The following is a 56,034-nucleotide window of genomic DNA, read 5'->3' on the forward strand; positions in this document are numbered from 1 at the left end:
AGCAGAAATCCAGGCCGTGTTGCAACACCACCACATCGGCAGCGTGCTCACTCAACGGCCAGGCTTGTTCTTCACAGACAATTTCCACCCCCGGCAACGGCGCCCCCAGGCGCACGTTACGTTGCACCTGCGGTGCGCACGGCGGCGTCTGGGCCGACGGGCCGTAATGCACCAGATAACCCCCGAAGAACCGCCCCAGCTCGTCTTCGAGCATGCGCCGTTCCTCGTCCAGCAGAAATTGCCCGACCGGCCCGGACAGCCACTCACGGGCTGCGCTGATCAGGGCCAGCCATTCAGGATCGGCCTGGGCGAACGCTTTATCAGTCATTGCATTCTCCAACTCGCCTAGACGTTCTAAGATGCACCAATGTGTTCAGCTTGGCGAATCGAAGAATGATACAGATCAGTGCCCTGCCCGCCTTCACCGACAACTACATCTGGTTGTTACAAGACTCCCAGACCCATCGCTGCGCGGTGGTCGACCCAGGCGACGCCGCGCCCGTGCTGGCGTGGCTTGAGCAAAACCCCCAGTGGTCCCTCAGCGACATCCTGATCACCCATCACCACCACGACCATGTCGGCGGTGTCGAACAACTCAAGCGTATCACCGACGCCAAGGTCTACGGCCCGGCAAACGAGAAGATCCCTGCGCGGGATGTGGCGCTCAACGACAACGACCGTATTAAAGTGCTGGGCTGGGATTTCGACGTATACGCCGTCCCCGGCCATACCCTCGGCCATATCGCCTTTTATCACCAAGGCGTGCTGTTCTGTGGTGATACGCTGTTTGCTGCCGGCTGCGGGCGTCTGTTCGAAGGTACGCCGCAGCAGATGCACACCTCGCTGGAACGCCTGGCCGCCCTGCCCGCCGACACCCTGGTGTACTGCACCCACGAATACACACAAAGTAACCTCAAATTTGCCCAGGCGGTGGAACCGGCGAACGCCGATATCGCCGAACGCGTGGAAAACGTTCGCCAATTGCGGGCCCGTGGCGAGATCACGCTGCCTTCGAACCTGGCGCTGGAAAAACGTACCAACCCCTTCTTGCGTACCGCTGAAACATCCGTTAAACAAAAAGCGGACGAACGGAATGGCCGTGACAACCGCTCTGGGGCCGAGGTGTTTGCTAGCTTGAGGGCTTGGAAAGATAAGTTCTAAGCGGATGCAATCTGATACGTATTTTCTGAATGGTTGACCGGAACCAAAGTGCTTTCTAGAATCGCCCGACATTTTTGCCCGGAACTTACTTCCAGCCAATGTCGTCATCTATTCGTAAATCCAACCATTCAGACGCATTGACCCGCCTGGCTCAAGCTGTGGCGGTGGCTGTGTCCGCGACTCTGGCGGGCTGCCAATCGACAAATTTCGCTGCACAATCCACCGTGCAACCCAAACCCAATCTTGCCGCCAAGATCAAGCAAAAACCTATTTGGCTCTCAGAGAAGCCCAGCCCCGAAATACCCCAGGATGTCTGGGAGCGCATGCGTCGGGGCTTTCAATTGCAGGACGGTCTGGGCGTCAACCCGCGCATCGAGCAACAGCGCCTGTGGTTCGCCAGTAACCCTTCCTTCCTGGAGAACGCCGGGGAACGCGGCAGCCTCTACATTCATTACATCGTCGAACGCCTTGAAGAACGCAACATGCCCCTGGAGCTGGCGCTGCTGCCAGTGATTGAAAGTGCCTACAACCCGATGGCCTATTCGCGTAGCGATGCGGTCGGCCTGTGGCAATTCATCCCCTCCACCGGGCGCTACTTCAACCTGCGTCAGACCCGCGCCTACGACGGTCGCCGCGATATCACTGCCTCGACAACCGCCGCCCTGGACTATCTGACCCGTCTGCACGATATGTTCAACGGTGACTGGCTGTTGGCCCTCGCGGCTTATAACGCCGGTGAAGGCACGGTCAGCCGGGCCATCGAGCGCAACGAAAAGCTTGGCCTGCCTACCGACTACTGGAACCTGCCACTGCCCCAGGAAACCAAGGACTACGTACCGAAGTTCCTGGCACTGTCCCAAGTGGTGCTGGCGCCCGAGGCCTACGGTGTCAACCTGAGCCCGATTGCCAACCAGCCGTACTTCGAAGTGGTTGAAGTCAAGCAGAGCATGGACCTGTCACGGGTCGCCGCGTTGGCCGAGATCGACGAAGACGAACTGTTCCAGCTCAACCCGGCCCTGAAACAACGCACCACCCTGGACGGCCCCCAGCATTTGCTGGTGCCGACCTCCAAGGCTCAACTGCTCACCAGCACCCTTTCGACGATGAAGCCGGAAGAATTGCTAAGCATGCGCCCGAAAAAGCCGGTGTTCGACGAAGTCGAGACCGCGCGTGTTGCCGGGCGTAGCCGTAGCTACAAGGTGCGCAGTGGCGACAACCTGACGATGATCGCCAAGGCCAACAAGGTCGACGTGCATGACCTGCAGCGCTGGAACAAACTCAACGGCCAGGCCCTCAAAGTCGGCCAGACCCTGGTCATGCAGGACACGCGCAAGCTAGTCGCCAAGGCTGACAGCAAGAAGCCGGTGCAATACAAGGTCAAGAAAGGCGACTCGCTGTACATCGTCGCCAAGCGCTTCAACGTTGAGATGCAACATCTCAAACGCTGGAACCCACGCACTGGCCAGGCGTTGAAGCCAGGGCAGATGCTGGTGGTTTCCGGACCACGCTGAGCCCTAAAGAACACAGGGGAGCTAATGTGGGAGCGGGCTTGCTCGCGAATACGGAGTGTCAGTCACTGATTATTTGACTGACCCACCGCCTTCGCGAGCAAGCCCGCTCCCACATTGGATCTACAGTGTTTCCAGTGAGCTTTTTCCAACCGGAACAAGCTGTTACTGTACCGATCATAAAGCCCAAGCCGCCTGGATCGGATCTCTGACTTGAAGCGTCCCCTCCTTCTACTAATAAGTCTGGCCTTGAGCTTTGCTGCGAACGCGACGATTACCGAGAGCCACGGTTACACGCAGTTCGGCAGGCTCAAGTACCCGGCCAAATTCACCCACTTCGATTGGGTAAACCCTGCAGCGCCGAAAGGCGGGACCTTGCGGGTCATGGCATTTGGCACGTTCGATACGCTCAACCCCTATACCTTCAAGGGCTCAAGCCCGGTTTCCACGGCCAATTTCCTGCAATACGGCGTCAATGAGCTGAATGAGCCATTGATGGTCGGTACCGGGCAGTACGCGCCGTCCGGTGATGAGCCCACCTCCAGCTACGGGCTGATCGCCCAGTCGGTGGAATACAGCGAAGACCGCAGTTGGGTGGTGTTCAACCTGCGCCCCGAAGCGCGCTTTCACGACGGCCACCCGATCACCGCCTATGATGTGGCGTTTTCCTATCGCACCCTGCTGACCGAAGGCCACCCGCAGTACCGCACCAACCTGCAAGAAGTGTCGCGGGTCGATATTCTCAATCCCCACCGTATCCGTTTTGTGTTCAAGCGTGCCGGCAACCCGCTGCTGATCCTGCGCCTGGGCGAGTTGCCGGTTCTGCCCCAGCATTACTGGAAGAACCGCGATTTCAAGGCAACCACCTTCGAACCTCCGCTAGGCAGCGGGCCATACCGCATCAGCAAGGTCACGCCTGGACGGCAATTGGTGTTCGAACGGGTAAAGGATTACTGGGGCAAGGACCTGCCGGTCAACCAGGGTTTCTACAACTACGACAAAGTCGAAGTGGAGTTCTACCGCGACAGTGACGTGGCCTTCGAAGCCTTCAAGGCAGGCGAATTCGACATCTACATCGAGCACCAGGCCAAGAACTGGGCGACGGGCTACAACTTTCCCGCGGTCAACCGTGGCGACGTGATCAAGGCGCAGATCGCCCACCAGATCCCGACCCAAAGCCAGGGCCTGTTCATGAACACCCGGCGGCCGACCTTTAGCCAGACCAAGGTGCGCGAAGCCCTGGGGTTGATGTTCGACTTTGAATGGACCAACCGCACCCTGTTCAGCAGCGCCTACAAACGCACCTTGAGCTACTACCCAAACAGTGAGTTCGCCGCGACCGGCGTGCCTGTGGGCCACGAATGGCTGATGCTCTCGCCCTACCGCGAACAGTTGCCGATCAACCTGTTTACCCAAGCGTTCAGCCTGCCCCAGACCGATGGTCGCGGCATACCACGCGACACCATGCGCCGAGCACTGGCCTTGTTAGGCGAAGCCGGTTGGAAACTGTCGGGCCAGCGCCTGCTCAACAGTGATGGTCAGCCGCTGCGCTTTGAGATCCTGCTGGTCAATCCGAACCTGGAGCGCATCCTGCAGCCCTATGTAGAGAACCTGATCAGTATCGGCATCGACGCGCGCCTGCGCACGGTAGATCGCGCCCAGTACAAGCAACGCCTGGATCAGTTCGACTTCGACATGATCCTGATGACCCTCAACCAAACCTTGAGCCCCGGCCTTGAGCAGTGGCAGTACTTCCACTCCAGCCAGGCGGCAATCAAGGGCAGCAAGAACTATGCAGGCATCGCCAACCCCATCGTCGATCACCTGCTGGAACAACTGCTGGCGGCACAAACCCGCGACGAGCAACTGGCCGCCGGGCGTGCCTTGGATCGAGTGCTGCTGTGGCAGCACTACAGTATTCCCAACTGGTACCTCAACTATCATCGCCTGGCGTACCGCAACCGGTTCGCCTTTGTTACCACGCCGCCCTATAGCCTGGGCTTGAGCGCATGGTGGCTGAAAGCTTCGGAGAAAGCCCAATGATGCATTTGCGCAACGCACTGCTCGCCAGCCTGCTTCTATGCAACGTGGCCCACGCCGCTCCACAACATGCCTTAACGTTGTACAACGAACCTCCCAAGTACCCCGCCGACTTCAAGCACACCGACTACGTGAACCCCGACGCGCCCAAGGGCGGCACCTTCCGTGAGTCCAGCCTGAGCGGTTTTGACAGCTTCAACCCGTTTATCAGCAAAGGCGTACCTGCCGACAATATCAACCTGATCTACGACACCCTCGCCACCCAGAGCCTCGACGAACCCTTCACCGAATATGGCCTGGTGGCCGGCAAGATTGAAAAGGCCCCGGATAACAGCTGGGTGCGTTTCTACCTGCGTCCTGAAGCTCGCTTCCACGATGGCCACCCCATACGTGCCGACGACGTGGTGTTCAGCTTCCAGACCCTGATCAAGGACGGCACCCCGCTCTACCGCACCTATTACGCCGATGTTGACGAAGTGATCGCCGAAGACCCGTTGCGCGTGCTGTTCAAGTTCAAGCGCACCAACAACCGCGAACTACCGCTGATCCTCGGCCAACTGCCGGTCCTGCCAAAACACTGGTGGGCCACCCGCGACTTCAACAAGGGCAACCTGGAGTTCCCGCTGGGCAGCGGTCCCTACCAGGTGGCCGAGGTCAAGGCCGGGCGTTCGGTGCGTTACGAGCGGGTCAAGGACTATTGGGGCAAGGACTTGCCGATCAACAAGGGTCTGTACAACTTCGACCAGCGCATCACCGATTACTACCGCGACGCGACGGTGGCGCTGGAGGCCCTCAAGGCCGGGCAATTCGATTACTGGGCCGAATTCAGTGCGAAAAACTGGGCGAATGCCTACAACGTTCCCGCCGTAGCCGAAGGGCGCCTGATCAAGGAAGAGATTCCGAATGGCAACCCCACGGGGATGCAGGGCTTCGTGTTCAACGTGCGCAAGCCGATGTTCGAAGACGTGCGCGTGCGCAAGGCTATCAGCCTGCTGCTGGATTTCGAATGGAGCAACAAGCAACTGTTCAACGGTGCCTACACCCGCACCCGCAGTTACTTCGAAAACTCCGACATGGCCGCCACCGGCCTGCCTGGCCCGGAAGAACTGGCGATCCTGGAGCCGCTGCGCGATAAAATCCCGCCGCAGGTGTTCACCGAAGCCTTCGAACCGGCCAAGACGGACGGCAGCGGCATGATCCGTGCGCAGCAGCGCGAGGCGTATCAATTGCTGCAGGAAGCCGGCTGGAAAATCGTCGACGACAAGATGGTCGACACCACCGGCAAACCGGTGAAGATCGAGTTCCTGCTGGCCCAGACCGAGTTCGAACGCATCCTGCTGCCGTTCAAGCGCAACCTGGCGGACTTGGGGATTGACCTGGTGATTCGCCGGGTCGACGTGTCCCAATTTATCAACCGCCTGCGCTCACGGGACTTCGACATGGTGGTGGGCAGCTTCCCGCAATCATCGTCACCGGGTAACGAACAGCGCGAGTTCTGGAAGTCCACCAGCGCCGACAAGCCTGGCAGCCGCAACTACATGGGCCTCAAAGACCCGGCGGTCGACCAGTTGGTAGAGCAACTGATCGATTCCGACACCCGCGCCAGCCTGATCGCCCACGCCAAGTCCCTGGACCGTGTGCTGCAGTTTGGCTACTACGTGATCCCCAACTGGCACATAAAGACCTTCCGCGTGGCTTACTGGAACAACCTCGGTCATCCAAAGGTTTCGCCGCTGTACGACGTCGGCATCTCTACCTGGTGGAGCAAGCCGAATGTGCAACCGCCGACTCCCCCCCAGACGAGCGCCGATCCGGCGAGCGGAGGCGATTAAATGCTGGCCTATATCTTTCGCCGCCTGTTGCTGATCATTCCGACGCTGTTCGGGATCTTGCTGATCAACTTCATCATCATCCAGGCCGCCCCAGGTGGGCCGGTGGAACAGATGATCGCCAAGCTCGAAGGCTTTGACGGCGCCACCAGCCGCATTGCCGGCGGCGGTGCCGAAGTTGCGGTGGCCGGTTCCAGCTATCGGGGAGCCCAGGGCCTCGACCCGGCGCTGATCAAGGAAATCGAGAAGATGTACGGCTTCGACAAGTCGGCGCCGGAACGCTTGTGGATCATGGTCAAGAACTATGCCCGCCTGGACTTTGGCGACAGTTTCTTCCGTGACGCCAAGGTCATCGACCTGATCAAGGAAAAGATGCCGGTGTCCATCTCCCTCGGTTTATGGAGCACGCTGATCATGTACCTGGTGTCGATCCCCCTGGGGATCGCCAAGGCCACGCGCCACGGCAGCCACTTCGACGTGTGGACCAGTTCGGCAATCATCGTCGGCTACGCGATCCCGGCGTTCCTGTTCGCAATCCTGCTGATCGTGGTGTTTGCCGGTGGCAGTTACTTCGACTGGTTCCCCTTGCGCGGGCTCACGTCCAACAACTTCGACGAACTGAGTTGGGGCGGCAAGATCCTCGATTACTTCTGGCACCTCGCGTTGCCGATCACCGCCCTGGTGATTGGCAACTTCGCCACCATGACCTTGCTCACCAAGAACAGCTTTCTCGACGAGATCAACAAACAGTACGTGGTCACCGCCAAGGCCAAGGGCCTGACCAACCACCGCGTGCTCTACGGCCACGTATTCCGTAACGCCATGCTGTTGGTGATCGCTGGTTTCCCGTCGGCCTTCATCGGCATCTTCTTTACCGGCTCGCTGCTGGTGGAGGTGATCTTCTCCCTTGACGGCCTGGGCCTGATGAGTTTTGAAGCGGCGATCAACCGTGACTACCCAGTGGTATTCGGTACGCTGTTTATCTTCACCCTGCTGGGGCTGATCGTGAAACTGATCGGCGACCTCACCTACACCCTGGTCGATCCACGTATCGACTTCGCCAGCCGGGAGCATTGAGATGAATCTATCCCCCCTCAATCGCCGCCGGTTCGAGCGGTTCAAGGCGAACAAGCGTGGCTGGTGGTCGCTGTGGCTGTTCCTGGTCTTGTTTGTGCTGAGCCTGGGCGCTGAGTTGATCGCCAACGACAAGCCGCTGGCGGTGCACTTCGATGGCGACTGGTATTTCCCGGCGCTCAAGCGCTACCCGGAGACCACCTTTGGCGGTGAGTTCCCGCTGGAGGCCAACTACAAGAGCCCGTATATCCAGGAATTGCTCAAGGCCAAGGACGCCTGGACGTTGTGGGCGCCGATTCCGTTCAGCTACCAGAGCATCAACTACGACCTCAAAGTGCCGGCCCCCGCGCCACCTTCCAGCGTCAACCTGCTGGGCACCGATGACCAGGGCCGTGATGTGCTGGCCCGGGTGATCTACGGCTTCCGTGTGTCGGTGCTGTTTGCCCTGACGCTCACGGTGCTCAGCTCGATCATCGGCGTGATCGCTGGCGCCTTGCAGGGGTTCTATGGCGGCTGGGTCGACCTGGCCGGGCAGCGTTTCCTGGAGATCTGGTCCGGGTTGCCGGTGCTGTACCTGCTGATCATTCTTGCCAGTTTCGTACAGCCCAACTTCTGGTGGCTACTGGGCATCATGTTGCTGTTCTCCTGGATGAGCCTGGTGGACGTGGTGCGCGCCGAGTTCCTGCGCGGGCGCAACCTCGAGTATGTGCGGGCTGCCCGAGCATTGGGCATGCAGAACGGCGCGATCATGTTCCGGCATATCCTGCCCAACGCGATGGTCTCGACCATGACCTTCATGCCGTTCATCCTCACCGGCGCCATCGGCACCCTGACCGCCCTGGACTTCCTCGGTTTCGGTTTGCCGGCGGGCTCGCCGTCGTTGGGCGAACTGGTGGCCCAGGGTAAATCCAACCTGCAAGCGCCGTGGCTGGGCATGAGTGCCTTTGCCGTGTTGGCGATCATGCTGAGTTTGCTGGTGTTTATCGGCGAGTCCGCTCGCGATGCCTTCGACCCGAGGAAATGAGATGAATCAGGACAATCTGATCGAAGTCCGCGACCTCAGTGTCGAGTTTGTCACCGGTGACCACTCGCACCGCGTGGTGAACAACGTCAGCTTCGATATCAAGCGCGGTGAAACCCTGGCCCTGGTGGGCGAAAGCGGCTCCGGAAAATCGGTGACCGCCCACTCGATCCTGCGCCTGCTGCCGTACCCGCTGGCGCGGCACCCCTCCGGGACCATCAACTACGCCGGGCAAGACCTGCTCACGCTGAAAGAAAAAACTATCCGCCACATTCGCGGCAACCGCATTGCGATGATCTTCCAGGAGCCAATGACCTCGTTGAACCCGCTGCACTCCATCGAGAAGCAGATCAACGAAGTGCTCGGCCTGCACAAGGGGCTGCAAGGCAAGGTCGCCACTCAGCGCACCCTGGAATTGTTGGAACTGGTGGGCATCCCGGAACCGCGCAAACGCCTCAAGGCCCTGCCCCACGAGCTGTCCGGCGGGCAACGCCAACGGGTGATGATTGCCATGGCCCTGGCCAACGAGCCGGAACTGTTGATCGCAGACGAGCCGACCACGGCCCTCGACGTGACGGTGCAATTGAAGATCCTGGAACTGCTCAAGGAGTTGCAGGCACGCCTGGGCATGGCGTTGCTGTTGATCAGCCATGACTTGAACCTGGTGCGCCGCATCGCCCACCGCGTGTGTGTGATGCAGAAAGGTTGCATCGTCGAGCAGGCCGATTGCGAGACGTTGTTCCAGGCGCCACAACATCCGTATACCCAGGAGCTGCTGGCGGCGGAGCCTAGCGGCGGGCCTGCCGGCAATGAAGTAGGCCCACCGCTGCTGGAAGTCGATGACTTGAAGGTATGGTTCCCGATCAAGAAAGGCTTTTTGCGCAACACCGTCGATTACGTCAAAGCGGTGGACGGCATCAACTTCAGCCTGCCGCAAGGGCAAACCCTGGGGATTGTTGGCGAAAGCGGTTCGGGCAAATCCACCCTGGGCCTGGCGATTTTGCGGCTGATCGCCAGCAAGGGCGGCATTCGCTTCGAAGGCCAGCAACTGGACACACTCACCCAGCAGCAGGTGCGTCCGTTGCGCCGGGAAATGCAGGTGGTGTTCCAGGACCCGTTCGGCAGCCTGAGCCCGCGCATGTGCGTCAGCGAGATCGTGGGTGAAGGCCTGCGCATTCACAAGATGGGCACACCCGCCGAGCAGGAAAGCGCGATTATCGCGGCGCTCAAGGAAGTGGGCCTGGACCCGGATTCACGGCATCGCTACCCCCACGAGTTTTCCGGTGGGCAGCGCCAACGCATCGCCATCGCCCGTGCCTTGGTACTCAAGCCGAGGCTGATCCTGCTCGACGAACCCACCTCGGCACTCGACCGCACGGTGCAGCGCCAGGTGGTGGAATTGCTGCGTAGCTTGCAGGCCAAGTACAACTTGACCTACCTGTTTATAAGCCATGATTTGGCGGTGGTGAAGGCGCTGAGTCACCAGTTGATGGTGGTCAAGCATGGGCAGGTGGTAGAGCAAGGCGATGCCAGGGCGATTTTTGCTGATCCGCAGCATGCCTATACCCTGCAACTGCTGGAAGCGGCCTTCCTGGTACCGGCCTGACACAACTCGGCCAGTGTGCAATGATCCGCTCTCTCTCCCGGGATGGAGGCTCCACCATGTCGCTGGAAACCCGCGCTCACCCCTTGCACTCGCCGCGCTTCTGGCGCGACGAGCGCTTGCCGTTCATTGAGGCGCGTGCGATTGCCGATGGCCGCAAGGTCACCTACACCCGGCATGCCCATGAGCACTTTTCCATCGGAGCGGTCACCACCGGGCGCAGCTATTACCACTACGGCGCAGACACCTTCGAGATCAGCGCCGGTACGGTGGTGCTGATGAACCCCGGCGACGTACACGCCTGCAATCCCATCCGCAATGAGCCTTGGTCGTACCAGATGCTGTACATCGACACGTCCTGGCTGACCGATCTGCAGCATCAATTGGGGTTCAGCAGCGACCAGGGCTTTCGTCCGTTCACCACTCCGCACACTCGCGATCCGGTGCTGTACAACGGCCTGTTGGCGTTGTATCGGACATTGGTGGATGCGCAGGCCGAACACCTGCAAAAACAAAGTGCGCTGGTGAGTTACTTCAGTGATGTGCAACAGCGCCTCAACCCGTGCGACGCGCCGCTGCGCGAGGTCAACCACAAGCTGGAGCGGGCTGCCGAGTACATCCGCACGCACTGCACCCAGGCGCTGAAACTTGAAGACATCTGCCTGGCCGCCGAGCTGTCGCCGTCTTACCTGATCCGCGCGTTCAAGCTGTATTACGGGCTGACACCCCATGCCTTCCTGGTGAACCAGCGCATCCAGTTCGCGCGTGCCCAACTGCGCCAGGGTGGTCTGATTGCCGATGTAGCGCTGGCCGCTGGCTTCTCCGACCAGGCGCATTTCCAGCGCGCCTTCAAACAGCATTTTGCCGCGACGCCGGGGCAATACCGCGACCGGCTCAAGCCATCAGCAAATAACCCACACTGGCCACCAGCAACGCAGCCATTGAGCGGTTGAACAGGCGCATCCCCTGGGGATTACTCAAGTAGCGCCGCAAAAAAGTCCCGGCATAAGCCCAGCAGGCCACGGACAGGTAGCAGATCACCAGGTAGAGGCTGGCAAACAGCCAAACCTGCCGTGTATCCCCATCGGCCACAAACAATCCCATACCCGCCACGCACGCCAACCAGGCCTTGGGGTTGAGCCATTGCATGATTGCGCCGTACAGCATCGACGGCGCGGTTGCGCTGCCATCGGCGTCCAGACGTCCATCGTCCACCGCCAGTTTCCAAGCCATGTACAGCAGGAAAGCAACCCCGCCCCACTGGATCACCTGCGTCAGGATCGGCCAGCGCGCCAGCACTTCATGCAGTCCCAGGCCAATCAATACCAGCAACAAGGTAAAGCCGGCGGCGGCGCCGAACACGTGCTTCTGGCTGGCAACAAAGCCAAAGCGCGCTCCCGTGCTGAGCGCCACCACATTGACCGGCCCCGGGGTAATCGACGTAGCCAACGCGAAAGCGGCCATGGAAATGATCAAGCTCATTACGATTCCTTTTGATGGCGCGTGAAGAAGGCCTAACGGTATAAGGCCCGTCCAAAACGGTATTGAACAAAATCACCCTTGGCCGCAAACCGCTTCAGGCCCAGTGCTAGAGTTCAACGCCGACCTCTCACTGCAAAAAGGAATCGCCATGTCACGTCGCTTGCTGGTTGCTGCCTGCCTGTTGCTGTCTTTCTCTGCGGCCCAAGCCGCTGAACGCTGGGAAACCCTGCCGCCGACACCCGCCCCGGTGGCCGGCGCCAAAACCGGCTATGCCGCGGTCAACGGCATCAAGGTCTACTACACCCGCACCGGCCATGGTTCGCCCGTGGTGCTGTTGCATGGCGGGTTGTCCAACTCCGATTACTGGGGCAACCAGGTCAAGGCGCTGTCGGCCAAACACACGGTGATCAGCCTCGACAGCCGTGGCCACGGGCGCAGTTCCCGGGACGAAAAACCCTTCGGCTACGACCTGATGGCCGACGATGTGTTGGCCGTGCTCGACAGCCTGAAGATTCCCCGCGCTGATATCGTCGGCTGGAGTGACGGCGCGATCATCGGTATCGACCTGGCCCTGCGTCACCCTGACCGCATCGGCAAAGTGTTCGCGTTCGCCGCCAATACCCAGACCGCCGGGGTGAAGGACGGCGTCGAGAAAAACCCGACGTTCGCCGCCTTTATCGAACGCGCGGGCAAGGAGTACGGCAAGCTCTCGCCGACGCCTAAAGAGTACGACGCGTTTGTCGAGCAGATCAGTCATATGTGGGCCAGCCAACCGAATTGGACCGACGCACAACTGGCGAGCATCAAGACGCCGATTCTGATTGCCGACGGCGACCATGACGAAGCGATCAAGCGCGAACATACCGAGTACATCGCGGCGACCATCCCCGGCGCTGGCCTGCTGATTCTGCCGAACACCAGCCACTTCGCGTTCCTGCAGGACCCGGCGTTGTTCAACGCAGCAGTGCTAGGGTTCCTCGACAGCAAGTAGCTGCGTTGATTCAGGCCGCCGGCGCTTGGGTGACGATGTCTTCGACCTGCAACACTCGACCGTCCTCGGCCTGGATCTCCACCTTGCGCAGCGGCTTGAGCAAGCGGGCATCCAGCACACGGGCGCCCACCTCATCCGGCTCGGTGAACGCCTCACCCCACTGCGCCAGAGTCACCAGTACGGGCATCAGCGCGCGGCCCTTGTCAGTCAGTTGGTACTCGCTGCGCGCGCCAACTTCACTGGTTTGCAGCAGGCCTTGTTCGACCATGTCCTTGAGGCGAGTGGCGAGGATGTTTTTCGCCACGCCCAGGTGCTTCTGGAAATCACCGAAGCGCGTCACGCCGGCAAAGGCATCGCGAATGATCAGCAGCGTCCACCAGTCCCCCACCACATCCAGGGCGCGGGCGACGGGGCAGGCATTTCCTTCCATACATTTGCGTTTCACGGTCGGGCCTCCAGAAAAATTCAGTTGCATTATAGGACCGATACGCTCAGGATAAAAACGGTTTCATTATTAAACCTAAATTCGCAGCGTGGAGCTCATCATGGATATTCGTGGAAAAGTGGTACTGGTCACCGGCGCCAATCGCGGCCTGGGCAAAGCGTTTGTCACCGCGCTGCTGGAAGGCGGCGCCGCCAAGGTTTATGCCGGCGCAAGAAACCCAAGCAGTGTGAACATCCCCGGCAGTACGCCGATTGCCCTGGACATCACCGACCCCGCCAGCGTGCAGCGTGCCGCCGAGCAAGCGAGTGATGTCAGTGTGGTGATCAACAACGCCGGCTTCCTCAAGTACGGCTCGTTGCTGGCTGAGGACAGCGTCGAGAACCTGCAACAGCACTTGGACGTGAACACCTTCGGCACCCTGCGGGTCAGTCGGGCGTTTGCGCCGATCCTGGCCAAGCAAGGCGGCGGCGCGTTGATCAATGTGCTGTCGGTGCTGAGCTGGCTGAGCCCACCGGGCGCCGGTGGCTACAGCGCGTCCAAGTCCGCCCAGTGGGGCCTTACCAACGGCCTGCGCGGTGAGCTGCGCGAACAGGGCACCTTGGTCATCGGCGTGCACCCGGCCTACATCGACACCGACATGGTTGCCGATGTACAAGCGCCGAAGAGCACGCCGCAAGAAGTGGTTGCCGTTACCCTGCAGGCGCTGAGCGAGGACCGTGAAGAACTATTGGTCAGCGACACGTCCCACGGAGTGAAGGCATCGCTGTCCAGCGACAGCCCGGTGTACCTCAACCGTTGATCAACGAAAAGTGCGTGCCGGTACCGGCGCGCACGCCCTCGCCTACGGCCAGCGCTACCGAGCCCGCAGCGAGGGACGTGTCACCACAGGCAAACACGCCAGGCACCGACGTCTGGCGAGTTTCATTTGTGTGTACGTAAAGGCCACTCGGCCCCTCTGACAACTCGCACTCCAACTGTGCTGCCAGCGGGCTGATGCGCGTGCGTGACATCGTGAACACGCCATCAAGGTTGAACACCCTGCCGTCTTCCAACTCCAGATCGACACGCTCACCGCTGAGGCGCCGAACAGCCCCGTTTTGCACACTCACGCCACGCCGATCCAACAGCGCCTGTTGTTGGGCATCCGGCGTGAATACACCGTTGGTAAACAAGGTGGTGGTGCCCCAATCCGGCAGCATCAACGCGTGATGCATCGCCAAGGGTGATGTGGCCAGTACGCCGATACGGCCCCTGTCCAACTCGTAGCCGTGGCAGTAAGGGCAATGAAACACCCGCGTGCCCCAGCGCTCTTGCAGGCCTTCGATGGCGGGTAGTTCGTCCACCACGCCGGTGGCGAGGATCAGGCGCCTAGCTTTGAGCTCACCGTTGCATTGAGTGCGCACACTGAAACCGTCCAGTTGCCCACTCGCCTCCACGACGTTGTCCTGCACCCAGGTGACACTGGGGTATTCCATCAACTGGCTGCGGCCTTCGGCGGCGATGACCTCCGGTGCCTGGCCGTCCTGGCCGAGAAAGCCGTGGGAAGTGGCCGCAAAGCGGTTGCGTCGCTGCCCCGCATCAATCACCAGCACCTTGCGCCGTGCCCGTGCCAATTGCAGGCCCGCAGACAGGCCGGCATAGCTGCCGCCCACGATAATGACGTCATGCATCATGACAATGACCCCGAATCAGGTGCACGCAGTTATCCGCGCGCTTTCACGACACACCATAAGTTACGTAAAAATAGCCCGTCAAGAGTCTCGCAACTTTTTAGGTTACGAACGATACTTTCGACCGAATCGACTTGAGGTTTTTTGATGAGAAACGACACGCGCCTGTCGCGCATGCTGCATGTACTGATCCACATGGGCCGCCACGAAGAGCGCGCCACGTCCGAGACCATTGCGCAGATGCTGGGCACCAACCCGGTGGTGGTGCGACGCACACTTGGGCTGCTCAAGGAGAATGGTTACGTACGCTCGGAAAAGGGCCATCAAGGCGGCTGGAGCCTGGGCAAACCCCTGAGTGAGATCACCCTGCTGGATATTCACAACGCCTTGGGCACGCCGTCGATATTTGCCATCGGCCTGTCCACCGACCATCCGGAATGCCTGGTGGAGCAGGCGGTGAACGCGGCGCTCACCGATGCCTTCGAACAAGCCCAAGCGCTGTTGTTGAAGCGCCTGGGCAAGGTCACCCTGGCGCAATTGGCGGAAGATTTTGACGAGCGCTTTCGCGTGGCGATGTTGCCTTAGCGCTGTGCTGGAATCCGTATGTCGCCATCGCGGCACTGGTTTTTCACACTGCGCGGGCAACCGGCGAACGCCAAGTCCTTGGTCAGGCACACCCGTACCTCCGAGAGCACCTTGCCTTTGCAGATTACCGCCAGCCCGTGGTTGCCCATGCGCGGGTTGCTCTCGCGAAACAGCGCTTCAATCTCACGGGCCTGCAAAGACGGCGGGGTATTGAACGGTTGCAGTTGCTGCGGAATCGTCACTACGCCCAGCGCCGCGTCAGTCTTCTCCAGATACGCCAAGGGCTCCAGACCGCTGCAAGTGCCATGCTTGGCCCACTCGTGCTTGAGCAGCGAGCGCGTCGGGAATAACGCTGCGCCCTTGTCCATTTCTTCGCGATTAAGCTGCGACTGAGGTGAGCATGACGCCGGCCACCCGCCCCGCGCGTACTGCGGCCACAAACCATGCAGCACAAACCCATAGCCCTTGCCCGAACACTGCTCGTTGTTCGGGTGCGTCAGGCAAAAGGTCGGTGACCACGACAGCGACAATACGTAAAAATCAAATTCCCCCGGTGTTCCTTGAGCGCGCGGTGCCGCCATTGCATTCGTGGCCAGTACCAGCCACAACGCCATCCAGTATTTCATCCGTGTATTCCTTGAAAAAGAAAAACCCTATCGCGTCTAACCCGGAACATTGGGGTTACGTTGTAGCACCTTGTCCAGGATTCGATCGGTCTTCAGCGCTTCGATCGCCAACGATGGATGCTCGGCCCCGCCACGGATATGGGCGTTCATTGCCAACACATGGTGCCACTGGATATGCGCGTGACACGGCACCTCCAGCACTTCATCGGACTCACCTTCAAGGCGTATTGGCTGGTCGTCGAAGACCGAGAACTGGATGCGCCCACGACTGCCAATCAACTCCACGTGGTCCTCGCGACGATCCGCGACAAAGTTCCAGCAGCCCATGCCCAACGCACCGGAGGTGAAGGTCCAGCAGGCTGTCACAGCGTCCTCTGCGGCATAGCGTCCGGCCTGGCGCGCGTTAAAGCCGGTGACTTCAACAATATCCCCGGCCAGGTACTGGAACAGGTCGAAGCCGTGGCTGGCCAGGTCGGCAAAGTAGCCACCGCCGGCAATGGCCGGGTCGGTACGCCAGTTGGCGGCGCTGGCGTCATCAGCGCCTGCAGGCTTGCACAGGGTCCAGGTCAGTTGGCGCAGCTCGCCAATGCGCCCGTCCCGCAGCCAGTCACGCACTTGCTGGAAGCGTGGCAAGGAACGCCGGTAGTAGGAGACGAACAGGTGCAAGCCGGCGCGCTCGAAGGTGCGCTGCATCAACGCACTTTGCTCGGCGTTGAGCGACATGGGTTTTTCGACGCAGCAATGCTTGCCGGCCGCCGCCGCCATCAGGCTGTATTCAAGGTGGCTGTCGGGCGGCGTGGCGATGTACACCGCGTCCACCTCGGGGTCGTCGATCAGTGCCTGGGCGTCGGTGTAGAAGCGGGCAATACCGTGGCGTGCCGCATAATCGCGCACCGCTTCCTCACGGCGCCCCATCACGGCCACCAGCGCCGAATCTGGCGCTTTGTAGAAAGCGGGTCCACTCTTCAATTCAGTGACACTGCCACAGCCAATCATGCCCCAACGTACGGTCGTCATCGATTTTCCTCGTCCGTTTCCATCAATCGGGCAGTATCCACATACCCACCGCCCTGTGCCACAAACACTTAGCATGACAATTGCATTTCACTTTTATGACATTCATCCAGCTGCAGGGGCACAGACGATGAAAATTCGGGCGACGGTCATTTGCGAACACGAGGGGCACATCCTCTTCGTGCGCAAGGCCAGATCAAAATGAGCGTTGCCAGGCGGCAAGGTCGAACGTTACGAGCGGCCGGTGGGCGCCGCCGAGCGGGAGTTGGAAGAAGAAACCGGGCTGAACGTGGACGGCTTGCTGTATTTGCAGGAACTGAAGGCCCGCGACACCGTGCACCATGTGTTCGAAGCTTCGGTGGTGAACATCGCGGATGCGCAACCGCGAAACGAGATCATCGATTGCCAGTGGCAGGCTTATGGCGCGGTGGATCAACTGGACACCACCGATGCCACCCGGCATATCGTCAAATCGTTTCTGCGTCGGCTGTGAGTAAGGACACTCACCCGCACTGCTGCTAGTGGTAGCCCGCTTCAAGCGTGTCTCGTTCACGTTCCTTTTGACGCTTTTGCTCACGTTGCGCCTCGAGCTTCTTGTCGCACTGCTGCTTGCCCTCTTCCACCGTCCCGGTATACGTACAGTCGGACATACCCTGGCCCCCCGTCAGGATCACGACTGCCACTACCAACGGAACCACCACCACCATCACTGCAATGTCGACGGCACGTGAGCTGTGCACTTCAGTCTTGTACGGATACTGCTGCTGCGGGTTCAGGTCGAACGCCTGCAGGGTCGTCCATGCCGTGTACCGATAGCCCTGGTCCTTGAACGGCTTGCAGGCATCTACCGTCTGCACCGCGTAGTAGTCGCCTAGTCGGCGGGGCTGAGTCTGGCGGGCATTGAATCCCTCGACCAATGCCTTGAGTTGCCCGTCCTCGGCCTGCCAGGCGGCTTCGCATTCAGGCTGGGTGACGTACCGCTTGCTGGTCTTGCTCACCGTATCCAGCCAGTTTTTACCACCGACATACAGCCCCAGTACACCGCCATCCGGGGCTGCTTGCAGGTACAGCTCAAGCGCGCCGGTATAGAACCCACGGGTTTTGCTCAACAGTTCGAATTGTTGGCTGCTCAACGGCTGGTAAAGGGTGTAGCCATACACCTCGGGGCCCGCAATCTCGGGCTGGACCGGCGCGGTCGCGCACCCACTGAGTGACGATGTGATGATCGCCAGGCTCAACACACTGCACAGCATCCTTTGCATGAAACGCCCCAGGGCAGATGGGCGGCTGGACAGCCAGGCGCAAGATTGCGCCAAATCCCAGCCGCTGTTTCGGCACGTGCGGTCGAAACATTAATGCCCAATCATCCCTCAGGAGCGCGGCTTGCTGCCTGCCGTCTCCATGAGCTTGTCCTTGCCTTTGGCTTGCCCGCGCAAATACAACGCATCCACCAGTTTTTGCCGGTCTTCCTGGGGCAAGGTGCTGGCGAACTGCGCCAACGTTGAGTCCACCAAGGCCCGCAACGCCACATCGGCTTCGCGCGCCTTGGCCAATTCGGTGACCAGCACTTCGCGGTCCAGGGTCGGTGCTTCCAATTGCTTGATCACTCCCATCCGCGCCTCGCGGCCGGCCATGATCAGCGGTTGGCTGTCGGCGCTGTTATGGCGCAGCAATTGGCGCAGTTCCTTGCGCCGCTCCGGCGGCAATTTGAACATGGCCTGGCGCAAACCGTGTTGGTTGACCACCGCTTCGGCAGGCTTGGCGCTGGCCATCCAGTGGTAGAGGCCGCCGGCAACCCCGCCGATCAAAAACACATTGAGCAATACCGAGACGAGCAACCACGGTTTAAGGGATCTGACGGTCATTGCTCGGCTTCCTCGGCATTGACGGTGAAGACGACTTCCGCGTCGCCTTGGTCGAAGACACTGGGCAGCACTTCGGATGACAGCATCGGCAGCGGTACACTCATGGAAGCCACCAACATGCCGGTGACAATCCCTGCTATGCCCACGCCCACCACGCCGGCTGGCGATAGCCAACCGGCGTAGCGGGCCCAGAATGACTTGGGTTGCGGGGCCGACTGACGAATCTGGCGGGCCAATTCGGGGTCGGCCAGCACCACGTGGTAACTGTCGAGTTGCGTATCGAGCCAGCCGGCCTCGTCCATGGCTGCACGGGCACTGGGGTGGCCGCTGTCCAGCAAGGCCCGGGCCGAGCCTTGCTCTTGTGCGGGCCAGCGCTGCAAGTCGGCGCCGTAGGCGTCGGCCAAGTGAGCAAATCGTTCGGGTGTCATGGTTTTCCCCTTCCTGGGCGGGCAAGCCCGGGTGTGTCGGCAAGTTGGCTACGCAACTGGCGGCGAGCCCGCGACAGCAGGCTCTCCAGTGCCTCGACGCTGATATTCATCAGGGCCGCGGCGTCGATGTTCGACAGCTCCTGGTAATACTGCAGCACAATGGCTTCGCGCTGTCGCTCGGGCAACGCCGCCAACGCTGCGGCCATGCGTGCACTGCGGTCAGCGGTTTCCAGCTGTTCTTCCGGGGACGGCGCGTTGTCTGCCAGCTCCAGCGCCTGCTCGTCGTCCAACGGGCGCTCCTTGCGCCGGCGCAGACGGTCATGGCACAGGTTGAGCGCCACCCGATGCAACCAGGTGTCAAAGCGCGCCTCGCCGCTGCGCCAACTGGCCGCCTGGCGCCAGATGCGCAGGAAGCTTTCCTGGGCCACGTCCTTGGCCTCGTCGGCATCGCCCAGTATCCGACTGGCGAGCGCCAGCAGGCGCGGCAGTTTGCGCGTCACCATTTCGTTGACGGCTGCGGGTTCGTTGTTACCGATACGTGCCAGCAGCTCAACGTCCGGATCAGTGTCTTTCAATCGGGCAATTCTCGGTCCGGGGGCTAAGTCTCAGGTGTCAGCGGATCCAATGCCCTTCACGCCAGTACCAGTTGGGACCGCGTGATTCCCAATGTCCAGGCTCCCAACGTGCATTGTGCATCACCGGCTGCCAGTGGCCGGGCACCCAGGCATAGGCGCCACGCTCCCACTGCCAGTGACCACGGTCCCAGGCGTAACCGGGACGTTGCGCCGGAATGACTTCGACACGCTCCGCCGGCGGCGCCTGGCGAATGATGACTTCAGTCTCGGCAAAGCTTGGCGTACTCACAAACGCGGCAAGGACCAGTGGGGCAAGCAAGGCAAAACGCATTTTGGCCAGGGGTCTCATGGCAACTCCTTCATGCAACGAACGAAAGTGCAGGTTGCTGATGGGTTGAACGCTGGGTGTCGAAAAAATCCGTCGCGGGGTGCGTGGATTTTTTCAGGGCAGTGGTCGAGGGCAGTATTGCCCAGGGGATGGCAGGACTTGATGAAATGTTTGAAAGCCGCGCGACGGATTTATCTCTGCGGCTACGTTGAAGGTGTAACGCAGGTAAATCCAAGAGGAAACATCATGTACCGCCGACTTTCCATGCTGGTTGCCGCACTGCTGATCGTCAGCCTCAGCGGTTGCATTATCCTGCCGGAACACCGCCATTGCTGCTGGCGTTATTACGGCGCGAACGACACCCCCACCCACATGGCCAACAGTTAACCGACCGCCGCAAAACCTCGGCGCCCGGCCTTGATCTCGGTACGCAGTTCACCGATAAGGTTTGAGATGGAACGGATGCTGTCCAAACCCTCGGGAGACACACGGGTCAGCAGCAAGTCGACACGACCGGATTCCGGTTCGAAGATGCTGATGCGCAGCGAACCATCGACGTTCTGCGTGCAATCGCAGGCCAATGGCAGAAAACCCGAAGCCATGATGCGACTGAATTCGGCGATTGAAATCATGCTCCGCACCCTCCCCCGGGCTCCACCCAGTCGTTGTGATGCAAGCAGAGTAGATCAGGTTTCAGGGGCAATCTAGCCAATCGTTCAAAAGTGCCAATCACACCTCATTTTGCCCCAAAACCGCCGAAACACTGGCGCCAAAAAAGCCTTCGGGCAACCTCTTGTCTGGCCGCTGGGGGAAGACTTGACTCCTGGCTCAGATCACAAGACGCTCTGGCTTTTGGCCACTCCGTGAGCATCGCCCATGAGCATCGAACCTCCGAGCCAGCCCGACAGCGACGTGTACAAGACCTTGCTGGAATCGACCAAGGCCATCCCCTGGCGCATCGATTGGCAAACCATGACTTTTAGCTACATCGGCCCGCAAATCGAGACGCTGCTGGGGTGGACGCCACAAAGCTGGATCAGTGTGGACGACTGGGTCGAACGCATGCACCCGGATGACCGTGAATATGTGGTGAATTTCTGCGTGTCCCAATCCCGTGCTGGGGTGGATCACGAAGCGGACTATCGCGCATTGACGGTGAATGGCGATTACGTGTGGATCCGCGATGTGGTGCATGTGGTGCGCAAGGACGGCGAAGTCGAGGCACTGATCGGCTTTATGTTCGATATCAGCGAACGCAAGAAGACCGAGGAGCACCTGGTGCGTTTGCAAAAGCAACTTGAGGAATATTCCTACCAGGACGGCCTCACCGGCATCGCCAACCGGCGCATGTTCGACACCGTGCTGGAACGTGAATGGGCCAGCGCCCAGCGTAGCCAGTTACCGTTATCGCTGATCATCCTCGATATCGACTTTTTCAAGCAGTACAACGACCACTACGGCCACATCAAAGGTGACGAATGCCTACGCCAAGTGGCGAACACACTGTCGAAGGCGGCCAACCGGCCACGGGATTTCATTGCACGTATCGGCGGCGAAGAATTCGTCTGGTTGCTCCCGGAGACTGACGCGGCATCGGCCAGGCAAGTGGCACAGCGATGTCTGCACCTGGTGCGCCAACAGCAGATCGAACACGGTTTTTCGCCGGTATCGAACCTGTTGACCCTGAGCTTGGGCGTCGGTACCCGAATCGTCCTGCCGGATAGCCCAACCCTGGGTTTTGTCGAAGAAGTCGACAAACTGCTGTACCAGGCCAAGCGCAATGGGCGGATGCGCGCGGAGTATGCCGAGGGTTAACTTTGACGCAAAGGTCAAATAACAGGCAAAAAAAATCCCAAGTAGCTGATGGAAACTTGGGATTTAAAAATGCATAAACCGTGGGAGGTGAACGCCAGGCAATAATAACGATTGTAAAAAGCCGTAACAAGACTATTTGATTCCTTTCGTCGGATTAAAACAGTCGTAAGTCATTCAATAACCACATATTTTTTAAGGTGGCGCGGTATATAAGTGCCACTTTTTGGTGCAACTACCGCCGTCATTTCCATTCATAAAAAGTGGTTATTGGTTTGCACTTTCCGCACTGTAATCATTTGAACCCTCGCACACCCTGCGAATTTCCGGGTTATTCGAGCGCACCGAACGCGCCACGCTTTCCACTTGCCTGCACAGTGCCAAGCGCTGGTTAGCCTCCTCACGCTCGCGGTCGACCTGGGCGTTGAACCGCACAAAATAAATCCCCAGCAAAACCGCGGCGCACAGCACGCCGACCACAAAGTAGCGAAAGCTGTTGGACGACGAGTCGTTTGGGGGGTGCATGATCCTGGGGCGCCCTGCTCTATCTGCGATGAAGCGCGCAATTGTATGCAAATTGAAACACAGTGATTGTCGTGGTTTTGTAAAAACCCGGACTACAACGTCTCCCCATGTTGCTGCCGTCGGAACTGCCCCGGCGCCAGGCCATGAGCCTTGCGGAAGCACCGAGAAAAGTACGCCTCATCGGTGAAACCGCAACGGTGGGCGATAGCGCCGATCATTCGCGCACTGTTGAGTAACAAGGTGCGCGCCAGTTGCATGCGACGGTCAAGCACCAGTTGGGAGAAGGGTTTGCCGGTTTCCTTGCGCAGCAGGTGGGTGAGGTAGTTGGGCGAGAGAAACGCGGCGGCAGCGGTGTCGGTGAGGTTAAGGCTCGGCTCATGCAGATGCTCGCGAATGTAACCCTGCACCCGCGCCAGGGCATCCTTGCGCCCGCGCCGCGTGGCGTTATCGGCGGCAAAGGCCTGCAACGGCTCGGCGTATTGCTCACACACCAGGCCGATCAATTGGAATAGGTAGCCCTTGAGACGTTCGCGGGCGCCGAAGGTCCGCTGAGCGTCGAGGCTGCGCATGTGGGTGAGCCAGGTTTGCACCTCTGCGAAGGCCGCGTCGTCAAGGATGAAATCCAACTGCTCCTGGAAGCGAAACGGCGACAACTCCGGGGCCTGGCCGATGGGAATATCTTCCAGGTCCAATGGATCGCAGGTCAGTTGCGGCAGGAAAAACGCCTGGCTGAAATTGATCAGCATGAACTCGCCATCCTCGGGATGGGGAATCACATGCAGGCGATGAGGCAGGATAAACGCCAGGGCCTTGTGCGGAAACGGCCGTACCGCGCCGCCAATGTGCTGCACGGTGTCGCCGCCGAGGTTGATCTGGATCTGGAAGTACTCATGGCGATGGGGACTGGTCAGCGCCGCCCGCCCGCGTTTATCGCGGATGTAAAAGTCGGGGCGGTCGCTGCGTTGTTCCATGCCGTAAGTGGTGACGCGGGTGCCTGGCATAACGGTCTCTCGGGTGGCCTGGGCACCACTGTAGCCTCAACCCCGGCCGAGGGTGAAACGCAACTCGCCAATGCCATCGATGCCGGCGGTGACTTCATCACCCGGCTGCAACGCGCCGACGCCCGCTGGCGTACCGGTGAAGATCAGGTCGCCGGCCTTTAGAGTGACGGACTTGGAGGCATGGCTGATCACCTCGCTGACCGACCAGATCTGGTCCGCCAGATCGCCCAACTGGCGCTGCTCGCCGTTCACGTTGAGCCAGATTTTCCCGCTGGAGGGGTGCCCGACTGCGCTCACCGGCTGCAACGGGATGCTGGGGGCCGACTCATCAAACGCCTTGGCCCATTCCCACGGGCGTGAGAACTTTTTCGCCTGGGCTTGCAGGTCGCGACGGGTCAGGTCGATGCCGAGGCCATACCCCCATATGTGGGAAAACGCCTCCTCCGGACTGATATCCACCCCGCCCTTACCGATGGCAACCACCAGTTCCACTTCATGGTGCAGGTCGCTGGTCAGTGGCGGATACGCGATGACGCCTTCAGCCGGCACTACCGCGTCCGCCGGTTTCATAAAGAAGAACGGCGGTTCACGATCCGGGTCGTGCCCCATCTCCCGGGTGTGCTCACGGTAGTTGCGGCCCACACAGAACACGCGACGCAATGGGAAACGTGCATCGCTGCCCTTCACGGCAATGGATGGAGTGTGCGCGGGGGTGATTACGTAGTCAGTCATGGCCTGTGCCTCTTCGTTTACCTGATGCCAGTATGGCGAGGGGCGCTGGCGTGAAGTTGGACAGGCTTACGCAGATTTTGCACTGGCCGGTGCAAAGCGCTCCGGCTATTTGCGCGCGACCTTGTAGCGCACGCAATCCTGATAGAAACCCTGGCGTATCGCTTCGGGTTTAAGCCGTGAACGGCTGTCGTAGGTCTGTTCAGTGATGCCCATGGCCATCATGCGCATCCACGATTTGTTGAACTTCATGGTCTGGATCTTCTGCCGCGCCGCGTACAGCGAAACCCCCGACAGCTTGAGTTCCTGGGCCCTCGCCGCCGTGCCTGCGCCCCAGCTGCACATGTACTTGTCACCCTCGCGCAGCTCCCGTGCCTGCACGGCAGCCGCGCCGCCAGCCAGGGAGCAGGCGATCAGCATGATTCCAACATTGCGCATTTGCATCCCCACCTAACCACCTGAAAATAAAAGCGATTCTGGCGAGGATTTTGTTACAAAGGGGCCATTAAATTGCCTTACTACCACTGATAGGTCGCACTCGCCTGCACCGTGCGCTGTGAGCCATACCAGCACCACGAGTAGGAATAGCAGGACGCAACGTACTCTTTATTCGCCAGGTTGGTGGCGTTAAGGGCCAGGCGCAGGTTGTCCTTGAGGCTGGTGATATTCGGGATGTCGTAGTGCACCGCCGCATCGAACAGCGTGTAGCCCGGCACTTTCAGGGTGTTGGCGGTATCGCCCCACGACGAACCGATATACCGCGCACCGGCACCGATACCAAAGCCCTTGAGGTTGCCATCGTGGAAGGTGTAGTCGGCCCAGGCCGACGCGGTGTGACGAGGTACGGCGTAGGTTGTGGTGCCTTGCGCTGAAAGCACCGGGCCGACGCCGACGTCACCGATCGGCGCATAGCGCACGGTGTTGTTGGACTTGCTGATGCGGTTATCCAGGTAGGCATAGGCTGCCGTGATGTCCAGGTTGTCGTTAAGGCTGGCCTTGCCTTCCAGTTCAAAGCCACGGGATTGCACTTCGCCGTCCTGGCTTTGGCAGCGACCGCTGCCACACAGGTGGGTAGGGTCCGGGTCGGTGGTCAGTACGTTGGTCTGGCGCAGGTCAAAGATCGCGGCGGTAATAAAGCTGTTGCTGCCCGGCGGCTGGTACTTGATGCCGATTTCGTACTGCTTGCCTTCGGTCGGCTTGAACACGGAACCACCAAAGCCAGTGCCCGATTGCGGGTTGAAAGACTCGGAGTAGCTGGCATACGGTGCGAGGCCATTATCGAACAGATAGACCAGGCCAATGCGCCCTGTAAAGGCCTTGCTGTCCAGGGAAGACTTGCTCTTGGCACCGGTGCGGATGGTCTGCGTGCTGCTATCGGTGCTGGCCCAGTCATACCGGCCGCCGAGTAACAGCACCCACTTGTCCCACTTCATCTGCTCTTGCAGGTACACACCGGTCTGTTCGCTGCGAGAGGTGCCATCGGTGGTGTACGCCGGCACCGGCACAGCGGCGCCGTACACCGGATCGAAAATATCCAGGGTTGGCCCGGCCTTGTACACGCCTGAGCCCGACAGCGTGTCGGTGTTGGTGTACTGATAGTCGAGCCCCATCAGCAACGTGTGCTGCAACGGGCCGGTATCGAATTTTGCCTGCACCTGGTTATCAAGGGTGTAGGCATCCATGTCGACATCAGTGGCGATGGTCGAGCGCTGGATGGTGCGGTAGTCCGGCATCAGGATGTTGCTGTAAAGGCTGCGGTACTGCCCTTCGCTGCGCAGGTAGCGCGCATTTTGTCGCACGGTCCAGACGTCGTCGAAGTGATGTTCAAAGGCATAGCCGATGGAGTAATACTCGCGATCACTCTTCTCGAAGTTTTTCTCGCCATCATAGAAATCCACATCGATGCTACGCCCGATCGGGCTGTGCAGCACCGAGCCCCAGGCCGGCACCGAACCGTAGGACGCGCCCTTGGGGTCCTTCTGGAAATGCCCCAGCAGGGTCAGCGAAGTGGCGTCATCCGGGCGCCAGGTAAACGCGGTGGACAGCGACTGGCGACGCGTCTCGGTGTGTTCCACCTGGCCATCGGCATCATCGAAAAGTCCGGCAACCCGGTAGGAATACACACCCTGATCGTCAATCGGCCCGCTCAGGTCGAAGGTGGTGCGCTTCTTGTCGAAGGTGCCGTATTCCACGCCAATCTCGTGGAACGGCGTATCCAACGGGCGCTTGCTGACCATGTTGATCACACCGCTGGGCGTGCCCTGCCCGTACAACACCGACGCCGGGCCGCGCAGTACTTCGACACGCTCCAGGTCAAAGGCATCCTTTTGCGGCAAGGCATCACGACTCGATGGCATGCGCAGGCCATCCAGGTAGGTGGCCGGGGAGAAACCACGGATGGTCAATTGGTCGAGACGCGATGCGGTGGCACCACGGGTCTCCGGGACCACCGCGGCGCTGTAGCGCAGGATCTGGTTGAGGCTTTCAGCGTTCTGCGCGCGCATCTGGTCTTTGGTGACGATGGAGATCGACTGAGGCGTTTCGATGATCGGGGTATCGGTCTTGGTGCCCGATAAGCTGCGGGTAGCCACATAACCAGACACTGGCCCGATCGGGCTCTCGGCCTGGTAGGCGCCGCTAATGGTGGTGGCCTGCAATTCCATGGCGCCGCCGTTATCCGGGATAGGCTCCAGGCGATAGCGGTCGGCGGAGATCTTCAAAGCTTGCAACCCGCTGCCGGCCAGCAGTTGGTTCAGGGCCACGTCGGTGCCGTACTGCCCGTTCAAGCCAGCGCTGTGTTTGCCACGGGTCAGGCTTGCATCGAAGGCCAATACCAGCCCCGCCTGTTCCGCCAGGCTGTTGAGGGCCTGGCTCAAGTCACCGGCAGGGATCGAGAAGCTGCGCACCGCACTGCTGCGTTCTTCGGCGAAGGAGGACTGTACGTTCAACAACGGCACAGCAGCAAAAGCCATCGCCACTGACAAGGCCAGTGGGTGCAAGGGACGAGCAAGGCGCGACATGGGAAATCCTGCGAAATGGGGGTTTTATTAACCATGACGGCCAGGTCTGAAAATCGGGCAAGAATGAGATCGATTTTTATTTGAGAGGTTCTACTGCAATCAGCGGGATCGCTTTTTCATGTAGCCCTTTGAGGGGATTGTTTGCGGCTTTTTACCGTCTCCGGTGAGCCGTTCCTGATTTTTCCAACCGTTCATCCAGCCGCTATTTGCTGCGGCATTCTCCGACGCCTTGACCTCCACCGAGCCGTCACGGATGACCAACGCTTCCCACATTGCCCATATCGAATTTGAACTCGATGGTTTTCATCAGAGCCTGGCGATCTATCGCCAGCAGATGAACGCCTGGTATTCGCACGCATTGGATTCGGCAAGTCACGCGTTGGATATGCCGTCGTTGTTGGGGATGGATCGGGTGTTGCGGGGGGGATTCGCAGCGGTCGGTGAGCATGAATGACCCAGATTTCAAGTTCGAGTCAGCGTATGACGTGCCAATCGGCGAGATACAGCCAGGTAAAAGACGCTACCTAAGCCTTGAGGGCATAGTACCCAATAACAAGACGTCCCCTTCGGGGGAGGAAAATGGGCAGAACACAAAGTCAATATAATGAGGCTACCCATTTCAATAAAAGGGAGCCAAACAAATGAAAATAATTTGCACCCCACTCACTGTGGAGGCCATGTGTTTGTTAGATATGGACGAATGCCCAAACTCTTTGCTCGAAAGCATCTCACTCAATCAGGAAGAGTACGAAATACTTCTGGAGTCAGGCGCACTGGAAGCTATCAATAATTCGCTTGGAAAAATAATAGACAACTATGAAGACGAGGCCATCAGCACCGCTGAGGAGCTCGACAAAACCCTAGCGCTACTCGAACAGCGCCTGACACCTGAAAACGCTTCGGTAATACAAAAATTGATCCACTTAAACGCCCTTGCGATCAAAAACCGAACAGGCCTCTTTTTCTTCTTCTAGCCTGCTAAAAAGCAGATTAGTAGGCCCCTCACCCCCACGCTACCACCAACAACCCCACCCCCAATACCAAACACAACGGCGAATAAAAATACGTATCCAACCTCGCAAATCGCGACCCACCCACTTTCTTGAAAAACCCCACCAACTCCGAATCCCCAATCGCACGGGCGAACATCACCACCGCAATCGCGCTGATTCCCCACTGCAACGCGCCATGGGACACCGCCGAAAAATATAGCCCGGCTCGCAGGCATACCATCAAGGCAATTGCCACCAGCCCCAACGCCACCAAGAATGTACCCAGTGCAGAAGGTTTGAATGCGGGTCGTGGACCGCTGGCGAACTCGCCTGGGAGCTGGGGAATGACCGCCTGGAAGCCAAGTTTGCCGCCGGCCGCCCAGTACAAGTGCACCATGCTGATGCAGGTAAAAACCCCGACGATCCATCGTGCGATGACAAAGCTCATGGCCGACCCTCCCTGAAAATGTGGGAATGAGCATAGTCGCCCAGTGATTTTTTGCAGGCATTTCGTCGGCGGCTGGTGGTAAAGTGCCGCCCCATGAAATTCGCCCGTGCCGATCGCTCGCTCATTGCCTGGATGCTCTATTGCTGCGTCCTGTTCAATGCGTTCGCCTGCAGTATTGGTCATGGGCAGATGGTGGGGATGCAGCTTAATGGCATCGGCGGTCAGTTCTGTACGGTCGACCCGCGAACCCAAGCTCCCAAGCCGTCCAACTCCATCGATGAAAGCCTGCCGACACTGTCCAAGGCCTTCGGTTGCCCGTTGTGCTCCACGGGGGGCATGGGCCCGGCACTCAACTCCAGCCTGAATGTAGCGGTATTACCGCAACCTCACGCGCCACCGCCGGCGATCATCGCCACCGCCGACATCCCTGCCCGCTTCACCTGGCCCACGGCTCATCCGCGCGCGCCGCCTGCTGTCGCCTGATTCCTTCGCTCCCTGATCTGCACTGACCCGCGTTTCCATTGGGGAATACGCACGGCTGTGTGTTGTTTTCAAGCCAAGTTTTTCAGGATTCAACCATGAAACATCTACCCCTGTTGGCGGGCCTGTTCGGCTGCCTGCCTGTGTGCGCCTGGTCCATCGAGCTGGCCCCGACCACCATTGATGGCGAGCAAACCGCCGAGCCCGGCCTGACCCTGGATCAATCCAGCGGCGCGGCGTCGCGGCTGGGACTGAGCGTGCGAGAGACACCTGCATCGGTGGCCATCGCCAACCTCAACGATATCGAGCGCCACGGCGCCAAGACCTTCCGCGATGCCGCCAACACCCTGCCCGGCGTCAACGCCAGTGCGCCGCCGGGGTTTGGCGGGTTTGTGTCTTACCGTGGATTTACCAGCAGCCAGATCACCCAGATGTTCAACGGCATCAACGTTGCCACTGGCCTGGCCCGGCCGGTGGATGCGTGGATCTATGACCGGGTGGAACTGGTAGGCGGGCCCTCCTCGCTGATCAACGGCGCCGGCTCTGTAGGCGGCTCGCTCAACTACGTGACCAAGCTCGCCAGCCGCGAGGAGCAGGCCGCCGAAGGCCAGCTCACCTATGGCAGCTATGACACGGCCGGCATGGCCTTCGGCGTCAATCACGCCCTGACCGAGCCAGGTGCCGAAGTGCAGCATTACGCGCGCCTGGATGTGAGCCGCAACACCAACCACAGCTACATCGACCGCGATCAGCGCGAGGCCTGGAGCCTGGCGTTTTCCCTGCTCAGCGACCTCACCCCCAACCTGTCCCACACCCTGGCGCTGGAATACCAGGACGAACACGAAGACAGCCCCTACTGGGGCACGCCGGTGCTCAACCCCAAGGCTGGTGAGTTGAAGATCGACAAGCACAACCGTTTCAACAACTACAACGTCGCCGATGGCCGTTACGAACAGCGCACGATCTGGGCGCGTTCGATCATTGACTACCGCATCAATGACAACACGACCCTGAAAAATACGCTCTACCACCTGGACAGCCAGCGCGACTATCGCAACCTGGAAACCTACCAGTACAACGCCGATAACAGCGCGGTGAATCGTTCCACTGCCTACCAAGTGCGTCATCAAGGCGTACAGAACGGCAACCAGTTCGAACTGCGCCACGACGATAGCCTCTTCGGCATGTCAACCACCTGGTCCGGCGGTTTTGAGTACAAGGTCAACAGCACGACAAACAGCCCTTTGAACGTGTCCGGAAACAGCAGCGTAGATCCGAACCACTACGACCCTGGCTACTTCTATGGCATCCCGGGCACCCAATCAGGTTTCGTCAAGGACAAAACCAACGAGGTCACCACCAAGGCGTTGTTCGTCGAAAACCGCCTGGGCCTCACCGATAAACTGTCGCTGCTCACCGGCCTGCGCTACGACGCCATTGACCTGGATGTCACCAACCATCGCGCGATAACGGCTACTAACCCACGGCACTTCAAGCGCAGTTGGGAGCCGGTAACCGGGCGCGTGGGCCTGACCTACCAGTTCATTCCTTCGGCCAACGTGTATGTGCAATACAGCACCGCCGCCGAGCAACCGAACACCACCACACAGGTATTCGATGTATCCACTGGCAAACAGTGGGAAGTGGGCAGCAAGTTCGATTATCTGGACGGGCGCGGCTCAGCTACCGTGGCGGCCTACAAGATCGAGCGCAAAGACTTTGCCGTCACCGACCCAGAAGACCCGACCAATAGCATCCCGGTGGGAGCGCAGTCCTCCAAGGGCATCGAGTTGGCGAGTTCCCTGCGCATCACGCCCAAGTTGCTGGCAGAAGGCAACTTCGCCTGGGTGGACGCCGAGTACGATGACTTCAACGAGAAAACTGCCAGTGGTGCGGTGGTTTCACGCAAGGGCAATACACCGACCAACGTACCCAAGCGTGTGGGCAACCTGTGGCTGACCTATGACTTTGCCGAAGACTGGCAAGGCGGTGTGGATGCGCGGTATGTGGCCGAGGTGTATGCGGATAACGCCAATACCCAGACGGTACCCGCGTACACGTTGTTCGGGACGTTCCTGCGGTACAAGGTAGACGCGCACACTTCCATCACCGGACGGGTACGTAATTTGACGAATGAGGTATATGCCGAGTTTGCCCATGTGTCACCGGCTTACTACCTGGGATCGCCGCGAACCTTCGAGTTGGCGGTAAACACCAAGTTCTAAACCTGAAATACAATTAAAAATGTGGGAGCGGGCTTGCTCGCGAATGCGGTGTGCCAGATACAAGTTCATTAACTGATCCACCGTATTCGCGAGCAAGCCCGCTCCCACATTTTGATCTCCATTCTGCTTTTAGACTGGGGTTATTTAAGGCTGGTCTCAACCTTCTGCGCCACATCCTCTGGCAACCATGCTTTCCACACTTCGGGGTGCTCTTTCAAGAACGCCTGGGCCACTTCCCGTGGCGCGGTGTGATTCTCGCTCATGGTCGCCAAGGCCTTGTTCAGCGGCTCGATAGGAAACTCGACCTTCTCGAAGAACTGTGCAATCTGCGGATGCTCCTTCTGGAACGGCGTTGACACACCGATGCTCAACTTGGACGCCAACGACCGCGTAGGCTTCGGATCGGGATTGTCCGCATCCGTCAACGTCTTCCAGGCCTCGGCGTCGAACGGCGGCTCCTCCAGCTGGATCAGCTTATAGCGCCCCATCAACGGCGTCGGCGACCAATAATAGAACAGCACCGGCTTGCCCCGGCGGATCGATGAGGCGATCTCGGCGTCCAGTGCCGCACCCGAACCACTGCGGAAGTTCACGTAGCTGTCGTCCAGCCCATAGGCCTTGAGTTTCTGCTTGTTGACCACTTCCGAGGTCCAGCCGATAGGGCTGTTGAGGAAGCGCCCTTTGCTGGGGGCTTCGGGGTCCTTGAACACGTCCTTGTAGCGTGCCAGGTCCTTTACACTCTTGAGGTCCGGCGCCAGCGGCTTGATACCTTTGGCGGGGTCGCCCTTGACCACGTATTCCGGCACCCACCAACCTTCGGTGGCACCCTTGACCGTATCACCCAGGCCCACCACTTTGCCTTCGGCTTCGGCCTTGACCCAAACAGGGCTGCGGCCCGCCCACTCTTCGCCGATCACCTGGATGTCGTTCTTGGCCAGGGCGGTTTCCAGGGTGATGGTAGTACCGGGCAAAGTGTCGGTGGGCAGGTCGTAGCCCTTCTCGACAATGACTCGCAGTACTTCAGTGATCAGGCTGCCGCTTTCCCAGTTCAGGTCGGCAAAGTGCACCGGGGTTTCGGCGGCCAAAACCGACGGCGCAGCCATCGACAGACTCAAGGTCGTCAGGGATGCGGCCAACAGCGTTTTAAATCCTTTCATGCCTTAGCACCTCGCGATATCGCAGCCAATAGCGAACGGCTTTGCTGCGGATGCGCGAAGCCTCTGAATAGTTAAGTCAACTCAACTGTAGTAGAGGTTCCGGGCGCTAAAGCTTAAACAGCGTGTTTATGAGTCACTCACTGGCCTTGAATGTCACCAGTTCACCCTTGCGCCACTTGGCAGCCTTGCCAGTCACGGCCTTCAGGGTTTTGGTCAGGCCTTCCTGCAATTGCTCGTTGGCGGCGAACACCAGCATAACGCTGTGGCCTTCCTTGAACACAATGCCCTGGCCTTCGGCTGAAGAAACAAAGGCATAGTCGCCCAGGCCATACACCGTCAACTTGATGTCGCGGAACTTCAACTCGAACTTGCCACCTTCCCGGCTGGGCAATACCGCTGCGCGGAAATGGTCGCCCACTTTGAGTTCCAGACGTGGTTTGTCATCCACCACCATCGCCGTTTCGGTGTCGATTTCGGCAATGTAGATGCCTTCCGGCGTCTGTTCGGTGATGTATACGAAACGGGATTGAAACTGCTTGACCAACTTTGCGCGCAAATCGCCCAGCACGAACAGCGCGTGCATATCCAGATTACTGACTGCCAAGGAAACGCTCCCACATCGAAAAGAGCGCCGTCCGCCGGAGCGGGCAGCACAAAAAAACGGCCGTTACGGCACGATCACACAACACATTCATTGAAAAAAACTGAAGAAGATTCGCTGCAGCGCCATAAGACTAGTACAGACGTACGCGATGGGCCTTGTGCAAGGTCATCAGGCATCACAGGAGATCACAGGTTCAACGGCCCGAGAACACGGGTCGACCAACTTCAGAGAATAACCCAATTAAAAACGCAGTTTTCCGACATCGAATACAAAACACACACCTGAACATGGAACCAGGCACCGGCGGGTGACAACAATACTAAAACAGCAACACGGAACAACACCACCCAAAACGCAGCCGTTGAGTCAACCGGATCGATCGACAGGAGCAGGCGATGCAACGACCCCCCTACAACGCAATGTCCTCGCACACTCGTTCAGCATGCCAGGACGAGGCCCAATACTACCGCTTGCGCGGCTACGACGGGTACCTGGATTCGGTTCTTTACCAAGTCGTACCTGCCGGTAGAAACTTTTTCCACATTCGCGAAGTGCTCAGCGGCCGAGTCAAAGGCTTTCGCACCGACCATATCCAGGCTTGCGAACTGGCAAAAAAACTCGAAGCCCGCCTGCATGCGCACCCAGGAGGAATCGTTTCGTCACCTGCATGACTTTACTGCGCCGCAGTCCCCCAACAACTGCCATACTGGCCCGTCCACCGAAATGTGCGCCCCGCGGGCCAGGTTTCACCAGTGCAGTTATCTCCAAGGGAAGGCTCTACGTGACGGAATTTGATATTGGCGAATTTTTTATCCACGGCGGCGTAAGGGAAGTAGACGGTGAATTTCAGGCGGTGATCGTGATGCGGGCCAAGCCACCGCTGAAAACCGTTACCACGCACCAAGTGGAAAAAGATCGCTGGTTCAAAACCGCCGATGCCGCAGCAGTCGCCGGCAAAGACGCTGCGCAGGCGCTGAAAACCGCCGTGGACGCCGGAGCATTGAATTCCTGATCCAATCGAACTCTGCCGCGTCGCTATCCTCCCATGCATAACGACCACCCTGCATGGAGAACGATATGGACGCGCCAATCCCCACCCTCGAAACCCTGTTTGCACAACTGGGCCTGGACTCCTCCCCAGAAGCCATCGACGCTTTTATCGTCGCGCATCCGCTGCCTGAGGACGTGAAGCTGATCGATGCGCCCTTCTGGTCCGCCCAACAGGCCCAGTTTCTCAAGGAAGAACTACGCGAAGATGCCGATTGGGCGATTGCCGTGGATGAGTTGAACCAGCGCCTGCATCAACCGCACTAAGCCCCTGTCAATGCAGGCTGTCTGATTGTTCCAGGCGTAACAGCGCTTGCCAGGCAGCCCTGCACTCTTCAGCCTCATCACGGCTGGCAAACGCGGTGCCGCGCTGTTCACCATTAAGCAGCACCACCCAGCAGGCCTTCTGGCCGAGCGCTCGCAAGGTTTGCGGTACGCCACTGCCAATCATCACGGCGACATCGACTTTATTTTGCATGGAGCTTCTCCGCAGCATTAGTTAGCTGGCTAACAATGTTGGCCATGCTACGGCTTTCATCAAGTTGGAAAAAGCTATCCACGGAATAGCTCCATTGCATAAACAGCAATAATCCCTAAGCCCCTTCGGGTTTGTAGCCCAGGCGCAGCCCGCCCCAATGCCGCCCCCCAACCATGATCGGCACCGACAAGTCGTGCATCAATTCACCCGTATCGCGCGTGTACGTCTGCAGCAATACGGCCTGCTGATGGCTGCCACAGCGAATTCCGGTACGGTCTTCAAACTTGCGCTTGGTGCGGTTTTGTACCGCGTCCACCTGCACATCGCCGGTCAGTGCCTGGGAAAACGCCTTGTTGTGGGTCGGCACATAGCCTTGGGGCGTGCACGCGATAGCGAATACCAGCCCTTCATGGCGGGGCAATAACGCCTCCTGAATGGCCGGCAACACCTGGTCGGTGTAGCCATCAAATCGCGTGTGAAACTTGCTCGGGCGAGTATTCGGGATCGGCGTGTAGCTGCGGTCGAACAGATCGTCCAGGCTGATGCGGTTCTGCTGTATATCGGCCTCGAATTGGGCGCTGATCCGGCCGGCGCCTTCGCGGGCCAGGTCGTAGACACGCTGGTGATAGTCGTCCAGCCCAACTTCCGCCAACCGTTCGCTGATGGTTTCGGCCTGCCCTTCCATCTGTACAGCGGCATCGGCCAGTTGGCGGGTCTGCTGGTCGCTTATTGCCAGGTCGCTGCGCATTTGCTCCACGGCATGGAACAAGCTGTCGAGCTGGATGCGATTGGTGTCGGTGCCCTGGGCGATCTCGTTGACTTGGCCTTCCACATCTGCAGCCAGGCTGGCGATGCTTTGCAACTGCTCCCCAGCGTGCTCCACCTGCTCCACGCCGGTGTGCAGGTCCGCCGAGAGCTGACGAATCTGTTCTACCACCTGAGCAGTACGTTGCTGGATATCCGCCACCATCACCCCGACCTCATCGGTGGCCGTCGCCGTGCGGCCCGCCAAACCGCGCACCTCATCGGCCACCACAGCAAAGCCGCGACCATGCTCGCCGGCCCGCGCCGCTTCAATCGCCGCGTTGAGTGCCAACAGGTTGGTCTGGCTGGCAATCGACTGGATCACCAAGGTCACTCGCTGGATTTCTTCACTGCGCTGGCTCAAGGCCTCAATCAGCTCACGGCTGGCATTAGCGCGCTGGCTGAGTTGGTGCATTTGCGTGATCGACTGGGCCAGCACTTCACGGCCTTCGGTGCTGCGTTGATGGGCCTGGCTGGCAGCGGCCAAGGCTTCGCGGCTGAGTTGGGAAGTGATTTTTTCAGTGCCAATCATCACTTCTGCACTGCTGACAATCTGCTTGGCCGCGCTCAATTGCGACTGCAAGCGTGCAGCCAGTTGCTTGACCGAATAGGCCACGCCGGCGGCGGACAGCGCGTTATGGCTGGTGGTGTGGGACAAGTCACGGGTGAGCTCGCCAATGGCGTCAGCACCTGACGAGGGCACAACAACCGACGTGTGACTTTTAAGACGAGGTAGCCAGATCACCAGCAAAGCCAGTGGCAGGCAGAGGTATAACGGCAAGCTGGCAAACACCAGGCCCAGTAGCACCAGCACCAGGGCGGTGCTCTGCAAAAGCGGCGTCAGCCAGCCGGGCAACCCGCGCACCACCGTTTGTGGTGGTACTGCTGCGCCCATCAGAGATCCGTCTCCAGCCATCTTCGTTACCCCACTGCTTGTCATTATTGTCGCTGCATTAAACGCCACTATACGGCCATTATCCATGGGCCTTTAGTGGGGGAGCTTGCAGTAGATCAATAGACGGGGCGTAACGGGTCTTTCTCTGGGAAACCGTATAAACGGCTCCCCAGCTTCACCGCATCAGGCTTGGCGCTGATGCTTGTCGATCTGCTCGTGGCGCTCTTGCGCTTCGATGCAGTACTTGGTGGTGGGGCTGATCAGCAGGCGCTTGAGGCCAATCGGCTCGCCGCTGTCATCACACCAGCCAAAGGAATCTTCCTTGATGCGGTCCAGTGCACGCTCAAGCTGCGGCAGCATGCGCTGGTCGCGATCGATGGCGTTTACCAGCCAGGTGCGCTCTTCTTCCACGGAAGCGGCGTCAGCCGGGTCTGCCGGGGTGTCCAGGCTTTCAATGGCGATACGGTTCTGTTCAATGCGCTCGTGGTGTTCCACTTTCATGTCTTGCAGCATCTGCTCGAAAAAAGCGTGCTGTTCGGCATTCATGTAGTCATCCGCCGGCATGGCCAGCAACTTTTCCTTTGTCATTGATTTCTCTATAAAAAATACGTGCATTAAGGCGAATAAGGGAGCGTTCCGGCCGACCTCTGCAGGTCTCGGAAAGGCGCCGTCCATTCCAAGCGCCACCCGGCACTCAATTTACGAGGGGCGGCAGTCTAAGGCCGACTTGAGGGCGCAGCAACTGAAAAGACAGGCAATTTTTCCGAAATAAGCCTTAAAAGCACCAGGACGGGCTCGGCGAACGGTTATCGGAGTGCGTTTATAGCAAGAAATTCAGTGTTGTGGAGCTATATAGAAGACAAACGGTTGATCTGTCACTCAGCAATACATAACACCCACTTTGGGTAGAAAAGGAATTAGCTGATGGCCTCTGCACGTTCGCAGTGAAAAAAGGACCTTTGATGACGACCCTTCCTCTTTCAACGCCAGCCGATGCCGTCGGTGCCCAGTTCACCAGTCGCCCCAATGTGGCCAGTGTGGTTCAGGCATTGCTTAGCGCCGACCTCGCCTACACCTTTCCCACGCTGCAACTGGACTTGAACCCCCCTCTCAGGAGGCGGCTGGACACTGCAGCCCTTGATGCCTCTGGTGCTCGATTTTCTTGGCAACGGCACACCCGTGGATTTCAGTGACCGCGGCTCACATGCCTGCTTTTTTACCGATAGACCTCCGGCCCATCTGAAGACGGCGGATGGCAAGCGACCTCCCCCACAAGTGATTGAAGGGTTGATCAAGGCCCTGCCCGCAGCCTTGCCAACCGCCCTGCAAGATGCCCTGGCTGACTACTGGCGCGCACTGGCCGACACTGGAGTCACTCGCTGGCGCTGGCTCAGCGAACTGCTGATGAACACCCTGAACCTCATCACTATCCGCCAGACAGACCTGGAAACGACTGACCGCCAGGCACTCCATCAATTAGTGGACTATCCCGACCGCGACCAGCGTATTGCCAAGTTCGGCAACAGCGCCGTGCATGCCTATTGCCCACTGGCCAAGCTGAAAGCGGCGAACGGTACGCAAACCGTGTATGGCCCGGACCTTGTGCTGGTCAACGGTCAATCCACTGCACTGCTGTACTCGCCCTCCGGCACGTGTGAGCGTTTCACCAACGCAGATGCCGCCTTGCAAGCCTGGATGCTTCGGGTAACGCAGGAAGTCGTCGTAGAACACGTAGCGCTGCAGCGCCTAGAGCCGGACGGCAACCTGTTCGACACACAGGCGGCGCTAATCCTTGATCAACAACTGCAACAGATCGCGACCCTGAGCCTTCCCGGCTCCCAGGGCCTCGAAACCCTCGAAGCGGTCTACCGCCACATCACCGATCCTTACCCTTACTTTTCAACCACGGGAACGCCAGTGCTGCAGAGTTTGGCGACCCCAGGGCTCCAGGCTCCAACCTGGTTGCAACAAGCGCCCGCTGCCGATCGTGCACGCTATCGGCACTATTGCTTACAGCTTGCCAGCGCCAAGAAACGCAGTGGGGGGCGCACGTTCCTCAGTGACATCCCGGATATCCGTGCTTTTGCACGCGAGGCCTTGGCCCAAAGACTCAAAAGCGATGCCGCCCGACTCGATAAGACGCAGGCCTCAGAGCTTCAGCCAGATGACCTGTTGCTGACCTTCTCCGTCGCGGTCGGTTACCCAGGCGGTGCCGGCTATGTGGAAAAGGTGGAAATGAGCCTCACCGATCTTGCGATCAAAAACCTGCACGCAAAACCCAGTGGGACTTTCACCATCGCCCACCGCAACGCCCTCCCCCTGCCCACATGGCTCACCGCGGACTACATCCAAGCCAATGATGGTCCCATCCAGCAGGTGGACATCGGCAAGACCTACCCAGAACGTCTCAACACCCTGTTGCTGGGCGGTAACACCAAGAGCCGCCAGCGCGAGCAGCAGTTCGCCGAACAGGCCCAAGTAGTCTTGCCTATGCAGGCGTTGGAACTGAGCCTCAAGCAAGAACACGGGTTCACCCCCGAGGGCGCCGCGTATGTCGCAGCGCTGATGGGTAACACCAGCGATCAACGTCGAGTCAACGGCGCAGCGGTGGTCATCCGTCATTTGGCCCTGGTGCGCAAACCCCTGGCCGTGCCAGACGTGGTGGCCAACATGTACATCATCGAATCCGAAAGCGGCCAGGCCGGGCCACACATCTTGTATAGGCCGTTGTATGCCGAAGCCCTGCAGCAATTTTCCAGCCGTCAGTCGTTACTGGAAGCGATTGCTAGCCCAGGGGCTTTGCAGTCCAGCGTGCTGGCTTGGCTCTCGGACAGCGCCCGCTCGATTTATGACAATGGCGGGTTCCAGCAACCGCACTACGTGCGCTTTGGCCTGGGAACAGAGTTTGGCCCACTGGAAGTGCCCAAACCGGCTCAATTGGCCACGGACGGTGCCAGCGACGAACTGCTGCAATACCTCGCCAACGGCCAGTTGATGGAATACCTGTATGGCGCCAATGCCCGCGCACTGGTGGACCAGGCCGACCGGGAGTCCGTGTCCAACGCCGAAAGTCGCTGGGCGGTATTCCTGGAGGGCACCGGTTTGCTTTTCAACAGCCTGTTGCTGCCACTTGTGCGTGGCCCCCTGATGCTCGCCGGCTGGCTGCTCAGCCTCATGGCCAGCGCCGTCAAGGACATCCCGGCACTCAACAGTGAGGATCCGATCGCGCGCGAGCTGGCGTGGGTCGATCTGTTGGTCAATATCGCAATGCTCACGTTCCAGCTTGCACCGTCAGCAACCCCGCCAACCCCGGTGCCCGCAGGCAGCCGCTGGAAGGCCTTGCGCTCACCCTTCGAGCGCCAACTCACCGAGCAGTGGCCCACGCCCGTTATAGAGCAAGGCCCGGTGCTGCTGGACGGTAACAACGGGGGCTGTCGGACACGGTGTTGGATTTCAGCTTTTCCAGCGCACGCAATCGATTGACGGCGCAGCAGCAACAGCGGCTGTGGCAATTTCAGACGCCCAAGCCTCACATAATCCCCGCTGTGGTGGAAAGCGGCCCGCGCCGCGGTTTGTACAACCACCTGCGCGACTGGTACGCCGTGATCGACAGGCGCTGGTATCAGGTTCGGATGGAGGCAGGCCGCGTAGTCATAGTCGACCCCTTCAATACTCGCCGCCACGGGCCCTACCTGCAATCGGACGACCAAGGCAATTGGTCACTCGACTTGCAACTGCGCCTGCGCGGCGGCATGCCGCCCAAGCGGCGGGATGCTATTCGCCAACAGAAGGCACAACGCAAGCAGCAACTGGAACAAGAGTGGGACCATTTCATCCGCTCCAGAACAGAGACGCATGAAGGTAGAGTTATCGAAACAAAAAGCCAGCAAGAGACCCTGCAAAAAAAGGCCGATATTGCCGAGCGATTGATGAACCTCGCCAATAACAACCCCAAGTCTACAACTGCCGACCGAGCCAGGATGCGCAAGGCTTTCGATGCGGCGCTCGACGAGCAAACGCGGGTTTATAAAAGTCTTATCGACAGTCGCAACGAGCGCAACGAGCTGAATATCCCGCTGGACACCAGCACCATCAGCCGCCTGATGGAAAACACCGTGAACAACGCGCGCAAGTCCGTCGTGCTGGCTGACCTGGATCGCCAAGCGCTGTATGCCGCACACCCTAACTTCAGACTACCCGTCGACCAGTTGATACCGATGGTAGTTGCCGACCCGACTGGCTATACCGGGTTTATCAAAGATCTCATCGTTATCAATGAACGGCAGATGATCGCGCTAGAGCTCACCGACAATCACCTGCAGGAGCTGTTCAATCTCGGACGCCCAGGCGAAGAAGCCTATAAACGATTAACCAAAGACCGTCCGGCCGAACTCACCGCCATAGCACTGAAATTCAGCCAATTGCATAACCTCAAATACCTGAGCAATAAAGACTTAAAACAAGGCTTCATCCGCGAACTGGATCTTCTGCTCAGCCCGCTGGGCCAGCAAGTGCGTACCCATAGCGAACTCAACCAGTTGAATCTATCTGCACCCGACCGCCTGGCCGTGCTCGATAGCCTGCTGCTGCAGTACGGCCAGGTCATCGACGGCATGCAGGGCATGGCACTGGTTCACGCCGACAAACTCAACATGGCCTATTTCCAGCAAACCCAGGCCTTGCTGAACTCGCTGTACCAAGATGTCGTGCTGCAACTGGCTGCCGAGGTCAAACCCGTAGCCGAGGCCGCGAAGAAGGCTCCCAAGCGCACACTGAACGCACCGGGAAAACCACAGAAAAAAGTCATCAAGACCCGCAAACAAGGGGTGTTGATTGGCAACGTAAAAGCCGCCGGAACCACCCTGCCTATCGAGGCGGTGGAGGTGCGCTTCGACGAGGCTGACGACCTGTCAGGCACTTACACTCAGCACGAAGATGCCTGGGACGACGTCAAGATAGAGCGCAAACCCCAGCCGGAACTGCCACCTGATACGCGCGCCCTGAGCATCGTCAAAGGAGATGCGCGCAAGCGAGTCAATGAATTGCAAGCGGTCATCGACCGTGAAACCGCTTACGCCAAGGTCTCCAGGTATCCGATCGAAATACAGGAAAGCCTTGAAACCGAGGCAAGGCGTTTCGATAACCTGGCGCAAGAACTGGAGCGCGCACTCTCAGCCCAACCTCAGGACCAGCACACAGCGGCGGACCGCAAGCTGGTCACCGAATTGCGCACTGCACACACCACCTTGAAGGCCAAAGGCAATACGTTGCGTATCGAGCGCACTTTGCAGATTCTGCCCACCGACAGCCACGTGATGTACCTACTTGAACAGGACGCCGTCCAGCTCGCAAGGCTCGGCGCGCGGGTGGCGCTGCGGGGAGATTTCATTCAGGAGTACGCCGTCAACCATAAAGGCGGCCGCGCCCTGTGGTACGCGCACTTCCATTATCCTCAGTTGGATACACCCAAGCACCAGTACAGCGTCGCCCACCTGAAAACCAAGGAGCAGCGCACCGACAGTTACCATTCATTGCTAGCCCGTGCGCAAAGTCCGCAGGAAGTGGTGGATGTGCATCGGGGCAAAATAACCCTCGGGCTGGCCGAGCGGTTCTTGGCCTTGGCGAACTGATCCGCCGCAGGGAGGGGGCGGCAGGCGCTCGCCCCCTTTTTTCAATCAGCGCTTGAGTTTGCGCTTGTTGCGGTATTGATCGATGACCACAGCGATGACGATGATCAGGCCCTTGATGATGTCCTGGATATACGCATCCACCCCGACAAAGGTAAACCCGCTAGCCATCACACCGAGGATCAACGCGCCGATCACCGTACCGGTGATACGCCCTACCCCACCCGCCAGGCTGGTGCCGCCGATGACCGCCGCAGCAATCGCATCCAGTTCATAGGACATGCCCATGCCAGCCTGACCGGTGGCAGCACGTGCCGAGGCCACCACGCCGGCCAAACCAGCCAAAAGGCCTGCGATGCTGTAGACGATGATCAAGTGGCGCTTGACGTTGATACCCGACGTGCGCGCCGCTTGCATGTTGCCGCCAATGGCGTAGGTGTACTTGCCGTACTTGGTGTAGCGCAGCGCGATATGGAAGATCACCGCCACCACCAGGAAAATGATCACCGGCATCGCTCCATGGCCGATGGCCGTGTACGAGTCCGACAGCATGCTCACCGGCTGGCCTTCGGTGTAGTAACGCGCCAGGCCACGGGCCGACACCATCATGCCCAGGGTCGCAATGAACGGCGGGATACCGGTAACGGCAATGATACTGCCGTTGATCGCCCCCGCCAGCAGCCCCACGCCCAGCCCCATCGCCACCGGAATCCACACCGGCAAGTCGGTGAGGCTCGGAAACACCGCCCGAGAAAAGTCAGAAGTCTGCGCCAAACTCGCAGCAATCATCGCCGACAACGCCAACACCGAGCCCGAGGACAAGTCGATGCCGGTGGTGATGATTACTTGGGTCACACCGATGGCCAGCAGGCCGATGATCGACACCTGCAAGATCATCAGCACCAGCCGCTGGGAGTTCATCAGGAAGCTCTGGTCACGCACGATCCAGCCAAACACCTCGAACACCAGGCCGATGCCGATCAGCACCAGGAAGATGCTCAGCTCGGTAGGCATGCGCCGACGACTTTTGGTTGGCGCCAAAGCCGGTTTGTTATCCGTTATTGCGTTCATAGCCAATCACCTTTTTTATTCTGTGCGTCAGTGAACTGCCGTCATACCGGAAGCCAACTGCATGACTTTTTCCTGGGTCGCTTCATCGCGGTCCAGGGTGCCCATCAATTCGCCCTCGTGCATCACCATCACGCGGTCGCTCATGCCCAGCACTTCAGGCAGCTCCGAGGAGATCATGATCACCGCCATGCCTTCGCTGGCGAGGAAGGAGATCAAGCGATAAATTTCGGCCTTGGCGCCGACGTCGATACCACGGGTGGGCTCGTCGAGAATCAGCAGCCGCGGATTGGTCATCAGCCAACGTGCCAGCAGGGCCTTCTGTTGGTTACCCCCGGACAAGGTGTCGATGCACTGCTCAAGGGACGGGGTTTTCACCCGCAGTTTCTTGCACATGTCCTCGCACAGTGCGCGCAGGGCTTTCTGCTGGATAAAACCGTTGCCGGTGTAATGCGGCAGCACGGCCATTTCCATGTTTTCCAACACCGACAGGCACGGGAACAGGCCGCTGAGCTTGCGGTCCTCGGTCAACAGCGCAAAGCCCTTCTCGATGGCCATGTGCGGGTCGGTAATGCGCACCGCCCTGCCATCAAGGCTGATCTGGCCACTGCTGCTGGGGGTGATGCCGAAAATGGTTTCCGCCACGTTGGTACGGCCCGAGCCCATCAACCCGGCGATGCCCAGGATCTCACCGGCATGCAGGTCGAAGGAGACGTCCTTGAACACACCATCCAGGGTCAGGTTGCGCACCGACAGCAGCAGGTTACCGATAGGCGTCTCGCGCACCGGGAACAATTGGCTCAGCTCACGGCCCACCATCATCGAAATCAGGCTGTCGCTGTTCATGCTATCGGCACGTTGCAGGCCGATGTAGTGACCATCGCGGAACACCGCCACTTCATCGGCAATGGCGAATACTTCGTTCATTTTGTGGGTGATGTAGACGATGCCTTTGCCCTGGGATTTCAGGTCGGCAATGATCGAAAACAGGTGGGCCACTTCCTTGTCGGTAATGGCTGAAGTCGGTTCATCCATGATCAGGATGTCGGAGTCGTAGGACACGGCCTTGGCAATCTCGACCATCTGCCGCTCGGCGATGCTCAGGTTGCCCACGTGTTCCTCGGGGTCCAGGTTGATGCGCAGGCGTGCCAACAGTTCAGCAGTGCAGCGGTGCATCTCGCGGTGGTTGACCATGTGCAGGCTGTTGAGCTGCTCGCGGCCGATCCAGATGTTCTCGGCGATGCTCATGTGCGGCATCAGGTTGAGTTCCTGGTGGATCATCGCGATCCCGGCCTTCTGGGCCGCCAGGGGGGTTTCAAACACAATCGGCTTGCCGCGCAGGCGAATTTCCCCGGCGTCAGGCTGGTAGATGCCAGCGATGATCTTCATCAACGTCGACTTGCCCGCACCGTTCTCGCCCATCAGCGCCAGTACCGTGCCGGGGCGCACCCGCAGTTGCACATCGGCCAGGGCCACAACGCCGGGAAAGCCTTTGCTGATGTTGACGATTTCCAGCAGGTAGGGTTCTTCCAGCAATGCGGGCTGGATGCCAGGAGGCTGGGAGACAGTGGCTTGCGCAAGCATAGGGAGGTACTCCATCTGCAAGGCGGCCGTGACCGCCCTGCCGGCTTATTGTTGTTATGTCAGGCTATTTGAAGTCTTTGACGTTTTCCGGGGTGATCAGTTGGAACGGGATCACCACGTTCTGCTCGATAGGCTCGTTTTTTGCCATCTTGCGCGCCGTCTCGACCGACTTGTCCGCCTGGCCCTTGGCGTCCTGGAACGCCGACACGGTCATGTCACCCTTGGTGATCGCGTTCAGGCCGTCCGGCGTGCCGTCGACACCTGCGATCAGCACGCCTTTCTTGCCTGCCGATTTCAAGGCCATCGCGGCACCGATCGCCATCTCGTCGTTGTTCGACAACACCGCCTGGAAGTCGCGTCCCTGGGTCAGCCAGTCGTTAACCAGGGTCATGCCCTTGTCACGCAGCCAGATCCCGGTCTGCTCCTGTTCAATCTTGATCCCTGGGTACTTGGTCAAGACTTCCTTCACACCTTTGGTGCGGTTGGTGGTGGAGTTGTTCGCCAGGTCACCCAACAGGATCACAATGTTGCCCTTGCCACCGAGCTTCTCGGCGATGTACTGCATCTGCAGCTTGCCCGCCTCGACGTCGTCGGAGGTCACAGCCGCTACGCCTGGGGCCAATGTGGGGCTGTCAGGGCGACGGTTGACGAACACCAACGGGATTTTCGCCGCAGTGGCGGCCTTGATGATGTTCGCGGTCGAAGCGGTGTCCACCGGGTTGACGATGATGGCGTCGACTTTCTGGCTGATGAAGTTTTCAACCTGGCTGAGCTGCTTGACCACATCGGCGCGGGCGTCTTCGAACTGCAGCTGCACGCCGTCACCCTTTGGATAGGACTTGGCTTGCTTGTCCATGTCTTCACGCAGGTAGGTGAGGAAGGTGTCATCGAAGGCGGACATACTCACGCCTATCTTGAGATCGGCAGCCGAGGCAACACCGCTGGCCAGAAGCATGGACAAGGCCAGCGCGGTAAAACGGATCGGGGTCTTCATGAACGGTCTGTCTCCACTTTCTTGTTGGTTTTGTTGGACGTTGCGTTGATCAGAGCGGGCCTTGCGAATTCGGCAGTCGAACAATGGGGGCGCCGGGAATGCAGCAGACCAGCGCGCCTTTGTTTTCGACGCACAGCACATTGAGGAAAGAGAAATAGAACGGCCGGGCGCGAGGCAGATCGCGGGGCGCTGAGGTGGGGCGTAAAACTCGCAGTACAGCGTTAAAGATTTTCATCTGACGGTACCTGGTTGTTTTTGATCTTGTTTTTGTTTGAGTCGTGCGGGTCGAGCCCGAACGTACTTTATTGCAACCTGGAAAAGACTTTATTAGAAAATAATTTCCATATCAACCTGTTTTAGAATTTTATTCTATTTTTATTGAAACCACCTGCTGGCGCTCGGCGCTGAGGCGTGCGGCGTCCAATATACGGGTGGTTTCCAACGCATCATAGGCGTCTACCGGCAGCGGTCCCTGCCCGTGCACGGCGTTTTGCAACTGGCGGTAGAACTGCGTCCAGCAGCCCTTCTCCGACGGCACCCGCTCACGTTCCGAGCCTTGTTCAAACCAGCCCCAGCGTCGGTGCTCTTCGGCGCCCCAGTGCTCACCTTCGGTTTTCGGCGATTTGCCAGCGATCAATGCGTCTTCCTGGCCATCCAGGCCATCGACGGTGTAGCAACCCGAAGTGCCATTGACGCGAAAACGCGGCGCCTGGCTGTTTTGCAATGCGCTGCCCCACAGGTGGGAAATCACGCCGTTGGCATGGGTTAAAGAGACGAAGAAGCCATGGTCGAGGGCAGGAAACTCGGGGCTGAACTGCAATTGCGCAAACACCCGGTCCACCGGACCGAACAGTTGCAACGCCTGGTCCACCAAGTGGCTGCCCAAGTCCCGCAGCCAACCACCGCCACTGGCATTGCCTACCGCCTCTGGCGTGTAGCGCTCCACACGGGATTCGAAACGGGTGATGGTGCCCAGCGCGCCGGCGTCGATGAGTTTGCGCAGGGTCAGGTAATCCGAGTCCCAACGCCGGTTCTGGTAGACGCTCAGAGCGGTGCCCTGGCGTTCAGCGGCGGTGATCAGCGCCTGGGCCTGTTCGGCATTGGCGGCAAAGGGTTTGTCGCTGACCACGGTAACGCCATGTTCGATAGCTTCCAGCACCAGGGCCGGGCGGCCTTTGAGGGTGGTGGAGATGACCAGCGCGTCGACGCCGGCTTCGACGATCTGGCCGATGGAGTCAAACGCTTCCACACCAGGATGGTCGGTGCTCAGTTGCCGGCGGCGCTCGGCTGAGCGTGTGACAACGCCGACAAACGTGGCGCCGGCCAAGGTTGCAATCAGCGGCGCATGAAAGAAGCGCCCTCCGTGGCCGTAGCCGACTAGTCCGATTCGCATGATTTCACTCCTTCTAGAAGTGGAAACCCAATCTAGATGTGGGAGCGGGCTTGCTCGCGAAAGCGGTACATCAGTTACAAATATGCTGACTGACACTCCGCATTCGCGAGCAAGCCCGCTCCCACACTTTTAACTGCATTCCACTTGTGGGATTGGGATCAGCCGTAGAAACGCGGACGATCCGGCAAGCTCACCTTCACAATCTGCTCACTGCCCTGCGCTTCGATACACGCATCCGCCGCAACGGCCGCCGCAAACCCATCCCACGCCGAAGGCCCACCGACCTGCCCCGCCCGCACACTGTCGATGAACGCCTGCAACTCCACGTCATAGGCACCGATAAACCGATCCTTCCAGTCCATCAGGATTGCATTCGACAACTTGGCGCCACTGCGCAGTTGCACTTGCGAAGGCTCCGGCAGCTTGGCAATGCCGGTCTCCCCCACCACTTCGCACTGGATGTCGTAGCCGTACTGGCAGTTCACGAACACTTCCACGTCGATGCGCGTGCCCTTGGCGGTTTCCAGCAGCACGATCTGCGGGTCACGCAGGTGGGCCAGGGCCTTGCTCGATTTGCGCGGGAACACCACTTGCACCGACACGTAGTCGTCGTTGAGCAGCCAACGCAACACATCCAGCTCGTGGATCAGCGTGTCGGTGATCGCCATGTCGGTCTTGTAGTTCTCGCCCACCGTGGGGTTGCGGTGCGCGCAATGCAGCATCAGCGGCTCGCCGATCTGGCCGCTGTCGATCACCGCTTTCAGTGCGCGATAACCTTCGTCGTACGGGCGCATGAAGCCCACTTGCACCAGACGCTTGCCGTAGGCCACTTCGGCGTCGACGATCTTGCGGCAGCCTTCGGCGGTGACGGCCAAGGGTTTTTCGCAGAACACCGGTTTGCCGGCGGCGATGGCGGCGAGCACGAACTCTTCGTGGCTCGGGCCCCAGGAGGTCACGAGCACCGCTTCGACCTCCGGTGAATTGATCAGCGCATGACCGTCTGAATACACCTCGGCGCTGATGTTCAAATCAGCAACCACCTTCGCGGCTTGCTCAAGGTTGATGTCCGTTACGGCAACGACCTGGCTATTGAGCAACGTCTGGCTGCAACGACGGATATGGTCCCGGCCGATAGCGCCAGTACCGATGACTCCAAGCTTCAAAGACATACAAAACTCCTCTTGTTATTAGTACTGCCGGGCCTTGGCCAGGTGTTCATTGAGTTTTTTTGCAGCAGCATTCGTGCGCTCGCTGGTCGATACCTGTGCCACGCCCACTCGCCACCACGACAAGTAGCCGTGGATCATGGTCTTGGGCAGCACCTTGATATCGATCAGCGTTGAAACCGTTTGGGTACGTGCATCCGCCAGCGCCGCTTCCAACTGCTCGACGGTGCTGACCTTGTAGGTCTTGCAGCCGTAAGCCGCTGCGCTCATGGCGAAGTCCACCGGGATCAGCCCGCCGTCGAGCTTGCCGCTTTCGGGATTGCGGTAGCGGAACTCGGTGCCGAAGCTGTCCATGCCATTGCCGATCTGCAGGTTGTTGATGCAACCGAAGGCCATGTTGTCCAGCAGCACCACGTTGATCTTGCGCCGCTCCTGGATCGAGGTGGCGAGTTCTGAGTGCAGCATCATGTAGGAGCCGTCGCCGACCAGGGCGTAGACCTCCTTGCTCGGCTCGGCGAGTTTCACGCCCAGCGCGGCATTGATCTCGTAGCCCATGCACGAATAACCGTATTCGACGTGGTAGGTGTTCACGCCCTTGCTGCGCCAGGCGCGTTGCAGGTCACCGGGCAGGCTGCCAGCAGCGGCGACGATGATGGCGTCGTCGGCCAGGGTTTCGTTAAGTACGCCAAGCACACGGCTTTGGGTGAGGCAGGAGCCGGTCAGTTCGATAAATTCGCGCAGGACGGCACGGTCCAGAAGGTCGTCGACCTCGGGCACGAAACCGTCGCCCGAATATTCGACCTGATGCACACGGTCCACTTCGGCGTCCAACTGCGCCTTGGCATCCTGGACCTGCTCGCCCCAGCCGGAGCGGTAATCGCCCAAGGCATCGGCCAGCGCGTCCAGCGCCACTTGGGCATCAGCCAAGACTTGCACAGCGTCGAGTTTCAACACGTCGGCAGCGCTGATATTGAGGTTGAGAAACTTGACGTCCGGGTGCTTGAACAGCGACTTGGACGAGGTGGTGAAGTCGGTGTAACGGGTGCCGATGCCGATGATCAGGTCCGCCTCTGGCGCCAGCAGGTTGGCTGCCAGACAGCCGGTTTCGCCAATGCCACCCAGGTTCAGCGGATGGCTGGAAACCACGGCGCTCTTACCCGCTTGGGTTTCAGCGAAGGGAATATCAAAACGTTCGGCGAAGGCCTGCAGCGCCGCATTTGCGCCGGAGTACTTCACCCCGCCACCGCAGATGATCAGCGGCTTGCGCTTGCCTCGGAACGCGGCCAGTGCATCGCCGATCATTGCCGGGGTGGCCGGGCGACGGTCGATACGGTGCACACGTTTTTGCAGGAAATAATCCGGGTAATCCCAGGCTTCGGCCTGCACATCCTGAGGCAACGCCAGCGTCACAGCGCCGGTTTCCGCTGGGTCAGTGAGCACGCGCATGGCGTGGATCGCAGCGGTCATCAACTGCTCGGGGCGGTTGATGCGGTCCCAGTATTTGCTGACCGAACGGAACGCATCGTTAGTGCTGATGCTCAGGTCGTGGAACTGTTCGATCTGTTGCAGCACTGGATCAGGCTGGCGGCTGGCGTACACATCACCGGGCAACAGCAACAGCGGAATGCGGTTGGCGGTGGCGGTGGCAGCGGCGGTCAGCATATTGGCGGCGCCGGGACCGACGGACGCCGTGCACGCGTAGATCTTGCGACGCAGGTGTTGCTTGGCAAAACCGATGGCCGCGTGGGCCATGCCCTGCTCGTTACGGCCCTGGTGCACCACCAGGTCGCCGCTGTCTTGCTCAAGCGCCTGGCCCAGGCCCAGCACGTTGCCGTGGCCGAAAATGGTGAACACGCCGGCGACGAACTTGCTCTGCACGCCATCGACTTCGATGTATTGGTTGTCCAGGAACTCCACCAAGGCCTGGGCCATGGTCAGTCGGGTTGTGGTCATGTCGCGCCCCTTAAAGGTCCAGTAGCCAGCTGTGCTGCGGGTCGTTGTGGAAGTGCCAGGCGCGCTTGGGGCCGGCCATCACGTTCAAGTAGTAGGACTCGTAGCCGTACGGCACGCTGACCGGGTGATAGCCCTTGGGCACCACCACCAGGTCGCTGTTTTCCACGGCCATGGCCTGGTCGATGCTGCGGTCATCGGTGTACACGCGCTGGAACACGAAGCCCTGGGGCGGGTTGATCTGGTGGTAATAGGTTTCTTCAAGGAAGCTCTGGTGCGGCAAGTCGTCGGTGTCGTGCTTGTGCGGCGGGTAGCTGGACGAATGCCCGGACGGCGTACGCACTTCCACCACCAGCAGCGAATGAGCCGGCTCGGTGTCCGGCAGGATGTCGCACACGTAGCGGGTGTTGGCGCCCTTGCCGCGCACGCTGCGCTTGCAGTGTTCCGGGCGGATCAAGCGTGGCTCGTAACCTGCGGCACCGGGCGCAGCGCACACGGCAATCTGTACATCGCTCAAGGCGGTGACTTGGGCCGTGGTGCCCGGAGGGAGGTAGGCAGCAAAGGGGGATTTGTCTTCGAATACCGACTGGCGATCACCCAGGTTCTGCCAGTTGAAGCCCTCCCCTTCAATGTTCACCCGACCACTAAGCAGCACCAGGCACAGTTCCTTGTCAGCGGCGTTGACCGGCAGGGTTTCACCCAGGCTCAAGCGGTAGGCCTTGAAGCCTACGTACTCCAACCGCCCGTCTTCCAAGGCGACCATGGTTTGCCCGCGTTTGTTGCTCTTGACCAGCAGGCTCATGAGTGGGTCCTCTCGGTGAGCAGCGCACGCAGCGTGTCGTAGCCCTTTTTCGCATACACGTAGCTCGGCGCAACGGCCGGATCCTGTTCGGCTTCAACCACCAGCCAGCCTTCGTATTTCGCGGCCAGCAACACGTCGAGCAGTTCGGCAAAGTCGATGTCGCCATCGCCGGGCACGGTGAAGGTGCCGTTGACGATGCAATCCGGAAAGCTCCACATCTGGTTGCGTGCCAGCTGCACCACCGGCTTGCGCACGTCCTTGAAGTGCACGTGGCAGACGCGGTCGATGTGTTTTTTCAGCACCTCAAGCGGATCGCCGCCACCCATGTAGCAATGGCCCGAGTCGAACAGCAGGCCGACTTCCGGCCCGGTGCGCTGCATCAACTGGTCGATGTCTTCAGGGGATTCGACATAGGCACCCATGTGGTGGTGGTACGCCAGGCGCACGCCCTGGGACAGGGTGAATCGCGCCAGTTCAGTGAGTTTGTCGGCGTACTCCTGCCAGGCCTGCTCGCTGTGGAACCGTGGGCGTTCGATCAAGCGAATACGCGAGCCCTGGATGGAATCGGCCACTTCGCCGTACACCAGTACCGTGGCGCCGTTTTGTTTGAGCAGCTCAACATGGCCGGCGATCGCCTCGATTTCTTCGGCCACCGAACGGCGTGCCAGGCGGCTGGAGTACCAGCCAGACACCAACGCCAGGTCGTAGGGGCGTAGCACGTCGCCGACGCCTTTGGCGTCCTTGGGAAACTTGCCGTTGAGTTCGAAACCTTCGTAGCCGATTTCCTTGCCTTCGCTGAGGGCGGTGCTCAGGGGCGTTTCACCGCCCAGGGCCGGCAGGTCGTCGTTGCTCCAGGAAATCGGGTTGATGCCAATTCGGATTGCGGGCATGGCTGCACCTTTTGTTTTTATCTAACTTAAGCCAGGTGAAATTTGCTTTGTGTGGGAGCGGCGGTTCGACTTGCTCGCGAATGCGGTGTGTCAGATAAAGATGCTGTGACTGATACGCCGCATTCGCGAGCAAGCCCGCTCCCACATTTGACTGCATTCCACATTTAGAACTGTGTTCAGCCTCGAGCACTGCGCCAGGCATTGATGAGCTGTTCGAACGTCGCCTGAACCTGCTGAATCAAACTCTCATCATCAATCTCCCCCGCCAGCCACGCACGGCTTGGCTCCTGGAAGATCGTGCGGCCCACGGCAAACCCGCGGCAGGTAGTGCTCTGGCTGGCCTGCTGGAAACCATCGGCGAGAAACTCAGCTGTCGCGTTCAAGCCCAACAACACCACGCCACGGCAGTACGGGTCGCGCTCCTGGATCAATTCATCAAGCTTTTTCCAATCTTCGGCCGACTGCGCCTCAATCTTCCACCACGCGGGGTAGATGCCCAGGTTGTACAAGCGCTTGAGGCTGCGGTACAGCACGTCCGGGTAAGTGGACGGGTGATCCTTGGGCGGGATGACTTCCAGCAGCAACTCATGGCCGCTGACCAGGGAGGCCTCGTACGCCGCCTTGAGCTGGGCTTCCTGTTCCAGGCGCAGCAGGGGTTCATCGTCCGGGTGGAATTGCACCAGGCACTTGATGATCTGCTCCTGCGGCCAGGCGATCAGGTTGCTGCCAATCGAGCGGCCGTGTTCGAACGCCAACGGACGCGAGTTCTGCACTTCCACCGGACGGGCGATCCACCAGCCACGACCGCTGGCAGCGTTGAGGGCGTCCTGGCCGAAGCGCTGGTCGGCCAGCAAGCCCACATCGGCGGCGACGCCCTGCTCGGCGAGTTTTTTCTCCACCCGCTCGATGGCTTGGATAAACAGCTGTTTGGCCGCGCTGATACGTGTGGTGTCTTGGCCGCCGCGTTGCGCCAGGTCCACCAGTTGCCAGCGATGGTCGAACGCAAAGATGAACAGTTGCTTCCACTGCTTGCTCGGCACCGACACGCGGTGCAGGCGTTGCAAGGTCACGTCCTGGTCTGGCCGGGTGATCGGCACCGGGCTGTTGAACAGGTATTCCAGTTCGGCCGGCGTCGGCATGGCCGGGGCGCAGGCGTGGCGTGAGACCACCAAGCCACCGCAGGCGTTGGCTAACTGGCTGCAGCGCTCGTCGCTGGCATCGTTGATCCAGCCACTGAGGAAGCCCGACATAAAGGCATCGCCTGCCCCCAGTACGTTGAGCACTTCAACGCGTACGCCGGGGTAGATCGCACCGTCTTCCAGCCGCGCGGGGATGGCGCCGTGGATCACCGTACAACCCTGTGGGCCGAGCTTGACCACCAGGGTTGCCGGGGTCAGTTCGCGTACGTTGCGCAAGGCAGTGAGCAAATCTTCGCTGCCGCCCGCGATCAGGAATTCTTCTTCGGTGCCAACGATCAAGTCGAAGCGCGGCAGGATCTTCTGCACATGCGCGCTCACGTTCTGGTCGGCGACAAACCGGGTTTCACCGTCGGCCTTGCCCGCCAGGCCCCACAGCACCGGGCGGTAGTCGATATCCAGCACGCGTTTCACATTGTGCTTGGCTGCGTAATCCAGCGCCTGGATGCTGGCCTTGTACACGCTGTCGGTGGAGAAATGCGTGCCGGTAATCAGCAGGGCCTTGCTGGAGGCAATAAAGGCTTCGTTGATGTCTTCGGCGCGCAGGGCCATGTCGGCGCAGTTTTCGCGGTAAAACACCAGGGGGAAGGTTTCGCGGTCCTTGAGGCCCAGCAGCACCAGTGCGGTGAGGCGCTCCGGGTCGACCTTGATGCCGCTGACATCGCAGCCTTCACGGGCCAGGGATTCCACCAGGAAGCGACCCATGTGGTCGTCCCCTACCCGGCTTAGCATCGCCGACTTGAGCCCAAGCCGTGCGGTGCCAAACGCGATATTGGCGGAGGAACCGCCGAGGTACTTGGCGAAGCTGGACACGTCCTCAAGCCGCGCACCCACTTGCTGCGCATAGAGGTCGACGCCCAGGCGCCCGAGGCAAATCAGATCCAATTGACGCCCACTGGCAAAACGAGTCTGGCCCATGCTGGCTCCTGTTATTTTTATCAGCCTGCGTTGCACCGCCGTGGCGACGGCAAACGCTCTTGGTGGATGCAGACTAGAACGTCCGGCGACGGCAATCAATATTTATTCCATAATTATTTTTAGTGGAATATTTTTTCCAATACGCCAGCATAGAGGCACGCCAGCCGCCGTGCATCGTTTCAGCAAGCCACGCGGGCCGTGATGCCGGGGTATTTTTTTGCGCCTACCCTGTAGACTTGCGCCACCCATCAGCGCATCAGAAGAACAAGCCAGAAGGATTGCCCATGTCCCGCACCGATCCCGAGACCACCCTGGAAGACACCGTCGCCAGCCCTCCGGTCAATGCCGAGCGCCTGTTGCAGCTGATCACCGACGAATACGAGAGCCTGCCGCGCCAGCTCAAGCGCATCGCCAGCTACATGAGCCAACAGAGCGACCGCATCATGGTCGACCGCATCAGCGACATCGCGCGCGAATGCGAAGTGCACCCCTCGGCCATCGTGCGGTTCTCCCAGCGCTTTGGCTTCAGCGGGTTCAGTGAGATGCAGGCGCTGTTTCGCGAGGCGTATACCCACAAGACCACGCCGGTGCAGAATTACCAGCAGCGTATCCGCAGCATGATCGCCAACAAGTCGCAGAAGGCCAGCGGCGGCGACCTGGCGCGCGAGTGCGTGAATGCCACCTTGTCTGGCATCGAGCGCCTGGGACTGGAACTGGACGATGTGGCCTTTGAGAAAGCCGTGGACCTGGTGGTCAATGCCGACAACATCTACGTGGTCGGCGTACGCCGCTCCTTCGCGGTGGCCGACTACCTGGTCTACAACCTGCAGCACACCAACAAGCGCATCCACTTGATCTCCGGCCTGGGCGGCAGCTACCGCGAGCAGATGCGCAGCGTGCGCGCCAATGACCTGGTCATCGCCATCAGCTTTACGCCTTACGGCAAAGAGACCCAGCATTGCCTGCGCATCGCGCAGCACCACCAGGCCAAGACCTTGATCATCACCGACAGCAACCTGTCGCCCCTGGCCAAGCGGGCGAACGCGGTGTTGTTGGTGAATGAAGGGTCGTCGTTTGCCTTCCGTTCGTTGAGCGCCACCTTGTGCCTGTGCCAGGCGTTGTTTATTGCGGTGGCGTATCGGTTGGAGTTGAAAGTGGATGAAATTCACGAACAGGTCGGGTTCGACGACTGACCGGTAGCACTGAATATCCCTGTGGGAGCGGGCTTGCTCGCGAATGCAGTGTGTCAGCCGCCGAAAAGGTTAACTGATACTCCGCCTTCGCGAGCAAGCCCGCTCCCACATTTGATCAGCGGCGCATCAGGCGATACGCCGCCGGAATCACGAACAGCGACAGCAACGGCGCAGTGAGCATCCCACCGATCATCGGCGCAGCGATGCGGCTCATCACTTCACTGCCCGTACCGCCCCCCAACAGAATCGGCAGCAACCCGGCAATGATCACCGCCACGGTCATTGCCTTGGGCCGTACTCGCATCACCGCACCTTCGGTGATCGCCGCCAACAGGTCACCGTCCTCGCGCTCGGTCCAGGCGTTTTTCAGGTAGAGCAACATGATCACGCCGAACTCCGCCGACACCCCCGCCAACGCAATAAAGCCCACGCCAGTGGCCACCGACAGGTTGAAGCCCAGCCAGTAAAGCAACCACACCCCGCCCGTCAGTGCGAACGGCAAGGTCGCGAGGATCAGCAGCGCTTCGTCCACACGGCGAAAGGTCAGGTACAGCAGCACAAAGATGATCAGCAGTGTCGCCGGCACCACCAGCTTCAAGCGCTCATTGGCCCGCTCCAGGAACTCGAACTGGCCCGAATAGCTGAGGCTCATGCCCGGCTGCAAATGCACGTGCTGGTCGATCGCTGCACGCAGGTCCTTTACCACCGAGGCCAGGTCGCGGTCGCGGACGTCGATATACACCCAGCCAGAGGGTCGTGCGTTTTCGCTCTTGAGCATCGGCGGGCCGTCG

General features: G+C 59.6%; 58 protein-coding genes (2 of these 58 only partly in view). 24 read left to right on the forward strand and 34 right to left on the reverse strand.

Going from position 1 to position 56,034, the window contains the following annotated elements; genetic code table 11:
• Positions 1-328: the start of a methyltransferase domain-containing protein gene (locus HF257_RS26900; RefSeq protein WP_185708987.1), read on the reverse strand. Its footprint begins 431 nt before the window's first position; 328 of the gene's 759 nt are visible here — the first part of the coding sequence; the start codon lies at positions 326-328; its stop codon lies beyond the left edge, outside the window.
• A gap of 65 nt (positions 329-393) precedes the next feature.
• Here HF257_RS26900 and gloB point away from each other — a divergent pair, with 65 nt between their 5' ends.
• The 8 genes from gloB (at position 394) to HF257_RS26940 (ending at position 11,189) form a co-directional block, all read left to right on the forward strand.
• Positions 394-1,161 (forward strand): hydroxyacylglutathione hydrolase, encoded by a 768-nt coding sequence (gene gloB, locus HF257_RS26905; protein ID WP_185708986.1) that lies wholly within the window; start codon positions 394-396, stop codon positions 1,159-1,161.
• A 98-nt stretch (positions 1,162-1,259) separates the two neighbouring features.
• A complete protein-coding gene (locus HF257_RS26910; RefSeq protein ID WP_185708985.1) occupies positions 1,260-2,672 on the forward strand; it encodes a lytic transglycosylase domain-containing protein in 1,413 nt (470 codons plus the stop codon).
• Positions 2,673-2,882: 210 nt separating this feature from the next.
• Positions 2,883-4,712, forward strand: coding sequence for an extracellular solute-binding protein (locus HF257_RS26915; RefSeq protein ID WP_185708984.1), 1,830 nt, complete (start codon positions 2,883-2,885; stop codon positions 4,710-4,712).
• Positions 4,709-6,541, forward strand: coding sequence for an extracellular solute-binding protein (locus HF257_RS26920; RefSeq protein ID WP_185708983.1), 1,833 nt, complete (start codon positions 4,709-4,711; stop codon positions 6,539-6,541). The genes HF257_RS26915 and HF257_RS26920 overlap by 4 nt, the downstream gene beginning before the upstream one ends.
• Entirely contained in the window at positions 6,542-7,615 is a 1,074-nt protein-coding gene (locus HF257_RS26925) for a microcin C ABC transporter permease YejB (protein WP_017738566.1), read from the forward strand. It begins immediately after the preceding gene.
• 1 nt (position 7,616) lies between these two features.
• The gene (locus HF257_RS26930; protein WP_185708982.1) at positions 7,617-8,636 is read left to right on the forward strand and encodes an ABC transporter permease; all 1,020 of its coding nucleotides are present in this window, start codon (positions 7,617-7,619) and stop codon (positions 8,634-8,636) included.
• A gap of 1 nt (position 8,637) precedes the next feature.
• Positions 8,638-10,239: an ABC transporter ATP-binding protein gene (locus tag HF257_RS26935; RefSeq protein WP_185708981.1), complete on the forward strand. Its 1,602-nt coding sequence runs from the start codon at positions 8,638-8,640 to the stop codon at positions 10,237-10,239.
• Between the two features lie 56 nt (positions 10,240-10,295).
• Positions 10,296-11,189 (forward strand): AraC family transcriptional regulator, encoded by an 894-nt coding sequence (locus HF257_RS26940; protein ID WP_185708980.1) that lies wholly within the window; start codon positions 10,296-10,298, stop codon positions 11,187-11,189.
• Here HF257_RS26940 and HF257_RS26945 read toward each other — a convergent pair.
• A complete protein-coding gene (locus tag HF257_RS26945; protein ID WP_185708979.1) occupies positions 11,131-11,718 on the reverse strand; it encodes a LysE family translocator in 588 nt (195 codons plus the stop codon). The genes HF257_RS26940 and HF257_RS26945 overlap by 59 nt on opposite strands.
• A 148-nt stretch (positions 11,719-11,866) precedes the next feature.
• Here HF257_RS26945 and HF257_RS26950 point away from each other — a divergent pair, with 148 nt between their 5' ends.
• Positions 11,867-12,709 carry an alpha/beta fold hydrolase gene (locus HF257_RS26950; RefSeq protein WP_185708978.1) on the forward strand — a complete coding sequence of 281 codons (843 nt, stop codon included), beginning with the start codon at positions 11,867-11,869 and terminating at the stop codon, positions 12,707-12,709.
• A 10-nt stretch (positions 12,710-12,719) separates the two neighbouring features.
• On the opposite strand, the gene HF257_RS26955 is transcribed toward HF257_RS26950, so the two are convergent.
• Positions 12,720-13,154 (reverse strand): winged helix-turn-helix transcriptional regulator, encoded by a 435-nt coding sequence (locus tag HF257_RS26955; RefSeq protein WP_185708977.1) that lies wholly within the window; start codon positions 13,152-13,154, stop codon positions 12,720-12,722.
• Positions 13,155-13,254: 100 nt separating this feature from the next.
• Between HF257_RS26955 and HF257_RS26960 the strand changes: the two genes are divergently transcribed.
• Positions 13,255-13,953, forward strand: a complete 699-nt coding sequence (locus HF257_RS26960) for an SDR family oxidoreductase (protein ID WP_185708976.1) — start codon at positions 13,255-13,257, stop codon at positions 13,951-13,953.
• Here the strand turns inward: HF257_RS26960 and HF257_RS26965 are convergent.
• Entirely contained in the window at positions 13,943-14,827 is an 885-nt protein-coding gene (locus tag HF257_RS26965) for an NAD(P)/FAD-dependent oxidoreductase (protein ID WP_185708975.1), read from the reverse strand. The two genes, HF257_RS26960 and HF257_RS26965, sit on opposite strands and share 11 nt — an antisense overlap.
• A gap of 144 nt (positions 14,828-14,971) precedes the next feature.
• Between HF257_RS26965 and HF257_RS26970 the strand changes: the two genes are divergently transcribed.
• A complete protein-coding gene (locus tag HF257_RS26970) occupies positions 14,972-15,409 on the forward strand; it encodes an Rrf2 family transcriptional regulator (RefSeq protein ID WP_185708974.1) in 438 nt (145 codons plus the stop codon).
• Here the strand turns inward: HF257_RS26970 and HF257_RS26975 are convergent.
• On the reverse strand, positions 15,406-16,035 hold the full coding sequence (locus HF257_RS26975; protein WP_185708973.1) for a ribonuclease T2 family protein: 630 nt from the start codon (positions 16,033-16,035) through the stop codon (positions 15,406-15,408). The two genes, HF257_RS26970 and HF257_RS26975, sit on opposite strands and share 4 nt — an antisense overlap.
• Before the next feature lie 36 nt (positions 16,036-16,071).
• Entirely contained in the window at positions 16,072-17,052 is a 981-nt protein-coding gene (locus HF257_RS26980) for a Gfo/Idh/MocA family protein (RefSeq protein WP_185708972.1), read from the reverse strand.
• Positions 17,053-17,257: 205 nt separating this feature from the next.
• Between HF257_RS26980 and HF257_RS26985 the strand changes: the two genes are divergently transcribed.
• Positions 17,258-17,542 carry an NUDIX domain-containing protein gene (locus tag HF257_RS26985; RefSeq protein ID WP_233081502.1) on the forward strand — a complete coding sequence of 95 codons (285 nt, stop codon included), beginning with the start codon at positions 17,258-17,260 and terminating at the stop codon, positions 17,540-17,542.
• 25 nt (positions 17,543-17,567) lie between these two features.
• Here HF257_RS26985 and HF257_RS26990 read toward each other — a convergent pair whose 3' ends face one another.
• The 5 genes from HF257_RS26990 to HF257_RS27010 form a co-directional block, all read right to left on the reverse strand.
• Positions 17,568-18,311: a hypothetical protein gene (locus HF257_RS26990; protein WP_185708971.1), complete on the reverse strand. Its 744-nt coding sequence runs from the start codon at positions 18,309-18,311 to the stop codon at positions 17,568-17,570.
• Positions 18,312-18,419: 108 nt separating this feature from the next.
• Entirely contained in the window at positions 18,420-18,914 is a 495-nt protein-coding gene (locus HF257_RS26995; RefSeq protein WP_185708970.1) for a periplasmic heavy metal sensor, read from the reverse strand.
• Positions 18,911-19,342: a hypothetical protein gene (locus HF257_RS27000; RefSeq protein ID WP_185708969.1), complete on the reverse strand. Its 432-nt coding sequence runs from the start codon at positions 19,340-19,342 to the stop codon at positions 18,911-18,913. Before HF257_RS27000 ends, HF257_RS26995 begins: the two co-directional genes overlap by 4 nt.
• A complete protein-coding gene (locus tag HF257_RS27005; RefSeq protein WP_185708968.1) occupies positions 19,339-19,917 on the reverse strand; it encodes an RNA polymerase sigma factor in 579 nt (192 codons plus the stop codon). Before HF257_RS27005 ends, HF257_RS27000 begins: the two co-directional genes overlap by 4 nt.
• 37 nt (positions 19,918-19,954) lie before the next feature.
• Complete coding sequence (locus tag HF257_RS27010; RefSeq protein ID WP_185708967.1) at positions 19,955-20,266, reverse strand: YXWGXW repeat-containing protein; 312 nt, start codon at positions 20,264-20,266, stop codon at positions 19,955-19,957.
• Positions 20,267-20,491: 225 nt separating this feature from the next.
• Between HF257_RS27010 and HF257_RS27015 the strand changes: the two genes are divergently transcribed.
• Positions 20,492-20,632, forward strand: a complete 141-nt coding sequence (locus HF257_RS27015) for a hypothetical protein (protein WP_185708966.1) — start codon at positions 20,492-20,494, stop codon at positions 20,630-20,632.
• On the opposite strand, the gene HF257_RS27020 is transcribed toward HF257_RS27015, so the two are convergent.
• A complete protein-coding gene (locus tag HF257_RS27020) occupies positions 20,629-20,877 on the reverse strand; it encodes a DUF1652 domain-containing protein (RefSeq protein ID WP_185708965.1) in 249 nt (82 codons plus the stop codon). The two genes, HF257_RS27015 and HF257_RS27020, sit on opposite strands and share 4 nt — an antisense overlap.
• Positions 20,878-21,121: 244 nt before the next feature.
• On the opposite strand from HF257_RS27020, the gene HF257_RS27025 reads away from it, so the two are divergent.
• Entirely contained in the window at positions 21,122-22,060 is a 939-nt protein-coding gene (locus HF257_RS27025; RefSeq protein WP_185708964.1) for a sensor domain-containing diguanylate cyclase, read from the forward strand.
• 264 nt (positions 22,061-22,324) lie between these two features.
• On the opposite strand, the gene HF257_RS27030 is transcribed toward HF257_RS27025, so the two are convergent.
• The 5 genes from HF257_RS27030 to HF257_RS27050 all read right to left on the reverse strand — a co-directional run bounded on the left by HF257_RS27030 (position 22,325) and on the right by HF257_RS27050 (position 27,332).
• On the reverse strand, positions 22,325-22,582 hold the full coding sequence (locus HF257_RS27030) for a hypothetical protein (RefSeq protein ID WP_185708963.1): 258 nt from the start codon (positions 22,580-22,582) through the stop codon (positions 22,325-22,327).
• Positions 22,583-22,674: 92 nt separating this feature from the next.
• Positions 22,675-23,583: a helix-turn-helix transcriptional regulator gene (locus HF257_RS27035; RefSeq protein ID WP_185708962.1), complete on the reverse strand. Its 909-nt coding sequence runs from the start codon at positions 23,581-23,583 to the stop codon at positions 22,675-22,677.
• Positions 23,584-23,619: 36 nt separating this feature from the next.
• Positions 23,620-24,315, reverse strand: coding sequence for a fumarylacetoacetate hydrolase family protein (locus HF257_RS27040; protein ID WP_185708961.1), 696 nt, complete (start codon positions 24,313-24,315; stop codon positions 23,620-23,622).
• Between the two features lie 105 nt (positions 24,316-24,420).
• Positions 24,421-24,750: a hypothetical protein gene (locus tag HF257_RS27045; RefSeq protein WP_105698119.1), complete on the reverse strand. Its 330-nt coding sequence runs from the start codon at positions 24,748-24,750 to the stop codon at positions 24,421-24,423.
• Between the two features lie 80 nt (positions 24,751-24,830).
• On the reverse strand, positions 24,831-27,332 hold the full coding sequence (locus HF257_RS27050; RefSeq protein WP_185708960.1) for a TonB-dependent siderophore receptor: 2,502 nt from the start codon (positions 27,330-27,332) through the stop codon (positions 24,831-24,833).
• Positions 27,333-27,585: 253 nt separating this feature from the next.
• Between HF257_RS27050 and HF257_RS27055 the strand changes: the two genes are divergently transcribed.
• Together HF257_RS27055 and HF257_RS27060 are read left to right on the forward strand one after the other, a co-directional pair.
• The gene (locus HF257_RS27055) at positions 27,586-27,786 is read left to right on the forward strand and encodes a hypothetical protein (protein ID WP_233081500.1); all 201 of its coding nucleotides are present in this window, start codon (positions 27,586-27,588) and stop codon (positions 27,784-27,786) included.
• Positions 27,787-27,973: 187 nt separating this feature from the next.
• Positions 27,974-28,306: a hypothetical protein gene (locus tag HF257_RS27060; protein ID WP_185708958.1), complete on the forward strand. Its 333-nt coding sequence runs from the start codon at positions 27,974-27,976 to the stop codon at positions 28,304-28,306.
• 28 nt (positions 28,307-28,334) lie between these two features.
• Here the strand turns inward: HF257_RS27060 and HF257_RS27065 are convergent, their stop codons facing one another.
• Positions 28,335-28,772: a DUF3995 domain-containing protein gene (locus HF257_RS27065; protein ID WP_185708957.1), complete on the reverse strand. Its 438-nt coding sequence runs from the start codon at positions 28,770-28,772 to the stop codon at positions 28,335-28,337.
• Between the two features lie 93 nt (positions 28,773-28,865).
• On the opposite strand from HF257_RS27065, the gene HF257_RS27070 reads away from it, so the two are divergent.
• Both HF257_RS27070 and HF257_RS27075 read left to right on the forward strand, forming a co-directional pair.
• Entirely contained in the window at positions 28,866-29,255 is a 390-nt protein-coding gene (locus tag HF257_RS27070; protein ID WP_185708956.1) for a DUF2946 domain-containing protein, read from the forward strand.
• Positions 29,256-29,350: 95 nt separating this feature from the next.
• On the forward strand, positions 29,351-31,477 hold the full coding sequence (locus HF257_RS27075; protein WP_185708955.1) for a TonB-dependent receptor: 2,127 nt from the start codon (positions 29,351-29,353) through the stop codon (positions 31,475-31,477).
• Between the two features lie 140 nt (positions 31,478-31,617).
• Here the strand turns inward: HF257_RS27075 and HF257_RS27080 are convergent, their stop codons facing one another.
• Complete coding sequence (locus tag HF257_RS27080; RefSeq protein WP_185708954.1) at positions 31,618-32,634, reverse strand: ABC transporter substrate-binding protein; 1,017 nt, start codon at positions 32,632-32,634, stop codon at positions 31,618-31,620.
• A gap of 133 nt (positions 32,635-32,767) precedes the next feature.
• Complete coding sequence (locus HF257_RS27085) at positions 32,768-33,217, reverse strand: hypothetical protein (protein WP_174244875.1); 450 nt, start codon at positions 33,215-33,217, stop codon at positions 32,768-32,770.
• A 416-nt stretch (positions 33,218-33,633) separates the two neighbouring features.
• Between HF257_RS27085 and HF257_RS27090 the strand changes: the two genes are divergently transcribed.
• The 3 genes from HF257_RS27090 to HF257_RS27100 all read left to right on the forward strand — a co-directional run bounded on the left by HF257_RS27090 (position 33,634) and on the right by HF257_RS27100 (position 34,552).
• Positions 33,634-33,909 (forward strand): hypothetical protein, encoded by a 276-nt coding sequence (locus tag HF257_RS27090; RefSeq protein ID WP_185708953.1) that lies wholly within the window; start codon positions 33,634-33,636, stop codon positions 33,907-33,909.
• Between the two features lie 110 nt (positions 33,910-34,019).
• Positions 34,020-34,250, forward strand: coding sequence for a hypothetical protein (locus HF257_RS27095; protein WP_185708952.1), 231 nt, complete (start codon positions 34,020-34,022; stop codon positions 34,248-34,250).
• 65 nt (positions 34,251-34,315) lie between these two features.
• Positions 34,316-34,552: a DUF2789 domain-containing protein gene (locus HF257_RS27100; RefSeq protein WP_185708951.1), complete on the forward strand. Its 237-nt coding sequence runs from the start codon at positions 34,316-34,318 to the stop codon at positions 34,550-34,552.
• Between the two features lie 7 nt (positions 34,553-34,559).
• Here the strand turns inward: HF257_RS27100 and HF257_RS27105 are convergent, their stop codons facing one another.
• The 3 genes from HF257_RS27105 to HF257_RS27115 form a co-directional block, all read right to left on the reverse strand.
• Positions 34,560-34,763, reverse strand: a complete 204-nt coding sequence (locus HF257_RS27105) for a hypothetical protein (protein WP_010211013.1) — start codon at positions 34,761-34,763, stop codon at positions 34,560-34,562.
• A 115-nt stretch (positions 34,764-34,878) separates the two neighbouring features.
• The gene (locus tag HF257_RS27110; RefSeq protein WP_408635741.1) at positions 34,879-36,549 is read right to left on the reverse strand and encodes a methyl-accepting chemotaxis protein; all 1,671 of its coding nucleotides are present in this window, start codon (positions 36,547-36,549) and stop codon (positions 34,879-34,881) included.
• Between the two features lie 96 nt (positions 36,550-36,645).
• On the reverse strand, positions 36,646-37,050 hold the full coding sequence (locus tag HF257_RS27115) for a TraR/DksA family transcriptional regulator (protein WP_185708949.1): 405 nt from the start codon (positions 37,048-37,050) through the stop codon (positions 36,646-36,648).
• A 552-nt stretch (positions 37,051-37,602) separates the two neighbouring features.
• On the opposite strand from HF257_RS27115, the gene HF257_RS27120 reads away from it, so the two are divergent.
• On the forward strand, positions 37,603-39,945 hold the full coding sequence (locus HF257_RS27120) for a dermonecrotic toxin domain-containing protein (protein WP_185708948.1): 2,343 nt from the start codon (positions 37,603-37,605) through the stop codon (positions 39,943-39,945).
• Positions 39,909-42,092: a hypothetical protein gene (locus tag HF257_RS27125; protein ID WP_185712126.1), complete on the forward strand. Its 2,184-nt coding sequence runs from the start codon at positions 39,909-39,911 to the stop codon at positions 42,090-42,092. The genes HF257_RS27120 and HF257_RS27125 overlap by 37 nt, the downstream gene beginning before the upstream one ends.
• Positions 42,093-42,137: 45 nt before the next feature.
• On the opposite strand, the gene HF257_RS27130 is transcribed toward HF257_RS27125, so the two are convergent.
• From HF257_RS27130 to HF257_RS27170, 10 genes are all read right to left on the reverse strand, one after another.
• Positions 42,138-43,160 (reverse strand): ABC transporter permease, encoded by a 1,023-nt coding sequence (locus tag HF257_RS27130; protein ID WP_185708946.1) that lies wholly within the window; start codon positions 43,158-43,160, stop codon positions 42,138-42,140.
• 27 nt (positions 43,161-43,187) lie between these two features.
• Positions 43,188-44,741 (reverse strand): sugar ABC transporter ATP-binding protein, encoded by a 1,554-nt coding sequence (locus tag HF257_RS27135; RefSeq protein ID WP_185708945.1) that lies wholly within the window; start codon positions 44,739-44,741, stop codon positions 43,188-43,190.
• A gap of 64 nt (positions 44,742-44,805) precedes the next feature.
• On the reverse strand, positions 44,806-45,735 hold the full coding sequence (locus tag HF257_RS27140) for a sugar ABC transporter substrate-binding protein (RefSeq protein ID WP_185712127.1): 930 nt from the start codon (positions 45,733-45,735) through the stop codon (positions 44,806-44,808).
• Positions 45,736-45,784: 49 nt separating this feature from the next.
• Entirely contained in the window at positions 45,785-45,970 is a 186-nt protein-coding gene (locus HF257_RS33385; RefSeq protein ID WP_185708943.1) for a hypothetical protein, read from the reverse strand.
• A 129-nt stretch (positions 45,971-46,099) separates the two neighbouring features.
• Entirely contained in the window at positions 46,100-47,128 is a 1,029-nt protein-coding gene (locus tag HF257_RS27145) for a Gfo/Idh/MocA family protein (RefSeq protein WP_185708942.1), read from the reverse strand.
• 158 nt (positions 47,129-47,286) lie between these two features.
• Positions 47,287-48,297, reverse strand: coding sequence for a Gfo/Idh/MocA family protein (locus tag HF257_RS27150; protein WP_185708941.1), 1,011 nt, complete (start codon positions 48,295-48,297; stop codon positions 47,287-47,289).
• An 18-nt stretch (positions 48,298-48,315) separates the two neighbouring features.
• A complete protein-coding gene (iolD, locus tag HF257_RS27155; RefSeq protein WP_185708940.1) occupies positions 48,316-50,247 on the reverse strand; it encodes a 3D-(3,5/4)-trihydroxycyclohexane-1,2-dione acylhydrolase (decyclizing) in 1,932 nt (643 codons plus the stop codon).
• Positions 50,248-50,257: 10 nt separating this feature from the next.
• Complete coding sequence (gene iolB, locus HF257_RS27160) at positions 50,258-51,046, reverse strand: 5-deoxy-glucuronate isomerase (protein ID WP_185708939.1); 789 nt, start codon at positions 51,044-51,046, stop codon at positions 50,258-50,260.
• Entirely contained in the window at positions 51,043-51,936 is an 894-nt protein-coding gene (iolE, locus tag HF257_RS27165) for a myo-inosose-2 dehydratase (protein WP_185708938.1), read from the reverse strand. Before iolE ends, iolB begins: the two co-directional genes overlap by 4 nt.
• Positions 51,937-52,112: 176 nt before the next feature.
• A complete protein-coding gene (locus tag HF257_RS27170) occupies positions 52,113-54,050 on the reverse strand; it encodes a bifunctional 5-dehydro-2-deoxygluconokinase/5-dehydro-2-deoxyphosphogluconate aldolase (RefSeq protein WP_185708937.1) in 1,938 nt (645 codons plus the stop codon).
• A 284-nt stretch (positions 54,051-54,334) separates the two neighbouring features.
• Here HF257_RS27170 and HF257_RS27175 point away from each other — a divergent pair, with 284 nt between their 5' ends.
• A complete protein-coding gene (locus tag HF257_RS27175) occupies positions 54,335-55,243 on the forward strand; it encodes a MurR/RpiR family transcriptional regulator (RefSeq protein WP_185708936.1) in 909 nt (302 codons plus the stop codon).
• 115 nt (positions 55,244-55,358) lie between these two features.
• Here HF257_RS27175 and HF257_RS27180 read toward each other — a convergent pair whose 3' ends face one another.
• Positions 55,359-56,034 carry the 3' portion of an efflux RND transporter permease subunit gene (locus HF257_RS27180; RefSeq protein WP_185708935.1) on the reverse strand. 2,420 nt of this gene lie beyond the right edge of the window, so only the last 676 of its 3,096 coding nucleotides appear in the window; its start codon lies off the right edge, out of view — the gene reads right to left on this strand; the stop codon is at positions 55,359-55,361.

This window comes from Pseudomonas cremoris, from assembly GCF_014230465.1.

Excerpts from the sequence above, each read along its gene's own strand:
- gloB (WP_185708986.1), top strand. The coding sequence starts at position 394 with ATGATACAGATCAGTGCCCTGCCCGCCTTCACCGACAACTACATCTGG.
- HF257_RS26910 (WP_185708985.1), top strand. The coding sequence starts at position 1,260 with ATGTCGTCATCTATTCGTAAATCCAACCATTCAGACGCATTGACCCGC.
- HF257_RS26920 (WP_185708983.1), top strand. The coding sequence starts at position 4,709 with ATGATGCATTTGCGCAACGCACTGCTCGCCAGCCTGCTTCTATGCAAC.
- HF257_RS26925 (WP_017738566.1), top strand. The coding sequence starts at position 6,542 with ATGCTGGCCTATATCTTTCGCCGCCTGTTGCTGATCATTCCGACGCTG.
- HF257_RS26930 (WP_185708982.1), top strand. The coding sequence starts at position 7,617 with ATGAATCTATCCCCCCTCAATCGCCGCCGGTTCGAGCGGTTCAAGGCG.
- HF257_RS26935 (WP_185708981.1), top strand. The coding sequence starts at position 8,638 with ATGAATCAGGACAATCTGATCGAAGTCCGCGACCTCAGTGTCGAGTTT.
- HF257_RS26940 (WP_185708980.1), top strand. The coding sequence starts at position 10,296 with ATGTCGCTGGAAACCCGCGCTCACCCCTTGCACTCGCCGCGCTTCTGG.
- HF257_RS26945 (WP_185708979.1), bottom strand. The coding sequence starts at position 11,718 with ATGAGCTTGATCATTTCCATGGCCGCTTTCGCGTTGGCTACGTCGATT.
- HF257_RS26950 (WP_185708978.1), top strand. The coding sequence starts at position 11,867 with ATGTCACGTCGCTTGCTGGTTGCTGCCTGCCTGTTGCTGTCTTTCTCT.
- HF257_RS26960 (WP_185708976.1), top strand. The coding sequence starts at position 13,255 with ATGGATATTCGTGGAAAAGTGGTACTGGTCACCGGCGCCAATCGCGGC.
- HF257_RS26965 (WP_185708975.1), bottom strand. The coding sequence starts at position 14,827 with ATGATGCATGACGTCATTATCGTGGGCGGCAGCTATGCCGGCCTGTCT.
- HF257_RS26970 (WP_185708974.1), top strand. The coding sequence starts at position 14,972 with ATGAGAAACGACACGCGCCTGTCGCGCATGCTGCATGTACTGATCCAC.
- HF257_RS26975 (WP_185708973.1), bottom strand. The coding sequence starts at position 16,035 with ATGAAATACTGGATGGCGTTGTGGCTGGTACTGGCCACGAATGCAATG.
- HF257_RS26980 (WP_185708972.1), bottom strand. The coding sequence starts at position 17,052 with ATGACGACCGTACGTTGGGGCATGATTGGCTGTGGCAGTGTCACTGAA.
- HF257_RS26990 (WP_185708971.1), bottom strand. The coding sequence starts at position 18,311 with ATGCAAAGGATGCTGTGCAGTGTGTTGAGCCTGGCGATCATCACATCG.
- HF257_RS26995 (WP_185708970.1), bottom strand. The coding sequence starts at position 18,914 with ATGACCGTCAGATCCCTTAAACCGTGGTTGCTCGTCTCGGTATTGCTC.
- HF257_RS27000 (WP_185708969.1), bottom strand. The coding sequence starts at position 19,342 with ATGACACCCGAACGATTTGCTCACTTGGCCGACGCCTACGGCGCCGAC.
- HF257_RS27010 (WP_185708967.1), bottom strand. The coding sequence starts at position 20,266 with ATGAGACCCCTGGCCAAAATGCGTTTTGCCTTGCTTGCCCCACTGGTC.
- HF257_RS27015 (WP_185708966.1), top strand. The coding sequence starts at position 20,492 with ATGTACCGCCGACTTTCCATGCTGGTTGCCGCACTGCTGATCGTCAGC.
- HF257_RS27020 (WP_185708965.1), bottom strand. The coding sequence starts at position 20,877 with ATGATTTCAATCGCCGAATTCAGTCGCATCATGGCTTCGGGTTTTCTG.
- HF257_RS27025 (WP_185708964.1), top strand. The coding sequence starts at position 21,122 with ATGAGCATCGAACCTCCGAGCCAGCCCGACAGCGACGTGTACAAGACC.
- HF257_RS27030 (WP_185708963.1), bottom strand. The coding sequence starts at position 22,582 with ATGCACCCCCCAAACGACTCGTCGTCCAACAGCTTTCGCTACTTTGTG.
- HF257_RS27035 (WP_185708962.1), bottom strand. The coding sequence starts at position 23,583 with ATGCCAGGCACCCGCGTCACCACTTACGGCATGGAACAACGCAGCGAC.
- HF257_RS27040 (WP_185708961.1), bottom strand. The coding sequence starts at position 24,315 with ATGACTGACTACGTAATCACCCCCGCGCACACTCCATCCATTGCCGTG.
- HF257_RS27045 (WP_105698119.1), bottom strand. The coding sequence starts at position 24,750 with ATGCGCAATGTTGGAATCATGCTGATCGCCTGCTCCCTGGCTGGCGGC.
- HF257_RS27050 (WP_185708960.1), bottom strand. The coding sequence starts at position 27,332 with ATGTCGCGCCTTGCTCGTCCCTTGCACCCACTGGCCTTGTCAGTGGCG.
- HF257_RS27055 (WP_233081500.1), top strand. The coding sequence starts at position 27,586 with ATGACCAACGCTTCCCACATTGCCCATATCGAATTTGAACTCGATGGT.
- HF257_RS27060 (WP_185708958.1), top strand. The coding sequence starts at position 27,974 with ATGAAAATAATTTGCACCCCACTCACTGTGGAGGCCATGTGTTTGTTA.
- HF257_RS27065 (WP_185708957.1), bottom strand. The coding sequence starts at position 28,772 with ATGAGCTTTGTCATCGCACGATGGATCGTCGGGGTTTTTACCTGCATC.
- HF257_RS27070 (WP_185708956.1), top strand. The coding sequence starts at position 28,866 with ATGAAATTCGCCCGTGCCGATCGCTCGCTCATTGCCTGGATGCTCTAT.
- HF257_RS27075 (WP_185708955.1), top strand. The coding sequence starts at position 29,351 with ATGAAACATCTACCCCTGTTGGCGGGCCTGTTCGGCTGCCTGCCTGTG.
- HF257_RS27080 (WP_185708954.1), bottom strand. The coding sequence starts at position 32,634 with ATGAAAGGATTTAAAACGCTGTTGGCCGCATCCCTGACGACCTTGAGT.
- HF257_RS27085 (WP_174244875.1), bottom strand. The coding sequence starts at position 33,217 with ATGCACGCGCTGTTCGTGCTGGGCGATTTGCGCGCAAAGTTGGTCAAG.
- HF257_RS27090 (WP_185708953.1), top strand. The coding sequence starts at position 33,634 with ATGCAACGACCCCCCTACAACGCAATGTCCTCGCACACTCGTTCAGCA.
- HF257_RS27100 (WP_185708951.1), top strand. The coding sequence starts at position 34,316 with ATGGACGCGCCAATCCCCACCCTCGAAACCCTGTTTGCACAACTGGGC.
- HF257_RS27105 (WP_010211013.1), bottom strand. The coding sequence starts at position 34,763 with ATGCAAAATAAAGTCGATGTCGCCGTGATGATTGGCAGTGGCGTACCG.
- HF257_RS27110 (WP_408635741.1), bottom strand. The coding sequence starts at position 36,549 with ATGGATAATGGCCGTATAGTGGCGTTTAATGCAGCGACAATAATGACA.
- HF257_RS27115 (WP_185708949.1), bottom strand. The coding sequence starts at position 37,050 with ATGACAAAGGAAAAGTTGCTGGCCATGCCGGCGGATGACTACATGAAT.
- HF257_RS27120 (WP_185708948.1), top strand. The coding sequence starts at position 37,603 with ATGCCTCTGGTGCTCGATTTTCTTGGCAACGGCACACCCGTGGATTTC.
- HF257_RS27130 (WP_185708946.1), bottom strand. The coding sequence starts at position 43,160 with ATGAACGCAATAACGGATAACAAACCGGCTTTGGCGCCAACCAAAAGT.
- HF257_RS27135 (WP_185708945.1), bottom strand. The coding sequence starts at position 44,741 with ATGCTTGCGCAAGCCACTGTCTCCCAGCCTCCTGGCATCCAGCCCGCA.
- HF257_RS27140 (WP_185712127.1), bottom strand. The coding sequence starts at position 45,735 with ATGAAGACCCCGATCCGTTTTACCGCGCTGGCCTTGTCCATGCTTCTG.
- HF257_RS33385 (WP_185708943.1), bottom strand. The coding sequence starts at position 45,970 with ATGAAAATCTTTAACGCTGTACTGCGAGTTTTACGCCCCACCTCAGCG.
- HF257_RS27145 (WP_185708942.1), bottom strand. The coding sequence starts at position 47,128 with ATGCGAATCGGACTAGTCGGCTACGGCCACGGAGGGCGCTTCTTTCAT.
- HF257_RS27150 (WP_185708941.1), bottom strand. The coding sequence starts at position 48,297 with ATGTCTTTGAAGCTTGGAGTCATCGGTACTGGCGCTATCGGCCGGGAC.
- iolD (WP_185708940.1), bottom strand. The coding sequence starts at position 50,247 with ATGACCACAACCCGACTGACCATGGCCCAGGCCTTGGTGGAGTTCCTG.
- iolB (WP_185708939.1), bottom strand. The coding sequence starts at position 51,046 with ATGAGCCTGCTGGTCAAGAGCAACAAACGCGGGCAAACCATGGTCGCC.
- iolE (WP_185708938.1), bottom strand. The coding sequence starts at position 51,936 with ATGCCCGCAATCCGAATTGGCATCAACCCGATTTCCTGGAGCAACGAC.
- HF257_RS27170 (WP_185708937.1), bottom strand. The coding sequence starts at position 54,050 with ATGGGCCAGACTCGTTTTGCCAGTGGGCGTCAATTGGATCTGATTTGC.
- HF257_RS27175 (WP_185708936.1), top strand. The coding sequence starts at position 54,335 with ATGTCCCGCACCGATCCCGAGACCACCCTGGAAGACACCGTCGCCAGC.